This window comes from Pseudoalteromonas sp. McH1-7 (genome assembly GCF_013366255.1).
Classification (GTDB): domain Bacteria; phylum Pseudomonadota; class Gammaproteobacteria; order Enterobacterales; family Alteromonadaceae; genus Pseudoalteromonas; species Pseudoalteromonas peptidolytica.
Genome location: NZ_JABWPQ010000036.1, coordinates 1 through 46,836 on the forward strand (window position 1 = coordinate 1; position 46,836 = coordinate 46,836).

General features: G+C 43.1%; 33 protein-coding genes. 13 read left to right on the forward strand and 20 right to left on the reverse strand.

Annotated features, from left to right (window positions below; genetic code table 11):
* Positions 1–200: 200 nt before the first annotated feature.
* Together glmS and HUZ36_RS20200 are read right to left on the reverse strand one after the other, a co-directional pair.
* On the reverse strand, positions 201–2,021 hold the full coding sequence (gene glmS / locus HUZ36_RS20195; RefSeq protein WP_125250783.1) for a glutamine--fructose-6-phosphate transaminase (isomerizing): 1,821 nt from the start codon (positions 2,019–2,021) through the stop codon (positions 201–203).
* A 12-nt stretch (positions 2,022–2,033) separates the two neighbouring features.
* Complete coding sequence (locus tag HUZ36_RS20200) at positions 2,034–2,816, reverse strand: DeoR/GlpR family DNA-binding transcription regulator (protein WP_176033813.1); 783 nt, start codon at positions 2,814–2,816, stop codon at positions 2,034–2,036.
* 150 nt (positions 2,817–2,966) lie between these two features.
* On the opposite strand from HUZ36_RS20200, the gene HUZ36_RS20205 reads away from it, so the two are divergent.
* Complete coding sequence (locus HUZ36_RS20205; RefSeq protein WP_176033814.1) at positions 2,967–4,850, forward strand: PKD domain-containing protein; 1,884 nt, start codon at positions 2,967–2,969, stop codon at positions 4,848–4,850.
* Between the two features lie 117 nt (positions 4,851–4,967).
* Here the strand turns inward: HUZ36_RS20205 and HUZ36_RS20210 are convergent, their stop codons facing one another.
* From HUZ36_RS20210 to HUZ36_RS20230, 5 genes are all read right to left on the reverse strand, one after another.
* Positions 4,968–5,288 carry a DUF6482 family protein gene (locus HUZ36_RS20210; RefSeq protein WP_125250786.1) on the reverse strand — a complete coding sequence of 107 codons (321 nt, stop codon included), beginning with the start codon at positions 5,286–5,288 and terminating at the stop codon, positions 4,968–4,970.
* 154 nt (positions 5,289–5,442) lie between these two features.
* The gene (locus HUZ36_RS20215; protein ID WP_176033815.1) at positions 5,443–7,830 is read right to left on the reverse strand and encodes an ABC transporter permease; all 2,388 of its coding nucleotides are present in this window, start codon (positions 7,828–7,830) and stop codon (positions 5,443–5,445) included.
* A 27-nt stretch (positions 7,831–7,857) separates the two neighbouring features.
* Positions 7,858–10,254 carry an ABC transporter permease gene (locus HUZ36_RS20220; protein ID WP_176033816.1) on the reverse strand — a complete coding sequence of 799 codons (2,397 nt, stop codon included), beginning with the start codon at positions 10,252–10,254 and terminating at the stop codon, positions 7,858–7,860.
* Positions 10,254–10,961: an ABC transporter ATP-binding protein gene (locus HUZ36_RS20225; protein ID WP_176033817.1), complete on the reverse strand. Its 708-nt coding sequence runs from the start codon at positions 10,959–10,961 to the stop codon at positions 10,254–10,256. The genes HUZ36_RS20220 and HUZ36_RS20225 overlap by 1 nt, the downstream gene beginning before the upstream one ends.
* A 10-nt stretch (positions 10,962–10,971) precedes the next feature.
* Positions 10,972–12,225, reverse strand: a complete 1,254-nt coding sequence (locus tag HUZ36_RS20230; protein ID WP_176033818.1) for an efflux RND transporter periplasmic adaptor subunit — start codon at positions 12,223–12,225, stop codon at positions 10,972–10,974.
* A 249-nt stretch (positions 12,226–12,474) separates the two neighbouring features.
* Here HUZ36_RS20230 and HUZ36_RS20235 point away from each other — a divergent pair, with 249 nt between their 5' ends.
* Together HUZ36_RS20235 and HUZ36_RS20240 are read left to right on the forward strand one after the other, a co-directional pair.
* Positions 12,475–13,878, forward strand: coding sequence for a sigma-54-dependent transcriptional regulator (locus tag HUZ36_RS20235; RefSeq protein WP_176033834.1), 1,404 nt, complete (start codon positions 12,475–12,477; stop codon positions 13,876–13,878).
* A 10-nt stretch (positions 13,879–13,888) separates the two neighbouring features.
* A complete protein-coding gene (locus HUZ36_RS20240) occupies positions 13,889–15,214 on the forward strand; it encodes a sensor histidine kinase (RefSeq protein ID WP_176033819.1) in 1,326 nt (441 codons plus the stop codon).
* A gap of 202 nt (positions 15,215–15,416) precedes the next feature.
* Here the strand turns inward: HUZ36_RS20240 and HUZ36_RS20245 are convergent, their stop codons facing one another.
* The gene (locus HUZ36_RS20245) at positions 15,417–16,616 is read right to left on the reverse strand and encodes an acyltransferase family protein (RefSeq protein ID WP_176033820.1); all 1,200 of its coding nucleotides are present in this window, start codon (positions 16,614–16,616) and stop codon (positions 15,417–15,419) included.
* Positions 16,617–16,784: 168 nt separating this feature from the next.
* Between HUZ36_RS20245 and HUZ36_RS20250 the strand changes: the two genes are divergently transcribed.
* The 4 genes from HUZ36_RS20250 (at position 16,785) to HUZ36_RS20265 (ending at position 20,558) form a co-directional block, all read left to right on the forward strand.
* Positions 16,785–17,648, forward strand: a complete 864-nt coding sequence (locus HUZ36_RS20250; protein WP_176033821.1) for a LytTR family DNA-binding domain-containing protein — start codon at positions 16,785–16,787, stop codon at positions 17,646–17,648.
* A gap of 230 nt (positions 17,649–17,878) precedes the next feature.
* Positions 17,879–19,165 (forward strand): LysM peptidoglycan-binding domain-containing protein, encoded by a 1,287-nt coding sequence (locus HUZ36_RS20255; protein ID WP_147389300.1) that lies wholly within the window; start codon positions 17,879–17,881, stop codon positions 19,163–19,165.
* Positions 19,166–19,188: 23 nt separating this feature from the next.
* Positions 19,189–19,941, forward strand: a complete 753-nt coding sequence (locus HUZ36_RS20260; RefSeq protein ID WP_176033822.1) for a hypothetical protein — start codon at positions 19,189–19,191, stop codon at positions 19,939–19,941.
* Entirely contained in the window at positions 19,905–20,558 is a 654-nt protein-coding gene (locus tag HUZ36_RS20265; protein ID WP_176033823.1) for a hypothetical protein, read from the forward strand. The genes HUZ36_RS20260 and HUZ36_RS20265 overlap by 37 nt, the downstream gene beginning before the upstream one ends.
* Before the next feature lie 3 nt (positions 20,559–20,561).
* On the opposite strand, the gene thpR is transcribed toward HUZ36_RS20265, so the two are convergent.
* The 3 genes from thpR to HUZ36_RS20280 all read right to left on the reverse strand — a co-directional run bounded on the left by thpR (position 20,562) and on the right by HUZ36_RS20280 (position 22,834).
* A complete protein-coding gene (gene thpR / locus HUZ36_RS20270; protein ID WP_176033824.1) occupies positions 20,562–21,080 on the reverse strand; it encodes an RNA 2',3'-cyclic phosphodiesterase in 519 nt (172 codons plus the stop codon).
* A 14-nt stretch (positions 21,081–21,094) separates the two neighbouring features.
* A complete protein-coding gene (locus HUZ36_RS20275) occupies positions 21,095–21,817 on the reverse strand; it encodes a helix-turn-helix domain-containing protein (RefSeq protein ID WP_176033825.1) in 723 nt (240 codons plus the stop codon).
* A gap of 150 nt (positions 21,818–21,967) precedes the next feature.
* Complete coding sequence (locus tag HUZ36_RS20280; RefSeq protein ID WP_147389297.1) at positions 21,968–22,834, reverse strand: helix-turn-helix domain-containing protein; 867 nt, start codon at positions 22,832–22,834, stop codon at positions 21,968–21,970.
* A gap of 316 nt (positions 22,835–23,150) precedes the next feature.
* Between HUZ36_RS20280 and HUZ36_RS20285 the strand changes: the two genes are divergently transcribed.
* From HUZ36_RS20285 to HUZ36_RS20305, 5 genes are all read left to right on the forward strand, one after another.
* On the forward strand, positions 23,151–25,805 hold the full coding sequence (locus tag HUZ36_RS20285) for a TonB-dependent receptor (protein ID WP_176033826.1): 2,655 nt from the start codon (positions 23,151–23,153) through the stop codon (positions 25,803–25,805).
* A gap of 40 nt (positions 25,806–25,845) precedes the next feature.
* Positions 25,846–27,351: a tryptophan halogenase family protein gene (locus tag HUZ36_RS20290; RefSeq protein WP_176033827.1), complete on the forward strand. Its 1,506-nt coding sequence runs from the start codon at positions 25,846–25,848 to the stop codon at positions 27,349–27,351.
* Positions 27,352–27,456: 105 nt separating this feature from the next.
* Positions 27,457–28,722, forward strand: coding sequence for an MFS transporter (locus tag HUZ36_RS20295; protein WP_176033828.1), 1,266 nt, complete (start codon positions 27,457–27,459; stop codon positions 28,720–28,722).
* Positions 28,723–28,728: 6 nt separating this feature from the next.
* Positions 28,729–29,604 carry an ROK family protein gene (locus HUZ36_RS20300; protein WP_176033835.1) on the forward strand — a complete coding sequence of 292 codons (876 nt, stop codon included), beginning with the start codon at positions 28,729–28,731 and terminating at the stop codon, positions 29,602–29,604.
* Positions 29,594–32,185, forward strand: coding sequence for a family 20 glycosylhydrolase (locus tag HUZ36_RS20305; protein WP_176033829.1), 2,592 nt, complete (start codon positions 29,594–29,596; stop codon positions 32,183–32,185). Before HUZ36_RS20300 ends, HUZ36_RS20305 begins: the two co-directional genes overlap by 11 nt.
* A 252-nt stretch (positions 32,186–32,437) precedes the next feature.
* Here the strand turns inward: HUZ36_RS20305 and HUZ36_RS20310 are convergent, their stop codons facing one another.
* Positions 32,438–33,505 carry a hypothetical protein gene (locus HUZ36_RS20310; protein WP_176033830.1) on the reverse strand — a complete coding sequence of 356 codons (1,068 nt, stop codon included), beginning with the start codon at positions 33,503–33,505 and terminating at the stop codon, positions 32,438–32,440.
* Between the two features lie 414 nt (positions 33,506–33,919).
* Between HUZ36_RS20310 and HUZ36_RS20315 the strand changes: the two genes are divergently transcribed.
* Positions 33,920–34,141, forward strand: a complete 222-nt coding sequence (locus HUZ36_RS20315; protein WP_128730455.1) for a hypothetical protein — start codon at positions 33,920–33,922, stop codon at positions 34,139–34,141.
* Positions 34,142–34,263: 122 nt separating this feature from the next.
* Here the strand turns inward: HUZ36_RS20315 and HUZ36_RS20320 are convergent, their stop codons facing one another.
* The 8 genes from HUZ36_RS20320 to HUZ36_RS20355 all read right to left on the reverse strand — a co-directional run.
* Entirely contained in the window at positions 34,264–34,812 is a 549-nt protein-coding gene (locus tag HUZ36_RS20320; protein WP_088532147.1) for a chloramphenicol phosphotransferase CPT family protein, read from the reverse strand.
* Positions 34,813–34,826: 14 nt separating this feature from the next.
* Positions 34,827–36,065, reverse strand: a complete 1,239-nt coding sequence (locus HUZ36_RS20325) for an HlyD family secretion protein (RefSeq protein ID WP_167508228.1) — start codon at positions 36,063–36,065, stop codon at positions 34,827–34,829.
* Position 36,066: 1 nt separating this feature from the next.
* A complete protein-coding gene (locus HUZ36_RS20330) occupies positions 36,067–37,779 on the reverse strand; it encodes a cyclic peptide export ABC transporter (protein ID WP_128730453.1) in 1,713 nt (570 codons plus the stop codon).
* Between the two features lie 7 nt (positions 37,780–37,786).
* Positions 37,787–40,189 carry a penicillin acylase family protein gene (locus HUZ36_RS20335; RefSeq protein ID WP_176033831.1) on the reverse strand — a complete coding sequence of 801 codons (2,403 nt, stop codon included), beginning with the start codon at positions 40,187–40,189 and terminating at the stop codon, positions 37,787–37,789.
* A 66-nt stretch (positions 40,190–40,255) separates the two neighbouring features.
* On the reverse strand, positions 40,256–41,254 hold the full coding sequence (locus HUZ36_RS20340) for a phosphotransferase enzyme family protein (RefSeq protein WP_147389287.1): 999 nt from the start codon (positions 41,252–41,254) through the stop codon (positions 40,256–40,258).
* 88 nt (positions 41,255–41,342) lie between these two features.
* Positions 41,343–43,754, reverse strand: coding sequence for an ABC transporter permease (locus HUZ36_RS20345; RefSeq protein WP_176033832.1), 2,412 nt, complete (start codon positions 43,752–43,754; stop codon positions 41,343–41,345).
* Positions 43,751–44,458, reverse strand: coding sequence for an ABC transporter ATP-binding protein (locus tag HUZ36_RS20350; protein ID WP_373865579.1), 708 nt, complete (start codon positions 44,456–44,458; stop codon positions 43,751–43,753). The genes HUZ36_RS20345 and HUZ36_RS20350 overlap by 4 nt, the downstream gene beginning before the upstream one ends.
* A 185-nt stretch (positions 44,459–44,643) precedes the next feature.
* The coding region (locus HUZ36_RS20355; protein ID WP_176033833.1) for an amino acid adenylation domain-containing protein at positions 44,644–46,836 on the reverse strand (2,193 nt) is incomplete at its 5' end.

The window sequence follows — 46,836 nt, forward strand, 5'->3', positions numbered from 1 at the left end:
TCGTCAAATTTATGCTGACTAAGCAATATTCGGTCAGAGCCGATGATACCCCGTTGAGCAAAGTTTTCTAGCTTGTTGTGGGGCATTTTCGATTTAAGAATGGCAGCGTATCGACTGTGATCGCTGCCATTCTAGTATGAGACTCTAATACTTAGAATCTTTATTGTTCACCCACAAAAAAGGCGCTTGCGCGCCTTTTCTTATTCTACCGTTACACTCTTGGCGAGGTTTCTCGGTTGGTCAACATCGGTGCCTTTGATCACGGCTACATAGTATGAAAGTAGCTGTAATGGGATGGTGTAAACCACTGGAGCGATGATGTTTTCTACGTGGTTGACGTTCATTACTCGCATGGTGTCGTCCGAGGCAAAGTTTGAGTCTTTGTCTGCGAAGACGTAAATGATGCCGCCGCGTGCGCGTACTTCTTCAACGTTTGATTTAAGCTTTTCAAGCAGCTCGTTGTTTGGTGCAACGACGATGATAGGCATATCTGCGTCGATAAGTGCGAGCGGGCCGTGTTTTAACTCGCCTGCTGCATAGGCTTCTGCGTGGATGTAGGAGATCTCTTTAAGCTTAAGTGCACCTTCCATTGCGATTGGGTATTGTGAACCACGACCAAGAAACAATGAGTGATGTTTGTCGGCAAACTCTTCTGCAAGTAGCTCAATGCCATCGGCCATCGTTAGGGTTTCTTCAAGCTTGGTTGGCAGGGTTTTGATGGCGTTGACGATTGCACTTTGATCACGGCCTTTTTCCTGCGCGATCGATGCTGTTAGCATCAATAAGCCAACTAATTGAGTCGTAAAGGCTTTGGTTGATGCCACCCCAATTTCAGCGCCTGCTTTGGTCATAAAAGCAAGATCTGACTCACGTACAAGTGATGAGCCTGGTACGTTACAGATAGTCATTGACGCCATATAGCCTTGCTCTTTGGCAAGACGCAGTGCCGCAAGCGTGTCTGCAGTTTCGCCCGATTGTGAAATAGTTACCAATAGGCTGTTTTCATGCACGAATGAGTCGCGGTAGCGAAACTCTGAGGCAATTTCAACGTTACAGCTTACGCCTGCAAATTGCTCTAGCCAGTAGCGCGCCACCATGCCTGAGTGGTAAGACGTACCACATGCGATGATCTGTACGTGTTTTACATCTTTAAAAATTTCATTGGCTTTGTCGCCAAATGCGTCGATACTAACGCGATCGTTGTCTAAACGGCCTTCAAGTGTATTACGTACAGCCATTGGCTGCTCGTAAATTTCTTTTAGCATGTAGTGGCGATATTCACCTTTGCCCGACGCATCTTGCGTGATGTTAGACTCAACCACTTCGCGCTCTACAGGATTGCCGTTGATGTCGAAGATTTCTACCGTTTCGCGAGTAATGCGTGCTACATCGCCTTCTTCTAGGAAGATAAAGCTGCGGGTAACTGGTAATAGTGCAAGCTGATCAGAGGCGATAAAGTTTTCGCCAAGACCGAGGCCGATCACCAGTGGGCTGCCTGAGCGTGCCACAATGATTTCATCTTGATTGGCTTTATCAAATAATACCGTACCGTATGCACCTTCAAGCTGTTTTACCGCGGCTTGCACAGCAGCAAGTAATGTAGTGTGCTGTTGTCTAAGCTGATGGATCAGGTGCACCATTACTTCGGTGTCAGTGTCAGACAAGAACTCATAGCCGTCTTCTTTGAGTGCACTACGTAAGCCTTCGTGATTTTCAATAATGCCGTTGTGTACCAGCGCGATTTCGCTGTTAGAGATATGCGGATGCGCGTTAGCCTCAGTTACGCCACCGTGAGTTGCCCAGCGCGTGTGCGCGATACCGGTAGTACCTTTTACTTCAGCGTTTTCAAGGGCTGACTCTAGGTTTACTACTTTACCTACCGCTTTTACGCTATTTAGCGCACCGCCTTCGCAAAGTGCAACACCCGCAGAGTCATAACCACGATACTCAAGGCGCTTTAGGCCTTCGATAAGAATTTTGTTTACTGGACGCTCAGCAACGGCGCCTACGATTCCACACATAATCTCTCCATTTTATTTGCACGTTGTGTGTAATTCAGCACAGATAAGCTGTATGCCACGTGCTTTGATCGCTTGGCGAAGGTCATCTGCCAAGTTGTTGTCGGTGATCAAAGTAGTGATCTGTGCCCAAGGTATTTCTAAATTCGGAATTTTACGGCCTATCTTGTCAGACTCGACCATCACAATGACTTCACGGGCAGATTTTGCCATTACCCGGCTAAGCCCGATTAACTCGTTAAAGGTCGTAGTGCCACGCGCTACATCAATGCCATCGGCACCAATAAAAAGCTGATCAAAGTCATAGGATTGTAGTACTTGTTCAGCAACTTGCCCCTGAAATGATTCAGAATGTGGATCCCACGTCCCGCCGGTCATCAATAAAGTTGGCTCATTTTCAAGTGATAACAAGCGGTTGGCAATGTTCATCGCATTCGTCATGACAACTAAGCCACGCTTTTGCGCAAGCTCTGGGATCAAGGTTTCAGTGGTTCTGCCACTATCAATAATAATGCGATTGTGATCTTTAATAAGCGCTGCGGCGGCTTTAGCGATGACTGTTTTACGAGCTGAATCTTGCTCGTCTTTACCCGATGCAGTGATCTCTTTAGGGAGGGCAATAGCACCGCCGTAACGGCGCAATAATAAGCCACTTTTTTCTAGTGCCGTTAAATCCTTACGAATCGTAACTTCTGATGTTTCAAACTCAGCCGCGAGTGATTCTACGCTGACTTCACCATACTCATTTACCCATGCAAGGATGGTATGTCTGCGCTGTTGAGTGTTTCGTTTTGTCATCAGTTAAGTTTCGTTTCGAAATTTAAATGAATTATAGTCGAAACTTTCTAAGGTAAACAAGTTAATTTTTGCACTGAACAAATTTTAACTAGATAAAACAAAAAAAACCGTGTATTTTTCTTCTCTTGGATTGTATAAAGGGACATTTAAATGAACAAACGATTAATATTATTAGCTTTATTCCTTGGCGCGACATTAACAGCATGTGGCGGTTCAGGGGGGTCAAGCGCTACCGCTAACAACAATAACAGCAGTGATAGCAATAATAATACTGGTACGGATAACTCAACCGACAACAATAACTCCAACACAGATAACACCCAGCTTGAGGCAAAGATAAGCCCAATTCAGTCAGTTTATACCGGCTCTACGGTTAAGCTAATAGGAACCAGCAGCGTGGTTTCTGCTAACGCCACTGTGGCATGGTCAATCACAGCAAAGCCGCAAAACAGTACGGCACAAATAGCTGACAAAAGCAGTCTATTGAACGAGTTTGTTGCCGATGTAGCAGGTAATTATGAAGTTCAACTGACCATAAAGTCTGACTCACAAGAGTCAACGGCTAAAGCGTCAGTCAAGGTGACCGATAAACCTGTTGAGCCCACTAATCGCGCCCCAACAGCGGTAATTACTCCTTTTAAAGAACGCGCGGTAAAAAGTGAACAAGTCACACTAAGCGCGAAAGACAGCTCAGATCCCGATGGCGACCGCCTTTCTTATAAATGGCAAGTGAGCAGCGCTAACAATGCGTTAGACTTTCACCTTATCAACCCAGAAGGGGAATATGCCGTTTTTGCAGGAAGAGACTATGGCGTATTCACGATTAGCTTAACAGTGCATGACGGCAAAACCTACTCAGAAACCGTCACCAAACAGATAGAAGTGTATGACGACAGGCCAGAGCTTAAAGCTGTTATTTCCGCCCCAACAGAGGTCATATTAGGGTCGGTAAACTTTGTTGAGCTTAAAAGCGAGGGTAGTCAGTATCCGCGCGCGGTAACACCGCTTTGGAGTTTTGACAGCAAACCAAGCGGTAGCCAAGCAAAAATGGCAACACCAAGTGGCTTTATTACCTCTGCTCAACTAGATAAACCGGGGCAATATCAGATCCGTTTTAGTCTTAAAGACGAGTATGGCCGTGTGAGCGAAGCTACCCACACAATAACAGCAAAATATGGCGAAGCACGCACACCGCTGGTATTCGTTGATGCGCCAGAGTCAACCAAAATCAACGAGGCTATTGAGCTCAGCGCAAAACGTAGCACAGACGCAAGTGGTAGACCGCTTACTTACGCTTGGACATTTGAACCAAGAGAGCCGGGGTTAACGTATTCTGTTAGCAATGAGAATACCGACACGGTAACCTTTACACCTCATGGAGAAGGTTATTACCGTTATTCTGTGAAGGTAAGTAACGGCGAGCTAAGTGACACCGCCACAGGTATGGTGAAAGCAACTCCGGAAAATAATGAACCCACGGTATCGATTAGCCCAAGAATTTCGGTCGCACTAGAAGGGCAAACGAAAGTATTTGAGATCTCAGCTGAAGATAAAGACGGTGATCCACTCACTTACCAATGGTCATTTTCAGCCAAGCCAGAAAGCAGCACTGCGGTAATTAACGGCAGTGACAATCGCGCGTCAATTACCTTTAATGAAGTGGGTAATTATGTACTGAACTGCACTGTTTCTGATGGAAAGGTCGATGTTGATATTTCTGCGTTTATCCAAGTTCGTGCAGTTCAAAATGGTGCACCAACCATTGCCGCACTGGACGCTCAAGGGATGCTGAAAGTAGGCACTGAGGTGCAGCTCACCTCAGCAGTCATTGACGCCGACAGTCACACACAACACTTGACTTATTTTTGGACGGTCACCGAGCCGTCAGGGAAAGTGATTGAAGGCGCTGCTGTAAACGATGCAACACTGCGTTTCACTCCAGCGGTATCTGGCGACCACCAAGTAAAACTCAGCGTTGTAGATGAAAAATCTGCCGCAGTTGCAACTAAAGTCGTCACGCTGTCGGTTGAGTAAAGCTGCCAAACGACCATTTTTAGGCTTACGTGTTCAACCATGAGCACTTAAGCCTTTTCATTACCCTAAACGCTCAGGTAAACAGCAAGATAACTTGTGATATTTAAGCAAGGTCGATTACATCGGAGCCGCACTTGGAGTCAAGTGGCGCAGCTCCATATTGCTAATATGCGTTCCAGCAGAGTCTTCAGGGCCAATTTCATCATACGCTGATTCCACCCTAAGATATGCCTGTGTTGCACCTAACTCCGCCAGCTTTGTTTCTGCTTCTCGAAGCGAATTAAATGGCGTTAGTTTGCCCTCAGCGTACATTAAAATGTGCAAGTTACCATCGGCATCCTGACCACCAGCTAAGTAGTGATTTGAATCGGCATAGCTTAATACAATGGCATGTAATTCGTTGTTGGCAATTTTTTCTTTCAGTGTCGCAGCTAGCATAGTGCTCTCCTCGTTTAACTGGCTATTAATTAAACGGCTCACTGACAAATTTGGTTCACCTTTGGCGTTTTTCCTTCATGACATGGGATGGCGTAATAGGTTTGGAACAGCGTGAATTGGCGCTTTGATGCGCCAATCCATTTTTGCCTACTTGTTATTCATATCGTAGGATTGAGGCAGGTCGCGTCCTAGTCGTTTTTACGATAAGTATCGCAACCGTCAGCCAAGTCACCAAGGCCACCGAGATTGCAGCAACGCCGTATACCCACAGCGCTTGCTCAATACGATCGTTAAAGTTTGCTAACCAGTCTCCCACCAGCCAGTATGCCAAGGGAAAAGCAATCAAGATGCCAATCACAACCAAGAACAAAAACTCCTTCGCCAACAAGTTCGCAATACTAATTCGTGATGCGCCTAGCACTTTACGTACTGCGACTTCTTTTTGTCGCTTTAGCATAGTAAATGAAGTTAGCCCAACAACACCGAGCATTGCCAACCCCAGAACCAATAAACTAAATGCCTGAATAATATGAATGAAACGGCTATCTTCATTAAAATTTGCACTAAAGTTAGCGCCAATATCTTCAATTTCAGGCTCATATATGCCCAGCCTTGATGCTAACAACTGTGTAAGTTGCTGAGTAACATACTGTTGCTGCGACTTTTCTACTTCGACCACAATGGCAGCAGTGGGTACTAAACTGTAGCCAGGCAAAAACATAGCCATGGTTTTGTTTCGCTTTGCATTTCCTATTTGTAGCTCTTTCACCACCCCGACAACTGTCATGGTCATCGTGCCACGCTGCATAGACTGCCCAATCATCTGATCGGGCGTGTCAAACCCCGCTAGTTTTGTCACAGACTCGGTGACAATAACACTAACAGACGCCTCTCCGTCTTTGCGCACATACCAGTCTGAGGCAAATTGAGGGGTAAAATCTCTGCCTGCAACCAAGGTCAAACCCAGTTGCGATACTGCATTAAATCCTACTCCAATACCCGCGATTGACTCAGGAGATACTTCGCCGTTTGGTAGGGTGGGTTTAAAACTATATTGAATGTCATGGGTTAAGTCCGTATCTAGGGGGCCAACTTGTTTAACTCCTGCAATCTTTTCAATTGCATCTAGCAAAGGTGAATGAGGGCCTGACAACACTTCGTTTTTAGGTAGCGCCCTGATATATAGGCGGTTTTCAGCATCATATCCTGGTGACAAGGTCTGCAAAAAGCTTAATTGTTGTGGCAACGTGATGGCACCAACAATCAGGGCTGTTGCAATGACAAACTGTGACACCAGTAAAACCTTACGCAGCCACACAGCTCCTCCCGATGCAGACGTGTCACCTTGCAACATTACTTTAGGGCTCAAGCGAGAAAGATACAAAGCAGGATAAATCCCAGCCAATAAGCTCACGCTCAGAGAGAGCAGCATTAATAAACCACCTTGCCAGCTAAAAAAAGCAAATTGCAGCGTTCTATCCACAAGGTAGTTGAACCAAGGTAAGCTCAACTCAATAACCGCAGCACCTATAATACAAGTGACAATCGCAATTAGCAGATACTCACAAAGAAACTGCCAAAAGAGTTGGCCGCTAGAAGCGCCCAGAGACTTTCTGATCCCCACTTCTTTAATGCGGCTACCACTTTGCGCAATACTGAGATTGATAAAATTGATAGCTGCTACACATAAAAGCGCGATACTCAGTATGATACTGGCAATAATCGCTTGTGGATTGCCGCCGGATCGCATCTCCGATAGGGCATCATGATATAAATGTAGATCAGCAAGTGGGGCTAAATTAACAGAAAGTATGCCCCTTTCTCCCTCCATCACAAACAATTCAGTGATCTCGTCTGCAAAAGTGGCAATATCCACCATCGTATTAAGACGCAAGTACACATAGTGCATGTGCATATACAAGTTTTCACTCGTTTTTTTGGAGTGGATCAGGCTATCAAAAGCAAAATGGGTGTTTAGGGGAAGATCTTCAAAAACCGCTGCCACCGTATATACACCATATTGATAATGTAAGCGCTGCCCAACAACGTCAACACGGCCAAATAGGCGCATCGCTTCTGAGCGGCTCAGTACCAGCTGTTCTGGCGTACTCAAGGCAAGCTCGATATTACCATCAAGCACTTTGAGATCGATAAAATCTAAGATATTACTTGAAGCAACATAGAGATTATTAAGCTGAAACTGATTTTCGCCAGCGCTCACGTACCCCAATGCAGGATCATGATTTTTTGCTTTAAATAACGCAAATATATCTTCAACCTGTGTGAGATCTTTGGCTTCTAGCAAGCGCGGATAGTTAATTGTTGGCACAGTACCGAGCCCTAACGACGAAAAGTCGGCCTCGGCACGAACCACCCGCTCGGCATTAGGCTGAAATGTATCAAAAGAAAGCTCATGCAAAGTGTAAAGTAAAATGAGGAGTGCAGCAGACACCCCTATAGAAAACCCTAATACATTGAGTATAAAGTGTAACTTTTGCTTTTTTGCAACCCGCAACGCAGTGTGTAAATTGGCAATAATCATTTTTCTTCCTTAGCCCTTAAGCACCTTTTACTCATAACGTAAAATTAATGACGGACGCATACTTGCGGCTTTAAATGCAAGCGTCGCAACCGTTAGCCAGGTGATCCCCGCGACCGCGAATGCCGCAATGCCATACACCCAAAAGTCTTGAGTAATACGGTCATTAAAGTTTGCAAGCCAATCTCCTACTAACCAATATGTAACCGGATAGGCAATAGCGACACTCACCGCAACTAGCATTAAAAACTCTTTTGCTAGAATATTAACGATACTGACTCTTGATGCTCCCAGCACTTTACGAACCGCAACTTCTTTTTGTCGACGTACCGTTGCAAAAGAAGCCAAACCAAATGTGCCCAAACACGTTAAAAACACAGCCAAAGTGGTAAAAATCAGCACCACTTGTGAGACTCGTTCATCTGCTTTTAGTACTGCTTTGTAGTTATCTTCCAACAGATTGATTTTTGGTTCGTAAAGATCAGCAACGTCTGCTAACGCCGCCGTGACTTGGGTGGTAATTTCAGGCAAACGGTGCGGGTTTATCGTTAAAATCAGCTCTGAAACTGATGATAAATAGCTAAATCCACATAAAAACATGATATTACTGCTGGCATCTTTGGTATTACCAACTTTGACATCCTCAACCACACCAACAACCAACATATCCACACTGCGACCCGTATCTTTGATGGTTTTGCCTATGATATCGGCGACATTGTGATAGCCCGCCTGCTTGGCCACTTGTTCACTGATAATTGTGCTGACTTTCGTGACGCCATTTTCTCGATACGCCCAATCACTGCTATATTCAGGGCTAAAGTCGCGTCCTGCCAATAACGTTAACCCCAACCCTTTAACAATATTGAACCCTGAGCCAATCACAGGGGTTAAACTTTGGGACGCTTCTCCATTAGGCCACGTTGGCTGTAGCGTGTTATTAATTGATACGGTCAGACGGGTATCCAGTATCGTTGCTAATTCGACTCCTTCGATGGCAGTAATGCGATTTACCAATGAGCTTGGTTGCTTGGTGAATACGTCCTCAACAGGCAGTTCCGAGATGACTAAACGCTGCTTTGTTTGATAGCCCAAAGGTAAGCTTTGTAAATGCGCAAGCTGTTGCAATAACGTTGCTGATGCAATGATCAAACCGATAGATAGAGAGGCTTGCAGAGTAAGTAAGCTCTTACGTACAAAAATAGCAGTATTACCACGCTGAAGATCGCCACTCAGTACTCGCTTGGCACTAAATGACGACATAAAAAATGCAGGGTATAGACCAGCTAAAATCCCAACACTCATCGCTACCACAAAAATCGCACCACCAAAAGGTGAAATATAATCAATAAACAAAGCACGGTCGACCAAGCCATTAAAACTCGGTAATAATAGCTCTACCAACACACAGGCCAGTATGGTTGAGAAGAGTGCAACAAGTACCGACTCAGATAAAAACTGGATCACTAACTGCGTTTTACTCGCACCCAGCGCCTTGCGTACCCCTACTTCTTTAGCTCGTTTTGCGGATTGGGCTACGGTCATATTGATAAAGTTAAAGCTTGCAATCAAAATCAACAGCACACTTAACCCCACACAAATCATGACCACCTGCTTCGCACCACCGGCTTTCATTTCAAACGGTGACTTAGCCGTTAAGTGCAGTGCAAATAGCGGATGTAGGTTAATCGAGATTTTGCCCGCCATCTCTTCATAGTAGTAGCGCTCTGAGAGGGTCTTTTCCAATGCAGCAACATCGGTATTGGGTGCAAGACGCACATACACATAGCTACTATTCATGCCAAGCTTAGTGGGGTCATGCTTTACGTGAACAAGGTTTTTAAATGCAAAGTGGGTGTTATCAGGGAGATCTGCAAATACAGCTCGTACCGTGTATTGACCACTTTGATGTTGTAAGGTGTTACCAATGATACCAACACTACCAAATATTCTTAGCGCTTCAGATTCGCTCAACGCAATGCTGTTTGGCGTACTCAAAGCATTTTTCAAGTCTCCTGATAATGTGCTTATATCAATAAAGCTTTCAATATTTGGCGTCGCACCGTAAAGCGCATTTAGCTTGTACCCCTGCTCTCCCACTCGAACATCCACCATCGCCTCACGGGTAAGCTCTACCATGGTCAAACCAAACACGTCTTCAACTTGGCTATACTCAAGCGCTAGTTTTGCATTGGAATAATTAAAAATAGGCACAACAGCCAACCCTAATTCAGAAAAATCTTGGCTGATCCGATAGACACGATCCGCATTTGGCTGCTGGCTATCATAAGAAAGCTCATTTTTTGCAAACAAAGCCACTAAAATAGCCGCTGCTAACCCTACGCTCAAACCTAAAACATTCAGCACAAAGTGCTGTTTTTGCTGCTTAAAAGCACGCAGCGCTGTAACAAGATAGTTCGCTATCATTATGCTACCTCACTTTTCGGGGGCTGCCCTTGTGCATTCGCTTTGTCTAGCATGACTTGGCCATCAAGTAAGCGCACAAGCCGGTCGGCATAACCGCCTTCTTTTTCAGAGTGTGTCACCATGATCACCGTGGTGCCTTCGCGATTTAACTCGCGCAACATCGCCATGACTTCTTCACCATTTTTTGAGTCTAAGTTACCTGTCGGTTCATCCGCTAAGATAAGCTTTGGATTGATCACCAGTGCTCTTGCAACGGCCACACGCTGCTGCTGACCACCAGACAGTTGCTGTGGTAAATGGTCGGCACGATGATCAATCGCAACGCGTTTCAAGATTTGTTCTACACGCTGCTTACGTTCCTTTTTCGAGATGTTTTGGTATTGCAGCGGCAGCTCTACATTTTCAAATACCGTCAGCTCATCAATTAAGTTAAAGCTTTGAAAAACAAACCCTATGGATGCTTTGCGCAGTTGTGAAAGCTGCTTTTCGCTATAACCGGCAATATCAGTACCAGCAAATTCAAACTGACCCGAAGTCGGAGAATCCAACATACCAAGGATAGACAGCAATGTTGATTTACCGCAGCCAGATGGGCCCATGATAGCGACAAACTCACCTTCATTAACCACTAAATTGATATTGTTCAGCGCAGTTGTTTCAATGTCTTGAGTACGAAATACACGGTTTAGATTAGTTAGTTTTATCATTGTTATATCCTTAGAAATGTAGTTGTTGCGCTTTGTCGAAGTTGCTATAGCTTGAGGTGATCACTTGCTCACCAGGTGTGAGGCCGTCTAACACTTCGTAATAATCTTGATTCTTTTTGCCTAGGCGAATGTCACGACGCTGTGCAGTTTTGCCATCATGAGACAAGACATACACCCAATTACCGCCTGAGCTGGTAAAAAATGCACCGCGCTTCAGCAGTACCGCATTTTCTTTATTGCCGCCGAGCATAAGTTCAATGTCTATACTTTGCCCGCGTTTAATATCACTTTGGCCACTCGGTAAAGCGACCTCGATTTGAAACTGTGACTGCGACACTCGGCTATCAATTTTGCTGACCTTGGCGTGAACCGAGCCACTGTCTAACATCACATTGACTGCCATCTCAGGTTGTACTTGATTTAAGTAAAACTCATCGAGGCGGACAACCAGCTTGTATTCATTTGGAATATCAATTTGACCTAAACGCGCCCCTTTGCCTTTGGACTCACCAATTTCAACATCTAGCTCGCTCAGGTATCCAGAAACAGGGGCTTTAATCAGCAAATTCTCAAGATTCTTACGCGCAAACTGTAGGTTTTTTTGCAGCATGTCAGCACTGTCTTCTAATTGCTCCACTTGTACCTGACGAATTGAATTCTCTTGTGCTTGGCGCTCTAATGTTAACTCTTTGCGCGCTTTGTAGTAGGTGAGATCATCTTCAATTTCAGAGAGCCTATCGGTTGCCAACACGCCCTTTTCAACAAGCGGCTTTGACTGTTTATAACGACGTTCTAAATGGCTAATTTGTAAGTCAATTTCCAGCAAGTCACGGCGTAAATTAAGGCGACTGGTTTCCATCGTCATTTGGGTGTTTCTTAGGAAGTTAAGCTGTTCAGTTACCTGCGCTTCTCGGCTCATGACATCTAGCTGCAAGCTGGTATTGCTCAGTCTTACTAACGGCTGACCGGCTTCCACATATTCGCCCTGCTCGACTAAACGTTCTTCAACTTGACCACCTGCAATGGTATCGAGATAAACCGTTGTCTTTGGTACAACTTGACCACGCAAACTGAGGGCATCAATAAATGCACCTTTGCTGACGGTAGCGACCGTGACGCTACTGAGCGATAAGTTTTGACTACGACCGGAAGAAGCGGTGTTGGTAAAGGCAAATGCAGCCGCAGCAACGCCTAATAGCACGCCCCCTGCAATCACTTTTTTTAGATGTTTTTGTAATCCTGAACGTTCAATTTTCTTATCCATAATCACACCTCTTGTTCTATGTCGGTTAGCTTATTTCTTGTTATATCTGTAACTGTTATCAAGCTCTGTGCCAAAGTGATAATTAATTTAAATAACAATAACTTAATAGAGAAAAAAGAATATCCCCAGACCAAGAGTGTCCGAAAATAGAACACTTTAAATTGCTTAGCCTGTCCATAAATGAACACTTTTCGTGGACGCCACTTGAGCGAATGCGGTACGCTAAAAGAAAAACAAAGCACTCAGGATATGAAGCAGGAAGGCACCGTATTAATCGTTGATGACAACACCGATATTCTCATTGCAGCAAAACTGTTGCTGAAGAAGCACTATCAACAAGTCCTCACAACAGATAATCCGTTTGATATTGAAGCGCAAATCAACGCGCAACAAATAGACGTGATCTTACTGGATATGAACTTTAGTCAAGACGCAATCAGTGGCAAAGAAGGGTTTTACTGGTTACAGAAAATCGTCGCACAAGACCCAAGCATTGTAGTGCTGCTAATGACTGCCTACGGCGATATACAACTTGCCGTTGATGCTATTAAAGCCGGTGCCGCTGATTTTATCGCTAAACCATGGCAAAACGATCAGCTTCTTGGTGCTGTTGCGGCTGCCTTCGCGCACGCCAAAGATAAACAACAAGTAGGTAAATTAACTCGCCAGACCCAAGGGCTGAACCAAGCGCTCAATCAATCTGGAGGTCATCAATTTTCCTTTTTAGGTCAAAGTCCGGCGATGCAAGCGGTGTTTCGCACTATTGAGCGCGCTGCGCAAACTGACGCTAATATTTTGATAACTGGTGAAAGTGGTACTGGTAAAGAGCTTGCCGCACATGCAATTCATCAGGCGAGTATGCGTCATCACAATGCCTTTATTAGTCTTGATATGGGCTCAGTCTCCGAGAGTTTGTTCGAAAGTGAGCTATTTGGGCATAAAAAAGGCGCATTTACCGATGCCAAAAGTGATAAGGTTGGTCGTTTCGAGTTGGCACATCAAGGCAGTTTATTTTTAGATGAGCTGGGTAATCTCCCCCTTGCCCAACAAGCGACATTGTTGGCAGCGTTACAAAATCGACAAGTGACGCCGGTAGGAGGCAGTAAGCCCATTTCTGTAGATATACGGCTTATCTGTGCCACCAATGATAACCTTCAACAAGCCGTTGACGAAGGTCGATTTAGACAAGATTTATTGTATCGGATCAACACCATAGAGATCCGCCTCCCGCCCCTGCGTGAGCGCGCTGAGGATATTCCGCTGTTGGTGGATTATTACTTAGCCCACTTTTGCCAAAAATATAAAAGACAACTTGAGGTAAACCCGATGGATATACAAAGCCTACAAGCATATCCATGGCCGGGTAACGTAAGAGAGTTGGCACATGCGATAGAGCGTGCGGTGATCTTAAGTGAAAGTGAATACTTGGACATCAGCACAGTTATCAATACCGCAGCGCGCCCGTCGCCCTCAACCGACTCCAAAGGGAGAGACGATACCCAGATAACTGACACCTTCAACCTAGAGGAAATCGAACAGCGCACGGTACGGGCAGCGTTAAAGCACTATCAAGGTAACGTATCAAGTGCAGCAAAAGCACTTGGTTTAACGCGCGGTGCCATGTATCGACGATTAGATAAGTATAACTTGTAGGTTGCACGATATGGTTCGCTTAACCCAGCACCCAACTGTCATTTTCATGCTCACTATTTTTGCGCTATTACTGAGCAGCGGTGCTTCACTTTGTTTGTATATACAAGTAGGATTCTCAGCAACATGGCTCCTCATTACCCTAATTGCTGGTGCCTTTGTGCTGTCTTTGTATTATCAATTTAATAAGCAAAACAAGCATATGCGCTTTGTACTTAAGTCTCTTGCTAACGGTGATAGCTCCCTAGGTTTAAGTCAACATCATCCCATGCGAACACTCTTGGAAGAAATAAAAGATAGGATCCAAAGCGCGCACTTTATTGCCCAGCAGCAAGCACATTTCTTACAAACGCTATTAGTTCATATTGACTTAGCGGTGCTGGTTTTTGACAACAAAGGGAATGTCATTGAGTCCAACCCAGCAGCACCTCGCTTGCTCGGAAAAACCATTAATCATATTGAGGACTTAGCGCATATAGCACCACTGATCCATGAATGTGATAACCGCTTAAAAACAATCGCGAATTGGCAGTATGGTGAGCAACAAGACAACTTGTCTATACAAATAACATCAGCGCAGATCCAAGGCCAGATCCGTAAAATAGTAACGCTACAATCCATTAAAGACGCACTGCAAAATAAAGAGCAACAAGCATACAAGCGCCTGACTAAAGTGCTCACCCACGAAGTAGCCAATTCTATTACTCCATTAGCCTCCATTGCGCAAACCTGTGAAAGCTTATTGCCTGAATCCTTAAGTTTTGACGACAAAGAAGATAAACAGGATCTTGCACTCGCGCTTCGTACTCTTGCAAAACGGACAGAGTACCTCGGTGAATTCATCGCCCGCTTTAGAAAAGTCAGCAGCCTACCAAGCCCCGAATTACAACCTTGCCAACTCGCAACTTTGGTGAAAGGGATTTATCAACTACATCAACCCAGCTGTGACGCCGCAGGCCTTAGCATAAAACTAGATGTTCACCATGATCAGTTAGTGATGCTGGACCCAGCACAAATAGAGCAAGTACTTATCAACTTACTTAAAAATGCGATGGAGGCATTGCATCATCAATCAGCCCAGTCACCTCAACAACCCCCATTTATTGTGCTAAAAACTGGCGTCAATGGCACAGGTCAGCATTACATTGAAATCAGCGACAACGGCCCAGGTATCGCAGAGCATGTCGTAGATATGATTTTCGTACCATTTTTTACCACTAAGCAGCAAGGGTCGGGGATCGGGTTAAGCTTATCGCGACAAATCATGCTCAACCATGGTGGCGAATTAGTATACATACAACGTAAGCAAGGAGCCTGTTTTCGCTGCGTGTTTGGTTAATACGCAGGACTCAGCTTCGCGCTTAAGCGTAATTTGAACAAGATTAAAGAAAGGAAAAGCATAGCAGGCAATACTCAGCCTACCGCGCTTTAAGAACCAGATGGCTAGGCAAGTACTCATAGCGCCTACCGACTGTCATTGATTTGCCAAAACCACGAGGCTAAATGACATTATCAAAGCTGCTACTTATTCAAACTTCAGATTAAATAATCCGTAAGATAAGTGGTAGCAATAACAAACAGCCCAGTCCCCAAATGAACTTATTGCTTGTTAGCGAATTAGCACGATACCCCATCACCACTGCAAAGGAACCCAACTTTGGTACCAGCCAAAACAACAACCCCGAAAATAACAGAGTTCCTATGATCACGACCAAGCTCTCTAACAAACCACCTAGCTGATACCGGCTAAGCCAAAGCGCTAAGACAATGATCACACTTTGATGCCAGAGATAAATAGGAAACACCGCTTTATTGAGTCTCGTAAGCAGTGGATGAGAACGGGTAAGATAACGCGCTGCCAATGCTAATACCAACAAAACAGCACACACGCGCTGTAAAACCAAAATAATGCTACCACACCAAACAATGAAAGGAGTTAGCGAGTCTTGCAACCAGTAAAAGTGATATAAAAGCAGTATAATCATCGCATTAAGTGTAAAAATCCATATCAACATTTTACTGTGGCAAGTCAGCCAAGCCCAAAAATGTTGCCGTTTGGCAAGCAGGTAACCGGCAAGCAAAAACACAAACCCTTGAAATTCTCTTTGGCTATCTCCCGCCAGTGCTAACTGAGCCCAAAGTAAACTTGCACCGCCCAGTATGCTCAACGCGTAAGTTGACCAACGTAACGCTCTCAAATGCAGAAACATTACGTGAAGCTTTGAGGTCAAAACAATATGCAGCACAGCAAGAAGCACAGTAAAGCACCATAGCGCTCGCAAATACCAAAGATGGTTAACGTCTACATGAGGCCAAATACCGCGTTGATATTGACTAAACAAAGGGCTGTCTAGCTCAATAAAGTGTTTGTAGAAGTCGACATATCCAAATGTTAATCCAGCATTTTGCTGCATTTCAGCGAAAAGTTGCACAGGAACAACGACCCATATACCGAATAACAGTGGCAGTAATAACAAAGGCGTGCGAAAGAGTACCGTGTTACCAGCCCCTTGTTTATCAAAAATGTATCTAAGCGCAACACCAGAGATAAACCAGATCAGCAACATTCGCCATGGCGAGATCAGTAACATTAAATATTCTAGCCACACCGATGAATAAGCACTCTTGTAGTGAAAACCCCAATTAGGTATGTATAACATGGCGGTGTGATAAAAAATGAGTATCGTAAATGCAATAACACGTAGCCAGTCCAGCTCTACTCGCCTGTTTAAATGCTCCATCTTGCTTTCTTTTTAGAAGTAAATTTATCTCCAGGATGCGCCAAAACGGTATATAAAAAAGCAAACATTTGCTTATATAACAATAACTAGGGATAAGCCGTGGAATAGTGGGATAAAATAAGTGACCGCTTTGCGTCCAGTTGCTAGAGTAAAAGAAAAAATTAAACCATGATGTTTTCACGTACCTTTATTCAGCAATATCATCCGTTGATGGCTATCGTGCTTCTCGCCCTCTTTCTGGCGATTAATAACACCTTAAACGCCATTACTCAGATCATGGATGCCAAACGAGATGCAATGCTCGATTTTGCGCTGTGGGAACCATTTGTGTGGGAATATACCAGTGCAGCTGCCAGTCTAACCTTAATTCCTGCCATATCTTGGTATTTAAACGCGTTTCCTTGGCAGTGGCATAAACCTGTTAACGTCGCTTTTAGCTTTTTTATTGCCTCACTGTTATTTTGTTGTGGCCATGTTGGCATCATGGTGTTATTACGCGAAACGATTTATTTTAGCTTGCAACTAGATTACAACTTCCACCTTTCTTGGTTTGAACTTATCTATGAATATCAAAAAGATGCTTGGAGTTTTGTGTTCTTTATCGCACTCATAAAAGCTTATCAATTTAGTGTCTCTCATATGCTCGGCGAAGCATCACCGATAAAGCAGCAAAGTGATGACGATGAAGCACTCCAAAAACCAATTCATCATTTGTTGGTACGTAAACTTGGTAAAGAGTTTATCGTTAAAGTTGAAGAGGTTGAGTGGTTACAATCGTCTGGAAATTACGTCAATCTACACGTAAATGGTCGCATTTATCCGCTACGCTCAACGCTTTGTGCATTATGTCAGCGCTTAGACCCAGTAGGCTTTATTCGCATCCATCGCTCTTTTGCTATTAATGTCTCTCAAGTAGTGAGTATTACGCCACTCGCCAGCGGTGACAGCGAAATCACATTGCAAAGTGGGAAAGTCTTAACGCTTTCGCGAACCTATAAAGCCCAATTTAAGCAACAGCTACGTCTTGAATAAGTGAACAATACGCAATCATCACGCTACTAAAGTTGATTGCGTCAATATTATTGCTCAATGCTAAATACTGTAACGCTAAAGTTCATTTTGTATCCATTTCATCGCTCTACACTACACAGCCGCAGCAAGTAAGGTGTCTATTTTTGCATTTGCACCGAACTTATATACAATCTTATGTGGTTCAGGCTCTCTACATGGACTGCATAATAAAAGGATAATAAAAAGGCGCTATGAAAAACCTTATCACTCCACTACTCGTTGGGATTTTACTGCTAAATGGCTGTAGTCAAATACAACACCCTCAGCAGCATGAATCAAGGCCAGATAACGCTGCAAAAGCAAGCGTTGAAAAGCCAAAAAATGTTGTGAAAAAGGAAGTAAAGGCCACAGATAACACACCATATGATCCGCTCAAAACGGATGACTTATGGCTTCGAATTAAACACCAGCTCAGCTTTGCTGATTCCAACGACAAACGCGTAACGCAGCGAATTGACTGGTATCTCAAGCACCCAAACTATATGGATACCATCAGCGAACGTGCAGCGCCTTTATTGTATTATTTAGTTGAAGAAGTGGAAAAACGCGGTCTGCCCATAGAGCTTGCCTTGATGCCATTAATCGAGAGCGATTTTAACACCCAAGCCTACTCCCATAAACATGCCTCGGGGTTGTGGCAACTCACCCCCCTGATTGCCAAGCATTATGGTGCCAAGATCAATGCTTGGTATGATGGTCGCCAAGATATTGTCGATTCGACCCGGGTTGCATTGGACTTTTTGCAGTACCTACACAAGCGTTTTGATGGTGATTGGTATCATGCTATTGCCGCTTATAATACCGGTGAAGGCCGAGTGCTCGCAGCCATTGAACGTAATAAAAAAGCAGGTAAACCAACTGACTTTTTTCATTTGAAGCTCCCGCGCCAAACCAGACACTACGTACCCAAATTACTTGCAGCCTCACAGTTGCTAAAGCATGACTTGATGAAGTTTCCTAAGATCCCCAACCGTTCGTTAATCAGCGTTATCAAACTTGAGCAGCAGGCGGTTTTATCAGACCTCAAAGGCTGGAAAGAAGTAGAGATACTAAACCCAGGATATGCGCGTTTTCCTGCATTGCTTGCAGGCCCTGAGCATATAGTCATCCCAACAGCACGGGTGTCGGAGTGGCAAAACATGCTCGCCAGTTTACCAAAAGTGCCAGCTGATACTTGGCAGCAGTACACCATTCGTCGTGGTGACTCCCTCAGTAGCATCGCAAAACGCTACTCAGTCACGGTGGCTGAGTTAAAGGTTTTCAATCAATTAAAAAGCGACCGGATCCGTGCTGGCAAAACGCTGATTTTACCTATCTTAGCTGACAAACAGCTGGACTATCGTGTTAAACGCGGTGATAGTTTATGGCGCATTGCAAAACAATTTAATGTGAGCGTTGCCAAGCTCAAGCATTGGAACCAGCTGTCATCCGACACGCTGAATATTGGCGATACTTTACAAGTATTCCTATCACCATAATCCCAGATACGCATAGGATGAACATGTCAGAACATAATAATAATAATAATGTACCTTCTGAGCACAACAGCGACACGACCACGAGTGCGCTATTAACACCACAGCCTCACAAGAACAGGCAAACGCATGGGCGGTTCAAGCTATCTCGCTCAAAGATGAACACCATTTTAGCGCTTTGCGCGATGTTTATTTCTGCGGCCTCTTTTTATGCCACGTACTTGCAAGCCAAAGCGGCACAAGAGCAGGTTTCAGCTGCTGAAAAACAACTAAAAACGGAAACCTGGCCTTGGTTGCAATTTAGCTACAGTAATTTTGATTTAGACTCGACACAAGCCACTATTCGAGTCGACATTCGTAACTCAGGCACCGGCCCCGCAGTGATCCATCACATCAAATACGAATTGGATGGTGAAACCTATTATGATGTCACCGAGTTAATGGATGCCTGTTGCAATCTACATGCTTATCAAGCGGCATTAAGAGACGCACAAGATGAAGAGTCTAACATCAACTATCTAAAAAAGTTTGGCTGGTATGTCTCTAGCGAGCCACAAAAAATTCTACTTGCCGATGGTGATAGTTTTAATATCTTCACCATGCCAAAGAGTAATTTTAATCGTGGATTATGGGATAAAATTGATGATCATAAATCTGTTTTCAAAGCACAGGCCTGTTACTGCTCTATACTTAAAGAATGCTATGTCACCAACGAGAAAGCGGTGATCACTGAGGTACCCAGTTGTTCGACCATACCGACAAGTTCTATCAACAAGTAATACATCACCTACTGCAATTTGAAGGTGAGGTATTTCACCTTTATTTAGACGTAAATGGTAATCCAACCATAGGCGTTGGTTTTCATATGCAAACTATTGAGCAATTTTGTCAGCTGCCGATGCAGGACAGACGCGCTAAGCGTGCTGCAACCTTGCAACAAAAGCACGATGAGTACCGTCGGATTAAAAGCAAGCCCACAGGCTACAAGGCTTCTTGGTATGCACAATATACTGAACTGACACTACCTCCGAGCGCCTCAAAACAGCTACTGATCAAACACATTCAAGGTTTTGAGAGTGCACTGGCACACTTTCTCGAGCAACAAGCTGTTGGCTGTATTCCTTATCACAAGCTCCCAACACCCGCGAAGCATGCACTTCTTGATATGGCTTATAACCTAGGGACAAACAAACTGTTTTTGGCGTTTCCTAAGTTGATTAATGCCATCAGTACACAAGACTGGAAACAGGCAAGCCAAGAGTGTAGCCGCCTCCATATTAGCCCTGCTCGAAATGAAGCAACTAAACGCTTGTTCCTTAACTGTCGTAAATACAACCGCTATCAGCTGGGATGGTTTAGCACCTTGCTTGAAAAGTTTAAACGCTGGTTATATTAACCCTCAGCTGAGAAAAAACGACGCGATAGGGTCGTAGATCAAGCCCTGCGTATTACGGTGAGAGTGGTAGAGGTGAAATTTTTTTACCGTCAGCGAAAAGGGCGCTATTGGAGTTGCCACAGTCGGCTCTGGCTTACAATTTCTAAATAACGTGATATGGGGTGAGAATGGATGCGGGTTATGATACAAGTCGCACTTTTCTCCAAAAGCGCGTAGCGGGTTGGCTAAATCTAGCAAGGCTTGTGGCTTTTGCTCCGGCTTTAAATAAAAAATACCATTGTGCTGCCAGTAACCATGTTCGTTAAATGACAGCATAAATTTAGGCACCGTTAGGGTGCTGGCAAAATCACACAGTTCGGCCACTTTTGACTCTTCCACCATAGCCAGAAATGCCAGTGTAAGATGCCAATTATTCGGTTGTGTATTGGCTTTGCTGGCACTCACGCTATCGACTAGCCACTGGCCGATATGTGCGCGAGCGTCGTCATCCATGCCAATACCAAAAAATAATCGCTTTTGCATCTCACACCTTTACCTTAAGGTTTAACTAACCGTTTCCCTACTAAAGTTAGCATAATCCCAGCAGAGAAACACAATAAGCCAATAAATTGCAGCCAGGCATTTTCTGCTCGCTCACTAAATGTAGGCCCTTGAAAACGATAATGCCTTCTACCATCGGTTACCGATTCGGTATAAGCACTTCCTCTGTAATCTGATAAAAATACTGTTTTTTTGTCTAAGCGCTTTGCCATGGCAAGCTGAACTTGCTCAAAAAACTCACGGTCACCATTCTTACTTTGAGGAACGAGATATGCGTGCCATTTGTTGTATAACTCAACGGGCTCGCCAGCTTGCAATACTCCCTGAGATTGATATTCAAACAGTTTTTCACTAAAAAAAGTCTGTTTGTAGCCACTCCAAAATAGCCCTACACCGAGAGACACTAACAACACTGCTAGCATTGCAAGTTGCTTATATTGCTTTTGTTTTGATTGTTGATGTTGCTTATACCAATACTCTATATCTGGTATTTGGCTTAGTTCTTCCCGCTTTCCTTGTGCTGATAAGGTTTGCATACATTCATCTAAAGATAAATTAAGCGAAGTCAGTAACTTTCTAAATACCTCATTAGAAGGTACAGACTTGTCGTTTTCTAGTTTCGATAAATAGCTTTGCTCAACGCACATTTGCTCTGCTAGCTGTGGTTGGCTCAAGCCTCTTTGTGTACGGATCTGTTTAATAAAGTGTCCTAGTGTCATCACGGTCATCCTCGTTTATTATTGTTGCGACCCGGCACATTCTTGGCAATTCCTTGATAAATACCAAGTTGAATATTCAGGAATAAGTATGAATATCATAACATTACGTAAATTTCACGATTGCTTGTGCGTTTATCTACAAGGTTGCGGTTAATATAATGCTTTTTGATGCAGCCGCGCGCGAAACTCGCTAGGTGTGCACGCCTTTAGTGCTTGAAAACGGCGATTAAAGTTAGAGATGTTATTAAAGCCACACTGATCCGAAATAACGCTGATGGGAGAAGCTGAACTAATCAAAAGCTTACATGCTTTGGCGATCCGAAGCTGATTAATAAATTCTGTGACAGTGCGCTCCGTACGCTTTTTAAAAAAACGATGGAAATGGTTGGTGCTCATGTGCACTTGCTGAGCAAGGTCATTCGCACTCAATTTGTCTGTATAATGCTCATAAATATAGGCAATTACTCTATCGAACTTATCCTTGGCAGGATCATGACGAGGGTCAAAACGAAAACCACTACTAGCCAAATGTTGATAGTTTGATGTTGTCATCAAGGTGAGCATTTCAAGTAGTAATACGAAGCGCATTAGCGGCTCAGCATTTGCTATTTGCTCAAACCAGATTTTGGCTTGTTTTGCGACCTCCACAGGAAATTTAACGCCACGTCGTGCAGCATTTAATAACTCAGATAAGCCATGTAGTTCTGGATGCTGCGCCACTAGAGATTCTAACCAAGGCGCGGGAATTTGCGCGACGTGAACAACATGAGCGGAGTGATCAAGATTAGGTTTTGACTGCCACGTGTGCGGTAAATCAGGGCCTAAGATAACCAAATCTAAATCTTCGTAAGGCGCAATGTGATCGCCCACATGACATACACCGACACTGTTGAGCGTCAAACAGATCTCATATTCTGGATGATAGTGCCAATTAAAAGGAATTTCCGGCAATTGATACAGGCAATAACGCCATGAACACCCGGGAGATGGCAGCACTTTCTCGTACATCGCTCGCATAGCAACTTCCTTTTACTGTGGGCTAATAAAACTCAACACCTGCTAGCTTTAATAAACCTATTAAAAATCTGCATGTTATAAGTTTTTATAACCACCGTTCATTACACCTAGTTGCATATCATGCAAATTCAATCACTAAACAATATTAATCTATCGAAATATAGCGATAACCCAAAGTGCAGTGAAGTATTTTTGTCAAATACCCCCTATTTAAGCGTGAAAAGTATCATTAGTAGATAGAAAGGTACCGCTCAAAAAACATCCAAGACGATACCCTAGTTTCTGCCAACAACAAATAGGAACAATGGGCAGAACAATGAAAACAACTAAGTTGAAGCAATTTAAATTGAACAAGCTTGCCACCATAGTGACAGCAAGTACCCTATCGCCTTTTTTACTCACTTTATCACCACTCACACTCGCTGCGGAAAAAAGCGCAACAGAAAATGTTGAAGTGATTGAAGTTCGAGGTATACGCCGCTCACTTGAAGCCTCTATGAATACCAAACGCTTTGCCGATGGCATTGTCGATGCCATCACTTCGGAGGATATTGGTAAGTTCCCGGACAAAAACATTGGTGATGCACTTCAGCGTATTTCAGGGGTCACAGTTGAGCGTCAATATGGCGAAGTCAGTGGCGTTACTATCCGTGGTACTGCCCCTGAACAATCACGTATTTTATTAAATGGTCAGTCCGTTGCCAGTACCGATTGGTATGACTTGGGGCCATCTACCCGAACATTTAACATGGAACTGTTATCAGCAGAGCAAGTAGCCGCAGTGAATGTCTACAAAACACCGGAAGCAAACATTGAAGAAGGTGCTTTAGGCGGTACAGTAAACCTTGTCACGCGCAAACCGCTAGACTTAGCGGCCCACACCTATATGGTATCAGCCGAGGCTGGTCGCTCCACTTTGTATGATGAAAATGATTTAAGTGGCTCGTTTTTGGGTAGCTGGAAAAGCGACGATGAAAAATTTGGTGTCTTAGCCGCATACTCATTAGAGCGGTTAACCTCTGGCCGCCATGTCATAGAATCCATCGGCTCTTATGGCGAACAATTTAAAGCCAATCCAGATACCAATCAAGTATCACATATCTCGGCATGGGCAATTGGCTCCCAAGCATTTAGAGCCGAACGGGAGCGTACCAGCGCACAGCTCACCGCACAATTTGCACCAAGTGAAAACACCGAGTTCACAGTAGACTATTTTAACTTTGAATTCGACAACCCACATGTTAACCATAATTTCCTTACTGTTACCGGTCGTGGGGCAGGAACGACGGATGTCACTACCAATGATGCAGGCGGCGCTCAACGCGCAAGGGTATTACCTGCTTACGCATCAATCATCTATAACCCTACGATACGTAACGCCGTCAACATGGAAGTTGATGTCTTAAACTTCAGTGGTAAATATGTCGGTGATACCTTTGAGGTTAGTGGCGTGATTGGTCGCTCTACTTCGGATGGTGGAACGCAGTTTGGCTCCTCAAGTTGGTGGATCCCAGCAACCGATGAAGGAGACAAAATTGGCGATCCTGCTTTCCCTAATGGTCAAAATAGTACCGATGGTGGCTTTACTTATGATGCCACAGGCCCTTATCAAATTTGGTTTGATTCGCTAGATCCGACCGATGCCTCCCAACTCAAGTTTGCTCATGAATCAAATTTCCAAACGACGGTTCAAGAGCATGAAGTAAGTTATGCACAAGCAGATATTAAATGGATGCTAGAACATGATTATTTCAAGAACATCAAAGCGGGTGTGAAAGTAAACAAAAACGAATTTTCACGTATCGCGATGCAACGAAACCCTGCTGATGTTATCGGCTTTGTGCCTGATGGTCATAGTTTAGCCAATTGGAGTGATGGTGTTTTTACCGATCTGCACTCACAAACGGGTGGCCACATTCTGAACTCATACGCCAAGCTTGACGAAGACAAATGGTGGAATTTTATCACTGGCAAATATGAGGCGGGTGAACTGATCGAGCAGCAAGATCTTGGTAAGACTTACCATGTTGAAGAAGATGTGCTCGCCATCTATGTGCAAAGTGACTTCAGCGGTGAAAACTTCCGCGGTAATATCGGCTTACGCTATATAGACACCGAACAGCAGTCCACCGGTTATGTCGATAATACAACCTTTGATGAAACGGTAGACTATGATAACTGGCTACCCAGCATCAACTTCGCCTATGACTTCAGTGACGACATTATTATCCGTGCGGCGGCCTCTAGCGTGATGTCTCGAGTCAATTATAACGACTTAAAACCAGGTCTGGCGATTGATGCGAACTTTGGTTCAGCCAAAGGTGGTAACCCCAATCTTAAACCATACGAAGCCGATCAAGCGGATATTGGTGTTGAATATTACTTTACCTCAGCTTCGCTATTTTCAGCAGCCGTTTTTGTGAAAAAGATTGACAACGTTGTCTTTTCTACAGAAGCCATTGAATATGTAGACGGATGCGGAACCGACCCTTCTAAATATGATCAATGCCGAGTCACGCGCCCGCGTAGTAACGGAGACGGTGATGTAACTGGAATAGAACTGCAACTTCAACATAGCTTTGATAATGGCTTTGGCTTTATTACTAACTACACCTACGTGGATAGTGAAACCACTACACCAGATAATGCAAAAGAAATGGTGCCGGGTGTCTCTGAAAACTCATTCAATGGCTCACTCTTTTTCGAAAACGAGCAGTTTAGTGCACGTATCGCTTATAACTGGCGCAGTGAATGGATTGGTTTAGGTGCGGCGCAAGCTGTGCGCAACGACAGCTACCAGCAATGGGATGCGTCTTTGGTATGGCACGCACTGGATAACTTAGATGTGAGCTTGGAGGGGGTAAACCTTACCAATGAAGTTATCCAGTCTTACGATACTAAGTATAACTTAACCCAAAATACCATTGAATTTGGTACTCGTTATTATCTTGGCGTTAGCTATAAGTTCTAACCTTGGAGCCTCAGTCGTTGACGGCTGGGGTCATTTGTCTATGAAAACTCATTTGCCTACAAAAACAATACAGTCACTGACAATTCTTGGTGGCGGTACTGCGGGTTGGATGTGTGCAGCCTATCTTGCTAAGCATCAACCTACTTTATCGGTCACAGTGATTGAGTCGCCACACATTGCCAGCATCGGTGTAGGTGAAGGCTCAACGCCGCATTTACAGCATTTTATGCAGAGCCTTGGAGTAAAAGAATGCGATTGGATGCCTGCATGTCAGGCAAGCTATAAAACGGGGATCTACTTTGATAACTGGAATGGCGACAATAGCGGCTATTTCCATCCCTTTTTTTCAGAAATGGATGCAAAAACCGCAGAAGTCTACTTTGTCAACGCCAATGCAAGACGCCGTGGTAGTGAGTATATTGATAAGCCTGAGCATTATTTTCTGGCGGCGGTACTTGCCGACAAGCAGCAAGCACCGATACCACAACAACCACTACCAAGAGCGCTTGAGTTCGGTTATCACTTTGATGCGCAAAAGCTTGCACAATGGTTAAGTGCATTTAGCCTAGCGCGAGGCGTCAAGCACAGACAAAGCACAGTAACTAGCGTACAGCATGACTCCCAAACAGTTATCGCACTGACGCTGGAGTCAGGTGAGCAAATAAAGAGTGATTTTTACGTCGATGCCTCAGGATTTAACGGACTATTGATAGAAAAAACGCTCGAAGTGCCTTTTATTTCCTTTTCTGACCAACTACTCAATGATTCAGCCATCGCTATTGCTGGGGATAAAATAACCCCACTGCCCTCAAGCACAGCGGCTATCGCTATGCCGTATGGCTGGCGCTGGCAAATCCCACTGCAAAGCAGAACAGGACATGGTTACGTGTATAGCAGCGCACATATCAGCGCTCAACAGGCTGAGGCTCAGCTGCGTCAAGCCGCGCAACTTGATACCGGACCCACCAAGCACCTCACCATGAAGGTGGGCATGATGGCACGTTGTGTTGAAGGCAATGTGTTTGCCATTGGCCTTGCACAGAGTTTTATCGAGCCACTCGAAGCCACCGCGCTGATGGTCACAGGCTATAGCATTGAATTATTACATCGTCTGCTTTCGCAACAGCTTGAGGCACAAGCCATCAATCAACAACTATCTGATCTGGTGCTCGGTATTAAAGAATATGTACTGGCACATTACGCTACCAGCAAGCGTACAGATACTCAGTATTGGCAAGACGCTAAAGTCGCAGCGTTGAATGTACGCGAGCTTGATGCGCTGCTCACGCACTGGCGTGACGGCGGCGATTTTGACGCTTGGCTGCACCAACACAGATCTCAGTCACCTTATATTCGTCCAAGCTGGTACTGCTTACTTGGCGGAATGGATCATCGCGATAGCTGCTGCCAAATGCCCTTTGAGCAAGCACCAACACATATTGAGCTTGCCGCAAAAGCATACCTAACACAGTTGAGCGACAAGCATTTTATTGCTCATACCAAGGCATTGCAGCAATTGCTGCTAAGCGATCAACGCAGTGCATAACCCAATTGTGGGTGGTGGTGAGGTTCCCCTTGATCTTTTTGTTTGTCTGCCCACAAGCGAAATTTTCACGCCATCACCCCTGTTTATTTAAGGTGGAAATACAATATGAAAAAAAGCTACCTCGTAATTGCCTTAGTATTGGCAACCTTTTTTACGGTGTCTTTTATTACCAATATTTTAGGCGCGATTTTTCCTGCATTAATAGAAAGCTATGACATAGGCCTCACGCTTGCAGGCTTTTTTCCATTCGCTTTTTTTATTGCTTATGGTGTGATGTCTATTCCTGCAGGTTTGCTGGTGCAGCGCGTGGGAGAAAAAAGCGTGATGCAGCTGGCATTCACGCTAGCGGCAATGGGCGCAACAACCTTTGTGCTGCTTCCCTCTTTTGCTATCGCTATGGTTGCGCTGTTTATGCTAGGGTGTGCCATGGCATTACTACAAGTCGCTATCAACCCCTTGCTGAGAGCCAGCGGCGGCGCAGAGCATTTTGCCGTGCTCTCGGTGCTTGCACAGTTGATGTTTGGCGCTGCGGCAACTCTCGCCCCACTGGTGTATAGCAAACTACAATCTCAAGTCACTAATGTAGAGCAGTTTGGTGCAGCGTTAACTCACTTTATTCCTGCCGATAAAAGCTGGTTGAGCATCTATGTGGTATTTGCACTACTGAGTGTGGCCATGTTAGTACTCTCACAACTTACTCCATTTAGCGCGGTGCCTGAGCAAAAGAAGCAAAAGCTAAGCTGGTCACAAAGTGTCGCTTTTTTTAACAATAAAACCGCATTAAAATTCTTTGCTGCCATCGCTGCTTACGTCGCCCTTGAGCAAGGCGTGGCCAATCTTATTTCGGTCTTTTTGCAGCAATATCATGGTCTAGAGCCAACCACTCAGGGCGCAAAAGTGGTTAGCGAGTTTTGGCTATGTTTAACCTTAGGCTGCCTATTTGGGCTAGCACTGCTTAAATTTATTGATGCTCAAAAGCTACTAGTTTTATTCAGCCTTGGCGCTGCTACCGCACTACTATGTGCATTATTCGGTAGCACCGCTGTTACCCTTGTTGCCTTTCCACTGGTTGGCTTTTTTCTCTCTATCATGTGGTCGGTTATCTTTGCCTTGGCATTAAACTCATTCAAAACTGGCCACGGTGCAATCACGGGAATTTTATGCACTGGGATCATTGGCGGCGCCTTTATGTCTCCCATTATTGGTTTAGCCGCGGAGCTGAGTAACAACTTACAGCTCGCAGCCCTACTGCTATTACTGCCGCTTAGCTATATTTTAAGTGTTGGTGTATGGGCTAATCCTTTGATTAAAAATAAGACTTTTGGCAATAGTCAAAAGATGCTGTCTCACCCTCTAAACGAAAATAGTTAAATGACGATGGATCACTCTTTATTATGTATCGACTTAGGCGGCACCAAAGCCCTTGTGGCTTCGGTTGTCCGCAATGAAGCCCAGCAGCTACGCCAATATACGGTACCCAATCAAGCCGGTGTCGACCAAGTTAACGCCTTCATTATGCGCTTAATCGCCGATAACCTCACGGCTAACACAACCGGTATTGCCATTGGGGTACCAAGTACCTTAGATATACACAGCGGCACCGTGCTGACAACGCAAAATATCCCGAATTGGCAACATGTGCCGCTAAAGTCGTTGTTAGAACAGCGATTTTCGTTACCTGTGGTTGTGCATAATGATGCTAACTGTTTTGCATTTGGTGAATACTTATATGGTCGCCACCATGCCAACAACCTAATTGGCCTCTGTCTTGGTACAGGCATTGGTGCCGGTTTTGTGTTTAACGGTAATTTATATACGGGTAACCATAGTGCTGCTGGAGAGCTAGGCAACTTAAGCTATCTCGGTGGAATTATTGAAGACTATGCTTCAGGACAGTTTTTTCAGCGACAAGGCATTGAAGGAAAATGGTTGGCCGAACAAGCACACCGTGGCGACCCATTTGCACTACAGCAATTTGAGACTTTTGGCAGTCATGTTGGTCATGCACTCGCGCAAGTCGTCATGATGCTCAACCCCGATGTGATTGTGCTTGGCGGCTCTGTCACGCACTCATACCACTATTTTAAAGCGGCTCTCGACGCCAACATGCAGAAGTTACTTGGCGATACGCTGGCGCAATCCGTTCGCGTCATTCCAAGCAGCCTCAGCCATGCCCCACTTCTAGGGGCATATGGACTATTTCATCACTATAAAACTCACCATAATAACAAGGAACTAGCCAATGAAGTTTAACCGGCTTATTGCGCTACTTTTTGGGGTGTCGTCACCCCTTTATGCGCTCGACCAAACCACATTAAACTGGCTGAGCCAGAATCTGGATGTTAACTATACCTTATTAGATAGTAAGCCCAGTACCTGCCCAAAAGCACAACAAAAGTGTTATTACTCAGAGTTGAGCTTTAGCGTAGCCACAGAAAATACCAAAGCAAACCAAGACTTTGCTATCTTTTTTAGCCAACTGATGCCGATTTACCATGTTGAGGGCGATACCTTTACCATCACCCATATCAATGGTGACATTCATAAAATCACACCGACCTCAAAATTTACTGGATTTTCCAGCACCCCTACTACAGTGCGTTTCTACACTAAGGACTCTCAAATTACACGCTCTGAGTTTATGCCAAACTATGTTGTAACGGACGCACAGCTTCAGCTCACCCCACAAATCATCCTCAGCACACAACCTCAACTTGATAACGACACCGGCCTTGAATTACAACCTTATCTAATGCCATTTGATACGCTCAATCAACTGCAAACCAGCAGCAAAGACAAGACGCCATGGATGGGGAGTGAATACTTACATCAACATCAAGTTAGGCCAACGCTTGATGCCGCAACAGGGCTGATCCCAAAGCCCAAGCAACTAACGGTACTGTCTGACAAACGACTGAACCTTGCAGCTGGTATTAATTTGCAACTTTCAGGCGTTTCGGCTGATGCGATTGCCATGGCACAACAGCGACTCAATACTCTCGGGGTAAAAAGCACCAAAGACGGGCTTAAAGTGAATGTCGCTGTAAAGCCAAATAAGCAATCAAGTCCACATTATCACCTGACGGTCGCCGAAAATAATATCTCAATCCAAGCCAATAACAGCGCCGCCGCATTTTATGGGCTACAAAGCCTTGCGGGACTACTAGATATTATCGACTTGAGTATTCCTATGGTGGAGATTGTTGATGCACCAAGATATGACTTTCGTGGTTTACATGTCGACGTTGCCCGCAACTTTCGCTCCAAAGCCTTTATTTTGCAAACCATTGAACAGATGGCAGCATATAAGTTAAATAAGCTGCACCTGCATTTAGCCGATGATGAAGGCTGGCGCTTAGCCATTGACGGTCTTGATGAACTGACCTCAGTAGGCGCTTACCGCTGTTTTGATTTAACCGAAACGCGTTGCTTGTTGCCACAACTAGGCGCAGGCAATGATAAAAATTCGCACATCAATGGCTTTTACTCCGCAGCGGACTATATCGAGATCCTACGCTATGCCAACGCCCACCACATTGAGGTACTACCCTCGTTAGATATGCCGGGACACTCTCGCGCTGCAATCATCGCCATGGAAGCACGCTACAAAAAGCTAATGGCACAAGGCAAGCAAGCCGACGCTGAGCAATACCGTTTAATAGAGCCTGCTGATCAAACACGTTACCGCTCTATCCAACATTACAACGACAATACGCTAAATGTCTGTATTAAAAATACTTACACCTTTATTGACAAAGTATTGAGTGAAGTAAAAGCACTACATGACCGCGCTGGAGTACCACTTCAAACCTATCATATCGGTGCCGATGAAACCGCAGGGGCTTGGCTAAAATCTCCCACATGTGAAAAATTGCGCTCAAGTGTGAAAGATTTTACCAGCTTTAACGGTTACTTCATTGAACGGATCGCAAAGTTACTTGATAAAAAAGGAATACAGGTTGCGGGTTGGAGCGATGGCTTAAGCGATGTACGGGCTGCGAATATGCCAGCTAAAGTACAGAGTAATGCTTGGGCGACATTAAGCGAAAACGGGCACGCGGTCGCCCATCGCTTCGCCAATCAGGGCTGGCAGGTTGTCTTGTCTAGCCCTGATGTAACCTACTTTGACTTTCCATACCAGTCACACCCACAGGAGCGCGGCAACCACTGGGCGAGTCGCGCTATCGAAAGCAAAAAGATATTTGAGTTTATGCCAGACAATCTTCCTGCCCATGCAGAGATCTGGACAAATACCAATAACCACGCCTACGTAGCCAACGACGGCGACTCATCGCTAAACCAAGGGGTGAAATTTTTCGGAGTTCAAGGACATCTATGGAGTGAAATGCTGCGCAGTGATGCACAAGCACAATACATGCTTTATCCACGGCTCTTGGCGCTTGCAGAGCGGGCATGGCACCACGCAGAGTGGGAATTACCTTATCAAGCTGGTCGTATATACAACCAATCTAGCGGTTATTTTACTGCGAAGTTAAAAGCACAGCGAGAGGCTGACTGGCAACGGTTTGTAGCAATATTAGGCTTTCAAGAAATACCCAAATTAGCGCAGGCTAATATCGCTTTTCGGATCCCAACAGTGGCCGCAACCACGTTGCATTCTGGCAAGCTGGATGCGTTTACCGCCATTCCAGGCTTTGTTATTGAAGCGCAAAAAGCCGATGGACAGTGGCTGCCCTTTTCTCCTTCATTGCGCACTGTGCGGGCACTGAGGGCAAGAGAGCCAATAACAGGAAGAGTCGGTCGCGCAATGCCGTTGCAGCAATCGTATTCACCCTTGGAGTCTCTCACACTAAGGCCAACAAAAGCACGCTAGATAGCGGCAACTACTGCCAATACACTGCAAAGCAAATTGTAGCTCTAAGCTTTAGTTAATTAACCTGAGCTTCGGATAATTAGCTAGCCAAATTCTCGCTATTGGCTAGCGCTTGATGTGTGAATGTTTATGGATAACCTAACCAAGAAACGGCTGGCTTAGAGCAATTATGCAACCTCACGACTATATTTGGTAGCACCTTGATAGCGTCCAAAGCTGCTCGATAAAGGCGCACCAAATATATACCAGCACTTAGTCTTTCTCTAAACGCTCAATTACTTCCGCAATTAAGCTGGTCACTTGCGCTCGGTCTTCCCAATCCACAGCTTCCCAATCAATACCAAGGTCTAATTCTGAAACATCAGTAAACAAGAGCTTTTTCAACAATGAACTCGAAGCAATGTTCTTAATACTATAGTTCTGCTTTTTAATACTAGTTGCACTTTTTCCCTCTAGTGCATCTGATATTTTTGCTCCAATTGCTTTTCGATCACCAATATTCAATACTTTTTTATCGTGTTGGATTTTGTAATCATTTTCAATTTTCAAAACAACTTTTTTTACTTTTACAAAAGAAAAGCTTAATCCATTTTCGTATGCTCGAATGACCTCAGGGTACCTTGTTAAAACATTGTAGTTGTCAAAAGCCCCTAAAGAAATACCAAGATACTTTGCCTTTTCTCTAACAGTAATTCGCTTTTCACCAATTTTAAGGCGAGCTTGATCTAAGTAGTCAACTTCCATCATCGCCGCTAAAAATGCTTGTAGCTTACCGTATTGAGGGAGATCCTCTCTACTGGCATTTTCTTGGAACTGTTTGACTTTTGAGAGTATTGGCTTGCGTGCATAGACTTTAAACTGAGCAACATGGCCAAACCCATAAGCGAAAACCAGTGCAAAAAAGCGCCTGTGTCCAGTGAGTATCTGATACTTACCATCATCAGTAGGGTATACCGTAGGCACTTGTATCATTTCAGATACAGCAATATTTTCTCCAAGTTCAACGATTGACTCTATTGTCGTATTCGCCTTTTTCCATTCGCTTGAACCATATTTAAGACAATTTACAATGCAAGACTTACCAACAAGAACATAGTTCTCCCCGTTGTATAGATCACATAATTTACGCTTGGATATCGCTCTAGATATAAATTGTTTCGCATGCTCATCTTCAATAAAAATACATGGCATAAATCTAGCGTTGGAAATATCCGGAGTAACCGAACTGAGAAAAAGAGATTTATACTCAAATGGTTCGCTATGCAGAAACTCTTTGTTATTCACTGTCGCAAGTAAAAGCTGTTCTAGGTTTTCGGCCATGGTTTCTGAGGACTCCGTAAAGATATTTAGCTACAACAAAAAGGTCATATGCTGACGAAGCATACATCCTATAAAGTTAACGCTCTCATGTTATCTAAAGATAAGATTAAGAGGCATTATTATATTGCAACTCAAAATGGTTTAGTACCTTTTAATAAAATAATTACTAGGTTGAAAATTAGCATTAGCCATCACTTTTGGAGCAAGGTTCATTCTTCCCAAAATCCCAAAAAACAAAATAAAAGCAATAAATTCAATAATTTGAATTCGAACGTTTGCGAGGGTAAATAAGAATTCATAAGTACCAAGCTGCGCTTTTCCTCTGTAACCTTAAAAACAAGGTAATGTGCAGACACATCACTTCAATATTGACCTGTACAACATGTTAAAGCTCAACAGAAAAGTAGGTTATTCATGAAACAAAATACAATGATAAAAATAGAAGAGACACTTAACCATACACTTTCAAACAAAGAGTATGCGCTAATCAAGTGGGCGTATAGCCACGGTTATGCTTCGGGACATACAAATGGCTTAGATGGTATTTTTATTAGTTCCAGCGCAATCCAAGACTTACTAGGTGTAGATTTGCAGGAAAAGTTTGATACTCAAGATTTTGTATCAGACCTTGATTAATCCTTATAATGGTACATAAAACTCAGCCAAAGCATATCACCACAACAAGCCTGGCAAGCTACAAAAATTATAATAAATGAGCCTGCCGGGGCTTACTGATATTAACTTTTAATCGCTATTCATTAGATTTCTATCGTATTACACCTTCTCTTAGGTTTGTGCTGTTGTACATATTCAAATATTTCCTGAGCACACAACGAGGCGCTATTACGAGTCGTATCAACTTCTAAATCATAATCCAAAAAGTTATGTGTAGTTGGAATTTGCTGAATTGATAATCCTATCGGCCTATCTGCTCTTTGTTGCTCTCTGCTAGCTAATACGGCTGGGTCACAATGCACACCAACAATATAAGCATCGAACTTAGACAAGTTGTCTTGGCATGCAGCATGATAAAAAATTTCCTCACTAAACACTGCATCAACGATAATATCAATGTTACTTTCGGTCAGAGCAAAAATACTGCGATGAAAGCCCTGTAATATATCATTTGAGCTATTTTCATCTATCTTCGCGAGCAAAAGCGCATCCTGTCTGTATTTTGCTGGAAAATTAAATAAGAAGTCATCCATGCTAAAATGAAAGTAAGGCTCACTTGCAAGCGCTTGAAACTCTCTTGCAATTGAACTTTTACCCGAGCTAGAAACGCCATTTAAAAAAATACAAGCCATAGATAAACCTTAGGTTATTTAACCCCGAATGATTCAAAGTCAAAAGAGCTAATTTCAGATATTAAGAATCGATCGTCCAAACTGACTGGAGGTAGAAGCTCAATATAATTATCGCTCTCAATGCCAAAATTAACATGCTCTTTGCTCACCCTCTTTCCGCCTTCATCTAGCTTATATAGCATACGTGAAGCTTTTGCATGTTTTAAATAGTTTGGCTTATCGATAAAGTAAGCCTGCTCTTTCTTATTGATAATAATCGCAGCATCAACGCTGAGCTGCGGCCTTGCACCACTCTTTTCATCAAGCTCCAGCGCGACCTCGATCAAAACCGTATTATCAGTAACAACTGGGTCAATTCTGATCACTTTCCCTATTACAGTATTACTTCGTATTCCTACATTGACGCCTTGACCAATAGCAACTTTATCAGCTTGCCCTTGCGGCACCTTGATCATCGCAACTAGATCTGAAGTACTCCCCACTAACGCAATATTTTCTCCAATGGAAAGGCGCTGCCCAACTTCAGCATTTAAAGCTTGTAGCACACCATCTTGACCTGCTCGAACTAACAATTGTCTCTGCTTCTGTTCTAGTGCTTTCAATTCAGCTTCCATGAAGGAGATATTCTTTTCCATGAAGCTCAATTCTTCCTTTTGCACCAAGGCCAACTGTTCTATTTTCTCAGCAGAAAACACCAGCCGCTGTTTGAGTTGCTCAGCTTGGAGTTCTGTTTGCTTATAATCCACAGAGGAAATAATTCCGTCTTTATAGAGGTTGGACTCTGCTACCTTCTTGAGCTTTATTTGTTGATACTGCATTTCAAGTTCAAGATTGCGCTCTTTTTCATCAAGCATTTCTCTTCTATGGTTATTAGCCATCTTCTGCTTTTCAGAGACTAGCTTAAAAACATCTAACTTGGCTTTCTCCACTTGCCGCGAGAGTTCCGGACTCGACAACTCCATAATGATACTGTCAGCGTCAACTTTTGCGCCCGGCTTGAGTATGACTCGCTCAATGGTTGAGTCTACAGGAGCACTAACTTGCTGAAAGGTTCGAGATTGTAACACTCCATAACCTTTCACCTCCTGTATTAACTCACCACGCTTAACCTGACTTAAAATTGGATTCTCTATAGCCCTTTCGGAATTCACGGTAGAGTATAAAAAGCACACCACTGCTATCAATAAAATCGCAGCAAAGACCAGCTTATTATTGATATTGAATGACTTCTTTTTCTCTTTTTTTATATCCACGTTAAGCCTCCACAGTTAATGTACATAAGCTTTCATCTGTTTGCATCGCCGACTTTGTCTTTGTACTGATTGATTTTATCTTCCCCTCTTCCATCGTCACTACTCGATCCGCAATATCGAAATATCGATCATCATGGCTGATCACAATAATCGCTTTTCCTTCATTTTTGATAGCTGGTAAGATTTGAGTATAAAACAGCTCTTTAAAGTGAGGGTCTTGGTCTGCAGCCCATTCATCAAAAATATACAACTCTCTATTTTCAAGAAACGTCACCGCTAATGCCAAACGCTTTTTTTGACCATCAGATAACGATATTGTTGAGAAGACTTTATCCTTAATTGATACTTTATCGCCCAATCCCAACTGGTTTAAGTAGCCCTCAAACTTTTTAAGTTGATCATCAGAATAATTCCCCAACAAGGTATCAAAAAGATAAAAGTCAGTAAAAATGGCACTAATGAATTGACGGCAACTATTTAAATTTTCATCATTGACTTGATTGCTTCCAAAAGATATTGACCCTTTTTCATAAGGATAATGAAGGGAAATAACTTTGCTCAGTGTGGACTTACCTGAGCCATTACCACCCACAATGAAGGTAATTTCATTTTTATGTATATCAAGATCAATCGGGCCTAACGCAAACCTATCAACACTTGAGCCATAACTGTATTCTAGGTTTCGTAACTTCAAGGTGTCCCAACTTTTCAGTGAGATGATTTCTTGACTCGCTTGCTCCTCTGGTAAGTTGTCAAATATATCGTTGATTGCTTTTAAAGATATATTTGCCATTGATATTTGCGGTAATGCATTAAGGAGCTTACTAACTGGAGATGCGATGAACAACAGCGCCATAATAACAGCACTTAGCCTTTCATTTGTGATAGGATTATAACTAATAAAAACGAAAGCAACGAAGCCGATAACAAGAAAACTGATTAAATCACCGTAATTAATTGCACTCGTAATAATAACACTTCCTTTTTTATCGTTATTGAGCACCTCATATTCATGTTTTAGTAGAAACTTATCAAAAAAGTACTTCTGCTTATCATGATTCATCTTAAGCTCTTTCGTTCCATATAACAGGCTGCGAATTGCCACGTGCAACCTATCAATGTTGTTTCGACCTTTCTTAAAGTAAAGACTACCAATATACATAGGAAGTACATACGAAATAGAGCCAAAGATGATAGCCAATGTGGCATAAACAAAAACCGTCGTGTTTAAATAAAATAGATAGCCCAATATGAAAATCAGACTCACACTAGAGATGACTAGGTCGGGAAAGGTCTTCGCACCTTGCACTACACGGCTAACATCGGTGGTAATAGTGGCCATTAATTTTGCCGAGCCAACATTATCCAGTGAAGAAATTGGTGCTTTGATAATTCGGTTGTAAATATCAACTCTTTGCTGTGTTGTCATGTCCATACCAACCTGCACCAGAATTATTTGTGATACGGTCTTTAGCACCAAAATTGACAAGCAAGACATGAAGAAAAGAAATGCAAAACTATACCTACTAACATCAAAAAACCATACTCTCTTTACATCGTCAGAAACTATTGAAAGCCCAATACCCTCTACTGGAAGACTGTAAGTAAAAATGGGTAGCAACATGGCATACACCACGCCTGCCAGCGCTCCAAAAACAATGGATATGAACAACTTGTTAGGTGCAAAATCGGTAAACTTTTTAAATAAACTCATACTTCAATCACTTTTTTAGATTAATTATGGTTTCAGACACTTCTGTTGAGTCTCGACTAGAACGATGGAATTCAAGATTCAAAAAAGGCTCAACAACATCATCATACGCAGGACTAAATACAATGCCCGACTGCCCTGTAGAGTTCATATGCAGGTGCTTAATCTCACTTTCATTTATTTGGGTGATCTGTCTAAATGATGCGCCTGAAGACTGAATGTAACCTTCCGTTTCAACAAAATCAGCACTTGCCACGTTTACTGTATTCGGAGATCCGCCATTACCAACGCGGCGCTCAAAAATAGAATCCAGCATATTCATGTTACTAAATGGGACGTGTTGATAAACTACTTTGTGTACTTTCCCCCATTGCCACTGTTCCATATCGCTACCTAATAGCAGAGACAATTCATCGATTGCATCAGATAAGGAACTAGATAGCTCTTGCTGGCATCGAGAGGACTGCGATGCAGCACACCAATTATCTGTTTTTGAACTTATCATGCTTGCTAGCTGATCTGCGGAGGTGTTGTTAATAAAGTGGTCAAATACATTGGCTTGTGACGTGCGATGCCATGAAGCTTCTAATTGAGGAGCCAACACTTTTTGTTTCAAATGACGAAACCAACTAAAGTAAATAGCTGCCCCGACACTATCAGCTCCCATGTCTAAGTCCCAAGAACGAAGTATACTTACAGCTTGCTTGTGAACAACGCTATCGCCTTCATATTGAGTGAGCAATTGCACTAACTTCTGTGCACTTAAATCTAGAGTGTCTCCTTGAAAATCAATCATATCTTCTATTGTGAGTGGTGATGACTTTGATGCAATAAGTGCTTCGATCCGCTGTGCCCTGTAGGGTGGAGCCCAATCATGGGAGATAAAGTACGGGTATTCGGAACCCACTATTTTATTATTCGCAGAGACAATATATCCTTTTTCAGGGTTAAAACTCATGGGTAACTCACGGAAAGGAATATAGCCTTGCCATTGATTGGTTGAGTTCCATCCTGGTAAAGGAAATTGTCCCTCTCCATTTTGACGTTGTGGAATTTTCCCAACCGCTTGATAACCAATATTATTATTTTTATCGGCATACAAAAAGTTTAGACTCGGACTACCAACCATAGCTAATGAGCTTCTAAACTGCTCCCAATTTTTGGCATAATTCAACTTAAGAAAACCGTCGAAGCTAGTATCATTTGCATCAAGCGCCGTCCACCGAAGTGAAATTACGTTGTCTACGAAGTTAGTCGCATCTGAAATGATTGGCCCTCTTACTGTTGAGCGCACATCAATCTCAACTGGCTTAAATTCTGGATTTAGACTCGCTGGAAAAGCCTGCTTCACATAAATTTTTTCCCGTCTTACGTCAAATGCTTTCCACTCACCATTCTCTTTGTACATTTTGGCATCTGCGCCATTAATCTGCTCCAAAAATAGATCCTGAGTATCTGCCATCATATTTGTCACCCCCCAGGTGATATCATCATTGTGGCCAAATACAACGACAGGTAAACCAACTAAAGTCATTCCCTGCACATCCAGCTTACTTCCTTTCAAATGTGTGAAGTAGAAGGGGGCTGGGATTTGTAAGTTTAAGTGAGGATCATTTGCTAAAATCGGCCCAGTTCCTTCGGTAAAACGATCGGCGACAACCCATGCATTGCTACCTAAATATTTTCCCCCAACACCTATTTCTTCAAGTGCCGCTTTGGTCTGTATTAGCCCATCAGCTTGATTCAGTATTTCCTGATTAGACACAACCACAGGTGCATCGTTTGGATAATTTTCAATAATTGCTTGTGCTAATTTTGGCTCCAAAGTTTCAGTGGCAGTCATATTCACAACCTCACTCCACATCGTGCCCGATAAATTAAGGGACAACAGCTTCATGATCACCAACGAATCTTGAGGCTGCCATTCGGACATTGTGATATCAAGCAATTGAAATTCTGGCGGGAATGCTATATCTGTCTTAATGTAGGCATTGATACCATTGGCATAAGCCTCTAGCACAGCGCGTGCCTCACTACTTAAATTATGCAAAGCTAATTCTGCTGCTTTATTAAGCCCAACGGTCCGCATCCATACATCTCGCTGTAATGCTTCGGCTCCCAAAACTTCACTTAACCGTCCTTGTGCCAGACGTCTTTGCAACTCTAATTGCCAGAGGCGGTCTCTTGCATGACTAAAGCCGAGTGCAAAAAATGCGTCATAGTCAGATTTAGCATTTATTGTAATGTAACCTTGCTTATCTTTTATTATTTTTACAGGTTCTGTTATTCCTTCAGATAACCAGTAGGCTTCTTTAACATCAATATTCTTAAAGATGTAACTACCGGTTAAAAACAGCACCAATGCTGTAGGTAAAACAATTAGAAAATATATATTTCTTTTAAAAGGGTGCATACTTAAGTTTCTCTGATCCTGATACTGATAAATTACTGCCTATATCACTTAGCCACCGTAGTGGTATTAAAGCCAAAGTAATTGCTCACTTGAAATAATGTCACTGGCTATCTGCTCAAACTTTTCGCTGCTGATAGATCCCATAGTAAAGTGAGCTTCTTGTTGTGATTGCCGCTTAAAGTATCTATACCTCAAAATAAGATACTCAAAACAGTCAATCAGATTTATTACTCTTGCAATGGACTCAACTTCAATATTGTCCAGGGGGTGCTGAGTATGGTACCCGCTCAGAAAATGCTTAGCATTTGCTTGATGGCACCGCTCCCTTTGCGCTTTATTTAAGTCACTCATGCTTCCCACACTCGCCCGTATAGCCAACGCGACATCAATGATAAAGTGACAGAAATGACAGCTATCAAAGTCGATTGCATATAGTTGGTTATTTGTTTTTATTAAGTTATTTACAGCTAAATCACCATGATTAAGTCCATAATTCTGACTATTCATTGGCAAATTACTCAGCCACTCTATTTCACTTTGAATAAATAACCTTAGTTCATCATCAATATCCACTGCACAATCATTGAGCAAGTTTTTCACATCGGTTACTACGCTCGCTTCCGTTGGCCTTTTGAATTGCTCAGGACTCATTGAACAACCAACCTTATGAATGCTGCCTAACAGTTCCCCCCACTGAAACAGAAGCTCACTATCAACGTCTGCTATCTCAACCTGTTCTCCAACTAACTTTACAAATGCACTTGCGATATAGCATGACTCATCCGCTTTGACGCAAACTTGCTCAAGTAAACGGTTAAACTTTGACTCTGCAGGCTGACAAGTTTTGACATTATGTGAAGCTAAATAATTTAGCACTTTCATTTCTGCATCGTATAGTGATGTCTGCTTCTTTTCGCTTGGCGTCAGACGAAGTACATAATCCTTATCATGCTGAGTAAAGGAGTAAATGAAGTTCTCAGACTGACTGATACAAACACTATCACCTACCCCCAACCACATTTCATAAGCTTTCTGTACCACTTCTGTGCTTGGTATGTTCATCATACTCTTCTTCTCTCACACTTTGCTCTATCGAGGAAATTGAAAGAACATCTCATGTGTGAGACATTCTTATTTCAGCTTATATCTGTGATTATTCTCCCTTCAGCTTATATATAATTGGGCTGTCTAAGAGTCGTTTCAGTGGGTAACAGCATGCAAATAATGAAATTAGTATTATCATTAAGACTGATATCAGAAGCATCCCTATCGTCATTGAGTCAAACGAAATCATACTGTTAACCTCAGTGGTAAGCCAGAGAATGAAAAGACCCAGGCTACCCAAAGCTAAACCTACAAACACAGGTTGACTAGTGTCACCGATCATTAAGGTGTACAAATCTTTCTTTTTTGCACCAATCGCACGGCGAGTGCCAATTTCTAACTTTCGAAGTTGGAGGTTATAACTCAGTGTTCCATACAAGCCTATTGCGGCTAGAAATAATATCAATATCGTTAAGAGCCCTGAAGTCAACGCTGCTGTAATATCTCCGAAGAGCATTTTTGTATGCAACTCTGATAACATATCAAAGTTGAATACAGTGAACCGAGAATCTACAGCACTTACAATACTTGCAATTTGCGCACGACTCATCAGTTGTTCCGCTTTAAACTGAATCATCAGGTAATAGCTAGACTGAGATTCAGGCATATATACTCTGGCGGTATTCGTATCACCAGAAGGAAGAAAGATAGGCTCTACAACGCCAACGACCTCTATTGGTGTACTTCCACGAGTGAAACGCTTGCCGATCACATCTTGGCTGCCGCCATACATTTCAGCAAATGCTTCATTCACTATCATCACCTGAGCACCCGACTGAATATCTGAACTATCAAATAGGCGACCCGCAACAAGTGTTTGTTCTATCATTGCAAAATAGTTTTGGTCAACTTTTTTACCTAGCGGAGTTAGTCTTGCATTATTTTCAACATCTTTCATTGCCCAAGTACTAAACGGGTTAACAGGTGACTTTGCTTGGCTCACAGATGCAACCTGCGGTTGTGCTTCAAGTCTATCCCTTAATGCTCTCATGACTGCGACTGAGGCATCTTTACTGAGCGGCTCTGACGTCATGGTCTTTACTGATAGCTGAGCTTTGTTCTCTACATTAAATCCCTTATCTTTATAGATTGTTTCGATAGCAAGCTGAAATAAAGTGATATTGGCCAGAACTAAACTAGTCACCAACCCAACTTGGCTAATGATCAACAACTTTCTTTTTCTTTTAGATACCTGAACCCCAGTTCCTTTACCACTTGACTGTAACCCTTCTTTTAACTTTTTATAGTTAACGATACTAATCCCAACTTTGGCAAAAAATAGTGCAAGGCTCAACGCAGAGACAACTGCAATAACGAAAGTAAATAGCGATAAGCTAAGTTCATTTGCTCTTGGCAATACTTCATTCAAATAGTGTCCCAACAACATAAAGCCGAAACTTGCTATAACTAAGGCTATCACCGTAGATATCCCTAAGAGAACACCAGACTCTGCGAACATTAGCTTGAATAGATCAGACTTTTTAGCTCCGATGGCTGCATGAATAGACAACACAGTTTGACGTTCAACTGTACGAGACATAAATAAATTAAGTAGGTTTACACATGAGATTAATACCAAACCAGTTACACCGCCTAGCAACAGTATCGCCATAACACTACTATCACCCATAATGACATCTTTAAGCGCAACTAAAGCAATTTCGATACTCCACCCAGTGGCTATCCCCTCCTGCTGCCAACGCGAGTCAACAAGCGCTGAAAGTTGTTGTTCTGCCAACTTCATATCAGTATTTGGCTTTATTGCACCCACAAAGAATAGCGCATCACTTACATTGCCCCAGTACTGTCTTTGCGCGTCCTCAAAAGAGTTGAAATCCCAAGGTAGCCATACTTGCGTTTCGTGGCCTGTTTTTAGCAATTGTGGCTCTTTAAAGCCCTTTGCAGCCACACCAATGATTCGATATTTAATGCCTGCTAACATTAAGGTTTTAGACAGAATCTCTGGATCACTACCAAATAGCCCTTGCCAAGTTTGATAGCTTATCACCGTTACTGGATTATAATTATTCAGTGCCTCTGTTTCGCTAAAACTCCGCCCCATATACATATTCATATCAAACATACCTGTAAATTCTGGGGTAACGGCCCCCGTATTTACCGTAGGTTGAGATGGAATTGATGAAATAACATTTTGTTTGTAAGCAATGATAGTCGCATTATCAAAGTAACTTTGGTTTTCGTATAAGTAGACTAGGCCTGGGTACGTAAACGCGTTTGCTCTTGGGCGTTTATCTGGATCTAGCAGCTTGTGCTCGGCAACAAACATATTTTGTTGCTCAGGGTAACTGAGAGGCTTAACCAGAAGTAGATAATTTAGCGTAGCGATACAGAGGAACGCACCGAGCGTGATCCCCATTGTTGTGATAACCGTAAACACAAAGCCAAGTCGATGTCTTAGACTCGTTACGGCATCTTTGATCAAGAGTAAACCATTTTTCACGCGACTTTCTCCGCTACTGCAGGGGCTGGTTGGATCACACCATCAAGTAGATACAATCTTCTTTTCGCCATATCAGCATAGCGAGGATCGTGAGTTACCATACAGATTGTAGTCCCTTTGTTATTTAGGTCAGCCAACAGTCCCATCACAAGATCACCACTTTTCGAATCTAGGTTACCTGTAGGCTCATCCACCAATAATATGGCAGGTTTTTTTACCAACGCGCGAGCGATTGCCACACGCTGCTGTTGACCACCTGACAAATAATTCGGCTTATGATTTACCCTGTGGCTCATATCTACCAGCGCAAGCACTTCGTTTACTCGCTGTTCCACAGCTTTACTATCTAGCTGGGCGTTGCCATAGCGCAAAGGAAGTGCAACATTATCAAAGACTGTCAATTCATCAATAAGATTAAAAGATTGAAAAATAAACCCAATTTTTTCGTTTCTAATTTCCGCTAACGCATCATCAGATAACCCTATTATATTTTCGCCTTCAATTAGGTATTCACCATCTGTTGCGGTGTCAAGCAGTCCTAAAATTGATAATAATGTTGATTTACCACACCCTGAAGGCCCTGATATTGAAACAAATTCGCCTGGTTCAATAACGAGATCTACACCTCTTAGCGCATGTGTATCTACATCTTCCATTTCAAAGACTTTAGTAACTTTTTTTAGTGTTATCTTTGCATTACTCAAAATATTGACTCCCAATAAGGTGCATACATGTCAAACTTGACCAATTTAAAGCCCTATTTAGTAGGCTCTAAATGCTACTGGCGATTTATTTTGTGTATGCATTAAAAACAGTATTATCAGCTGACCTGTAATACATGGCTCTGTTATTAAAAAGCCATCCTTCATACGGTGGCTATGATATTGAATTAACTACCTTCCTTTGATTCCAATAAAAAAGACTCTATAGCTTGGCTTAACGAGTCAACAGACGGATCTCGCAATATACTAAAGTGATCGGCTACAACAGGGACAACTTGTAAACTCTCACAATGCGCTAACCACTTAGCTTCTTCACTCACTTGATCCACGTCGCTAGATAAAGCCTTCACCCATAGAGTGTGGCCTCGATAATTAGACAGCTGATATGCCATAGTAAGTGACTCAAGTGCCGATATTACCTTTATACGCTCATGCAAATCTGTGGCAGATACTGCCGATGAGAATATATTTTGTTCTATTCCTCGAGCCACAACCATTTCACATAAGACTTCAACCTCTGTTTCTAATACATTTGTAGGCAGTATCCCCAAGTCAACATTTAGCTCCAATACTAAAGAATGTAAGGCTCTATGCTGGGGTGATAGCTCAAAGTCTGTATGGCTTTTTATTGTCTCTGGTGTATAACTGTCGATTAACACCACTGACACATTCTGTTCTAATTGGGAAGCCATTTCAAGTGCTATCATGCCACCAATTGACCAACCAGCCAAGGAGAAGCAATTAATACCATGATTATTAAGAAGTTTATTATATTTTTCAGCTACCAAAGATAAACTTGCTTCATCTATTTCCGAGGTGCTAATCCCATACACTGAACCTTTTACGTTTAACTTAGATAATAACGGTGCATAACATGCCACTGACCCACCAACAGGGTGGATTAACACCAGCGCTGGTGCCTCTTTAGACCCCTCAGACAAAGTAATTAAGTGTACGTTACTCTCATCATGTCCTTTTATATTTTCTGATGCCAACACATCGACCAACTCTTTTGCTGTTGGGTTTTCAAATATATCTTTTAGTTTCAGATTACTACCAAACTTATTGTTGATTTCTCTTGTCAACATGGGCACCAATAATGAGTGCCCTCCAAGGTGGAAGAAGTTAGCCGTCATATCTAATTGGTTTGGCGCTTTGTCTAGCACTTTTGCAAACACGTTGATTAGATCTTGCTCCGCTTTAGAACTGGGAAGCTGAAAATCGCTCACGCTAGGTGTGTGATAGCCAGCTAACAACTCAGCTTTATCTATTTTCCCATTAGCATTTAGCGGCCATTCGGTAACAACCTCAAGGTATTGAGGCAGCATATAGTTTGGCATCACAGCTTTCAGCTTCTCTCTGATCCCATCCACGCTAATCTTAGCATCAGCTAGTTTGATAAAGGCGATGAGTTGTGGCCCATGAGGTTGATTTTCAGTTAATACCAAAGCTGACTCAACCTCTTCAAGTCCAATTAGATGGCTTTCAACTTCAGCTAGCTCTAATCTATATCCCCTAATCTTAACTTGCGAGTCCTTTCTCCCTAAGAACTCAATACACCCAGACTCGGAGTACTTCACTAGATCACCAGTACGATAGATCACACGGGAGCCGATTTGTTTATGCGGGTCATAGTATGGATTATTAATAAATACTTTTTGTGTCAACTCGGGTTTATTTAGATACCCGCGTGCTAAACCATCCCCGCCGATATACAACTCGCCAATATGGTGCTCAGAGCACAACTCCAGCTGCGCATTCAGTATGTATAATTGATTGTTTTTATTAGGCTTACCTATCGGTATAACCTCATTCACCAGATCAGCTGCTGAAGTAACATAAGTCGTAGCAGTAATTGTCGCTTCCGTAGGGCCATAAGTATTTACCAAGATCGTACTTTGTGGCATTTGCATGTAATGCCGCTTAACCGTCGAATGGGTAAGCTCCTCGCCACCAACAATAACCATTCGTAGCGTTGTTTCTTCAATTACTACTTCTTCAGTAAGTTGTTGCGCCCAAAATGCCGTTGGCAAACTAGCTATTGTTACGCCTTTTTCATCGCAAAATTGAGTAAATTGTGCCAGCCCCAACATGCAGTCTTCATTTCTAATCTCTAACCTTGCACCATGACAAAGCGCCCCGAAAAATTCTTCAATAAAGATATCGAACGAGGTGTTTGAAAACTGTAACACACAATCTGTGTACGAAATATTATAACTATGTGTGATATGATTTTGATAGTTCACAATAGCTTTATGCTCAATCATCACGCCTTTTGGCTGCCCTGTCGAGCCTGAGGTATAAATCACATACGCCAGATGTGATGCGCTCACACCAACCTCTTGTGGCCGAGTACGTGG

Excerpts from the sequence above, each read along its gene's own strand:
- glmS (WP_125250783.1), bottom strand. The coding sequence starts at position 2,021 with ATGTGTGGAATCGTAGGCGCCGTTGCTGAGCGTCCAGTAAACAAAATT.
- HUZ36_RS20200 (WP_176033813.1), bottom strand. The coding sequence starts at position 2,816 with ATGACAAAACGAAACACTCAACAGCGCAGACATACCATCCTTGCATGG.
- HUZ36_RS20205 (WP_176033814.1), top strand. The coding sequence starts at position 2,967 with ATGAACAAACGATTAATATTATTAGCTTTATTCCTTGGCGCGACATTA.
- HUZ36_RS20210 (WP_125250786.1), bottom strand. The coding sequence starts at position 5,288 with ATGCTAGCTGCGACACTGAAAGAAAAAATTGCCAACAACGAATTACAT.
- HUZ36_RS20215 (WP_176033815.1), bottom strand. The coding sequence starts at position 7,830 with ATGATTATTGCCAATTTACACACTGCGTTGCGGGTTGCAAAAAAGCAA.
- HUZ36_RS20220 (WP_176033816.1), bottom strand. The coding sequence starts at position 10,254 with ATGATAGCGAACTATCTTGTTACAGCGCTGCGTGCTTTTAAGCAGCAA.
- HUZ36_RS20225 (WP_176033817.1), bottom strand. The coding sequence starts at position 10,961 with ATGATAAAACTAACTAATCTAAACCGTGTATTTCGTACTCAAGACATT.
- HUZ36_RS20230 (WP_176033818.1), bottom strand. The coding sequence starts at position 12,225 with ATGGATAAGAAAATTGAACGTTCAGGATTACAAAAACATCTAAAAAAA.
- HUZ36_RS20235 (WP_176033834.1), top strand. The coding sequence starts at position 12,475 with ATGAAGCAGGAAGGCACCGTATTAATCGTTGATGACAACACCGATATT.
- HUZ36_RS20240 (WP_176033819.1), top strand. The coding sequence starts at position 13,889 with ATGGTTCGCTTAACCCAGCACCCAACTGTCATTTTCATGCTCACTATT.
- HUZ36_RS20245 (WP_176033820.1), bottom strand. The coding sequence starts at position 16,616 with ATGGAGCATTTAAACAGGCGAGTAGAGCTGGACTGGCTACGTGTTATT.
- HUZ36_RS20250 (WP_176033821.1), top strand. The coding sequence starts at position 16,785 with ATGATGTTTTCACGTACCTTTATTCAGCAATATCATCCGTTGATGGCT.
- HUZ36_RS20255 (WP_147389300.1), top strand. The coding sequence starts at position 17,879 with ATGAAAAACCTTATCACTCCACTACTCGTTGGGATTTTACTGCTAAAT.
- HUZ36_RS20260 (WP_176033822.1), top strand. The coding sequence starts at position 19,189 with ATGTCAGAACATAATAATAATAATAATGTACCTTCTGAGCACAACAGC.
- thpR (WP_176033824.1), bottom strand. The coding sequence starts at position 21,080 with ATGCAAAAGCGATTATTTTTTGGTATTGGCATGGATGACGACGCTCGC.
- HUZ36_RS20275 (WP_176033825.1), bottom strand. The coding sequence starts at position 21,817 with ATGACACTAGGACACTTTATTAAACAGATCCGTACACAAAGAGGCTTG.
- HUZ36_RS20280 (WP_147389297.1), bottom strand. The coding sequence starts at position 22,834 with ATGCGAGCGATGTACGAGAAAGTGCTGCCATCTCCCGGGTGTTCATGG.
- HUZ36_RS20285 (WP_176033826.1), top strand. The coding sequence starts at position 23,151 with ATGAAAACAACTAAGTTGAAGCAATTTAAATTGAACAAGCTTGCCACC.
- HUZ36_RS20290 (WP_176033827.1), top strand. The coding sequence starts at position 25,846 with ATGAAAACTCATTTGCCTACAAAAACAATACAGTCACTGACAATTCTT.
- HUZ36_RS20295 (WP_176033828.1), top strand. The coding sequence starts at position 27,457 with ATGAAAAAAAGCTACCTCGTAATTGCCTTAGTATTGGCAACCTTTTTT.
- HUZ36_RS20300 (WP_176033835.1), top strand. The coding sequence starts at position 28,729 with ATGGATCACTCTTTATTATGTATCGACTTAGGCGGCACCAAAGCCCTT.
- HUZ36_RS20305 (WP_176033829.1), top strand. The coding sequence starts at position 29,594 with ATGAAGTTTAACCGGCTTATTGCGCTACTTTTTGGGGTGTCGTCACCC.
- HUZ36_RS20310 (WP_176033830.1), bottom strand. The coding sequence starts at position 33,505 with ATGGCCGAAAACCTAGAACAGCTTTTACTTGCGACAGTGAATAACAAA.
- HUZ36_RS20315 (WP_128730455.1), top strand. The coding sequence starts at position 33,920 with ATGAAACAAAATACAATGATAAAAATAGAAGAGACACTTAACCATACA.
- HUZ36_RS20320 (WP_088532147.1), bottom strand. The coding sequence starts at position 34,812 with ATGGCTTGTATTTTTTTAAATGGCGTTTCTAGCTCGGGTAAAAGTTCA.
- HUZ36_RS20330 (WP_128730453.1), bottom strand. The coding sequence starts at position 37,779 with ATGAGTTTATTTAAAAAGTTTACCGATTTTGCACCTAACAAGTTGTTC.
- HUZ36_RS20335 (WP_176033831.1), bottom strand. The coding sequence starts at position 40,189 with ATGCACCCTTTTAAAAGAAATATATATTTTCTAATTGTTTTACCTACA.
- HUZ36_RS20340 (WP_147389287.1), bottom strand. The coding sequence starts at position 41,254 with ATGATGAACATACCAAGCACAGAAGTGGTACAGAAAGCTTATGAAATG.